The organism is Ruegeria sp. CDSC079, from assembly GCF_059610505.1.
In genome coordinates this window covers 166,963-207,455 of record NZ_JBXWNT010000007.1, presented here as the reverse complement: position 1 = coordinate 207,455, position 40,493 = coordinate 166,963, and the positions used below count along the sequence as shown (strand labels likewise).

Genomic DNA, 40,493 nt, shown 5'->3' with positions numbered 1-40,493 from the left:
GATCCACTGGATCAATTGCTAACCTCTTCAACTCGTCAGGCTCATAACCTGAAGGCCAAAGGTTCAAACCCTACTCCTGCAACCAAAATCACTACACAATATCAATATATTACACACCGTGCCGGAGCGGGCTTTTGCGTTGCGCCATCACAACTGGAAGCACCGTGGAAGCAAGAAGTACGAGAAAAACACTGTGACAGACCCGTAATAGATAATGCCAACCCGTAGGAAACCGTCGCTGTCAAAACCTTCTTCAAAACCGCCAAGGCCGAACGGTTTTGGCGGAGATCGTGGAGCATACGACAATACGCTGAAATGGCGGCCTCCGGGCTTTCGCAACAATAGCGCAAGCAATTCATTGGCCTCTAATCCCGCTGAGCCACGCACTTGTCGCTTCAAGCCCTTTTCGCAAGACAGCAAACATTTGCTCAATTTCACTTTCGCTAATGATTAGGGGCGGTGAAAGAACACACATGTTGATCACAGGTCGAACCAATAACCCACGTTTCTGGCATTCGAAATCGATCTGGCTACCAATCTCGTAGTCGCACCCCAGATCGCTCTGGGGATCACCATCGACTGAGCACTGAACGCATCCCATCAACCCCATGCCGCGCACATCGGTAACGATGTCAATCTGACCCAACTGCTGTAGCTGATCCTGAAAAATCGGAGTGACCCTTCGAACGTGTTCGAGAAGCTTTTCCCGTTCAATAATTTCCATACTTTTCAGACCAGCGGCTGCGCTGACCGGGTGGCCAGAATAGGTGTAGCCATTAGAAAAGGTTGCATCTTTTCCCGCAATATCGGCGATTAGCCTGTCCGAGATAATAGCGGCACCCATCGGCGCATACCCAGATGTCATTCCTTTGGCGCAGGTGACTATGTCTGGCTGAATGCCAAAGACTGTTTCTGACGCAAACCAATGGCCCAATCGCCCGAAAGCGGTCACTACTTCGTCGGAAATGTATAGAACATCATACTTCTTGCAGATGTTTAGGCAACTTTCGTGATACCCTTTCGGCGGCACTATCACGCCACCAGAGGCAAGAACCGGTTCGGCGATAAAAGCGGCAACATTTTCTGGGCCAAGCGCCACAATGGCGTTTTCCAGGTCCGAAACTTTCTCTTTCAGAAAGCTCTCTTCGCTTTGACCAGGCGCACGATAAAGCGGATTCACGTCTGGCAAGAAATGTGCGAGGTCATCCGCCTTGTCGAGCCAAAGCCTGTCACGCTCTTTTCCACTGACGCTGGCCGCCAAAAAAGTGCTTCCATGATAAGCTTTTTGCCTTGAAATGATTTTCTTCTTCTCGGGGCGTCCCAAGAGGTTGTTGCGGAAATGAACAAACCGGATGGCCGTATCAACTGCGGTGGAGCCGCCAGTGGTAAAAAAGACATTGTTCAAATCGCCCGGCGCACGTTTAGCGATTTCGCACGCGAACCGCGCAGTAGTCGAGTTGGAATTGTTAAAGGGTGAGAAATAGGCAAGGTTTCGAGCCTGCTCAGCCATGGCCTCGGCCATCTCTTCTCGGCCATAACCGATCTGGGTGCACCACATGCCTCCCGGTCCGTCGATCAAGCGTTCGCCTTTTTCGTTCATGACATGGATGCCGCTGGCACCTTCGATAAATGTCCGATCGTTTTCGCCCAAAGTTGCCATTCCTTCCCACGGGTGCAGGAAATGGTCGTTGTCCCAGTGCTTGACGTTAGAGTTATCCACGGCGGGCCATGCTTTCTGTGCTCATCACAATTGGGAACTCTTCGCGCACCTGAGCGTCTGAAGCGCCGAAGTAGTTGGGGAAATGGCTGTCGAGAATGGAATTGGCCTTGTCACGGGCGCGGTCCAGCAGATCAGTTTTGCCTTCGTTTTCCCATGTGTCCGTGCGCTCACGATCCATGAGCCGTGGGTAGACGAATTCGCTGTTCATATAGCTCAGTGTGTGCGGGTTGCCGAGAAAATGACCAGGGTCGATGGCACACTGATGGATCACATCCACCGCCATGGTTTCATCCGTGACTTCAATCCCGCGCAACGACCGCAGGATCATACCGCCCGCTTCGTCATCGATGACCATGCTTTCAAAACTGCATCCCATCAGGCTACCGATCATACCCCCGAACTCGCACAAACGATTGGCACCGGCATGAGCGGCAAGCGTGAAGGTTAGTGCCTTTTCCAACCCGTATTGCGCGTCGGGTATCTTGGCATCGGTCATGCCTGCGCCGACAGAGGTTGGAAGGCCATAAAAGTTACCCATCTGAATGGCTGCGGCCCCGATCAGAGCCTGTTCGCCACTGCCGCCGGTGAACGACCCGCTGCGCAGGTCAGTGATGAAGGGCCAGGCGGCAAAGCAGACCGGACAGCCCGGTGTGATGAGGTTTACGATGGCAACGCAGGCCAGCGTTTCGGCCACGGTTTGCACCAATGTTCCCGCAAGCGTCGCAGGGGCTGTCGCCCCGGCCTGAGGAGGCACCGCCAGATCAACCGTCAGGCCTAGCTTGGCGGTATCAATCAGGATTTCCATGTTTTCCTTGCCGACCCGCAAGGGGGAAACCATAGGGCAGCCGCCAAATATGACGCTTGGCTTTTTCATGAAAGCCCCTTCGCCACCTTGAGCAAAATCAAACATGCGGATGGCATGCGGAATATGGCTGCGGTCGCGAAAGGTCAGACAGGCAGGTTTTTGGCTGCCTGCGAGCATGGCATAAATGGTGTTCATGTCATGAGCGAAATCATCAGTCACATCGGTGGCCAAAACCGTGTCGCCCAGCATATGGATGTTGTCCAAACGGTCCACCAGACGGGTGAAATCATAGACATCGCGCAGGATCGAAGGGCGATAAGATTTAGTTTCGGAATCGAAGGTGGTCACGGCGGTGCCGGAGTTGGCGAAATAGACGCTCTCCGCCGAGCAATGCATGTCGTCTTTGCCTTCACGCTCTCCGCGGGCATAGAGGTAAAACTCCTTGGCAGCACTAGCCAGGATGTCTTCCATCAGTGCGCGGGGGAAGCACAGCCGATTTAGATCATTCATCACCGCGCCCTTGGGCAGCACCAGATCAAGTAATTCCGGGAAATGGTCGGTAATGCCGGTTTTTTCCAGAACGGTCAGTGCCGCTTGATGGATGTTCTCCATATCTGTTGGGGTAAGCGGCTTATAGCGGCCGCCACTTAATCCCCCACGCACGGCCTCATTGCCCGTGGTCGCCTGTTGAACCTTTATGCGCGCGGCGCGCCCACCACCACCGCGACGGCGTGATTTTACCTCAGCCATTACCGGCCATCCTTTGTTCTGGTTCCGAGCGGATCATGGCAAAATAGAAATCGTAAAAATCCTGGATCGAGGTTTCCATTTCGCCCAAGGGCCCCGGTTGGAAGTATTGAGAATTAACGCCGGACTGGTTGTGCCGAATGATGCGTTCGTCATCCAAAGATGTGACATGCCAAAGCCAGGTCAGGTCTTCCTTGTTGTAATCTTGGCCTTCTTCGGCATCAGCGTTAACCAGCCAGACCACCTGAATGTCGGTTTCTTGTAGACCACGTGGAATAAAGCGATAGCCTACCATGTGATCCGAATAGATCAGGAACCAATTCAATGGGCCAATATCAAAGTCAGTTGCGCCACCGTCGAAGCCTTTCAGCGTTCCAAGCAATGGCGCAAGTGCCTCACCCGATTTGCTGCCGGTTTTGTAACCTTGGTAAAGCGGGTAGCGCCGATAATACCCGCTGGTGAATGGGGTGGGCGCAGCCTCGCCAACAAGCGCCAATTCATCAGGTGTCAGCCCGACTTCTAAAGCCCTTGCATTTAGCGGCTCGACCAAGCCAGCCATGTCTTGTGGCGATTTCAGGCTATGAGAGCGAGAGTATTCTTTGTGTGCTGGTCCGCAGTGGTAGCATTCAAGATAGTTCTCAACCGCCAGTTTCCAATTCGCTGGAACCGGAAAAGACGCCGTATGCGCCACTTTCAGATCGTCAAAGCCATAGGGTTCGACGAGTGGCGAAAGCTGGCTGAGGACAGGATCTAGCGATGGCGTGTTTGCATCGGCACACACAAAGATCAAGCCTTTAAAGACACTCACCTGAACGGGAAAGAGCCCGAATTTGGATGGGTCAAAGTGTTCCCCCATGTTATGGCCAGCACGAAGTTTCCCCGAAAGTTCATATGTCCAGGCGTGATACGGGCAAACAAGAACACGGGAGTTGCCAGACTGTTCAGTGCAGACGCGAGATCCACGATGGCGACAGACGTTCAAATGAGCGCGAACTTCGCCTTCGCGGTCGCGAACAATAATGATGCTCTCCGGGCCATAGTCGAACAGGAAATAGTCACCGGGGTTTGGGATTTGGCTGACATGCCCTGCCCAAAGCCAGTTACGGTTCCAGACCTGGGCGATGTCATAGTCATAGATGTCTTGCGAGGTATAGAATCCGCGCGGCAGAGCGTGGCCGTGCTGGTGCGAGGCCATCAAAGCATCTAACCCAATCGGTCGGCTGTTCATCACGTTTCCTCCAAATCGACTATCTCGCGGCGAAACCAATCCTTGTCTGCTTCTGCCTTTGGGCGTTCAAAATCGCGGGCCGCACGGTGGCCTGCGAAGACAGCGTCGACGATCAGTCCTGGAGACGCGGCATCGCCTAAAAGTTCGAGGGTCTTCAACCCAACCCCGCGCAAGCTGTCGTAAAGCGCTGTCTCTCGCTGGCGCTCGGTAACCAGAACTGTCGAGGCACAGGGAATACTCGCTTCGCGACCGGTAAAGGCACATCCGATGCGGGCCATGTCACTTTCGACCGCGGTCAGCACCTGATTACAGCGAATGTCGATGCCAAGTTCGATCAGACGAGCCTGAATACGGGGCTGCTCCAAAGTATGTACGGCGTAAGCAGAGACCAAACTCTCCGGCGTGACAAAGACCACCGGATATCCGGCAGCTGCCAGTTTTTCTGCAATCACACCTGCCAAATAGATATGGTCATCATCATAGATCATCACCGGGCCATTCGGAGGCAATATGCCGTTCATGATATCATCAGGTGTCAGCACTCTGGCGCTTTGCTCGATCTGAGGCATATGGCGCTGCGTACTACGGCCGATGCCGTCGGTGCGCCAATGGCTGCCGGTGGCGACAAAGACGTGTTCGACGCCAAGCTCTGCCACCTGATCGCCGTCAAGTCTGCTGTCGGTGAACAACTGAACGTTGCCGCGCTGTTTCAGATCATTCAGGCGATAGTCGACGACGCGCGACCAGGCCGCTAGGCCGGGAAGCTTGCTTTCCTTTGCAACACGTCCACCAAATTCAGCTGAGGCTTCGGCCAAGGTCACCTGATATCCTCGCCGTGCGATTTGCATGGCACACTCAAGACCTGCGGGTCCGCCACCGATTACCAGTGCTTCCGCCTCGCTTTTTTTCGGTGCAATGATCTCGGGGTGCCAGCCGCGACGCCATTCCTCGCCCATGGTCGGGTTTTGGGTGCAGCGGATCGGAATACCCAGATTGTCCGAAGACACGCAGATGTTGCAGCCGATGCATTCGCGAATTTCGTCGACCCTGCCTTCTTCAATCTTATTCGGTATGAATGGGTCCGCAATAGAAGGTCGCGCCGCTCCGATAAGGTCGACAATACCTTTCTTGACCATCGACAGCATCATATCGGGGGAGGTCAGGCGACCGACACCTACCACGGGTTTCCGCGTGATTTGTTTGACGTGGGACAGAAACGCGTTCTGATAACCATCTTCCGGCTGGAATCTGGTTGTGGCACTGTCATTGGACCAGTCGGCCACATTCACATCCCATAGGTCAGGAAGATCGGCCAAAAGCTCGACCACGGCACGGCCTTCTTCTGCGGCCTGCATACCGTCGGCGCCCACCATCTCATCAATGGCAAAGCGGAACGCCACGGCACAGCTGTCGCCTACAGCTTCGTGGGTATCTACCAGCAATTCGCGCGTCAGGCGCACGCGATTTTCAAGCGAACCGCCATATTCATCACTACGCTGGTTCATATGCGGCAGCATGAAATGTTGCGCCAAAGTCATGTTGTGTCCGGCATAGACGTAAATGATGTCAAATCCGGCATCTTTCGCGCGCAGGGCGGCCTCGCGATGCCAGCGGCGGAATTCCCGGATATCGGCCTTATCCATGGCCTGCGCCTGCTTGGGATGCGTCATATCAACGGACATCTCGGACGGAGCAAGAACCGGAGCGCGGGTCAGCAGGTTTTGCGCATGATTGCCATTATGTACCAGCTGGATGGCCGCCAGCGCACCATGTGCATGTACTGCATCTGTCATCAGCCGCAACGCAGGTACATCGCGTCCATCCCACAATCGCCCCTCGGCATAGGGGGACAAGTCCGAGGTCGGGTGTATCTCGGTCTCCTGATTGGAAACCACTGCCCAACCACCTTCAGCCTTCATTCCGCGGACGGCAGCATCCGCCCGTGGCCTGAGGTGTCCCAGTCCGGTGCAATGCGGCACCTGATAAAAGCGGTTTCTGGCTGTGACAGGCCCGATCTGAACCGGTTCGAAGAGCAGAGCGTATGGGTTCGCGTCCGACATAATCACGCGTTTTTCCTATATTTGGGTTCCGGAGCCCGAAGGCCCCGGAAATATGGTTGTGTTAGAATCCGGCTTTGATCCGTTCAAATTCTGCCAGCATTTTTGCCTCCAACTCGGGGTTCACCGCGTCAAAGAACAAACTGCTTTCGAAGAAGCTTTTCGGATCGGCAAAACCATAGGCTTCGATATTGGCTTGATCGGCAACTTCGAAGGCTTTTGCGTTGGAATGTGGGTAACCCCAGTTGTCGATGATGTATTGGCCGCTTGCAGGATCAGTGAGCGCGTTCAACAGATCATAGACCTGATCGACCGGTGTCGTGGAAGACTTCAGATGCACGTAGCCACACGCCCAAGTCGCGATACCTTTGTCGACGTCACGCATCATGGCGGCAGGCACTTCGTTCCAGATCAGGTTCAGTTCGGACTGGTTCCAGGCCCAACCCATTTCGATCTCACCGCTGGTCATGGCCTGATCAAACTGACCCGCATCGGACCAGTAAAAGCGCATGTTTGGGTGGATTGAGCGCAGGAAATCCGATGCTTCTTTGAACTGCTCATCGCTCAGATTTGTGTAATCATCAGCGTTTCCAGTGGCCAGCGCAGCCAGGGCATATGCAGACGACGCCGCATCCGGGATCGCGATCTTACCTGCATAGGCCGGGTCAGCCAGCAATTGCAGCGAGATATCATCCCCCGAGATTTTGTCGGTGCGATAGATAAGACCCGTGTTCCCCCACTCGAACGGCAACATGTAAAGCTGGCCGTCCAGGACGATGGCGTCGACTTCCTTAATCTCAGGTAAAACATCGGCCCAATTGGTCAGCTTGCTTTCATCGAGCGGCTGGATCAGATCGGCTGCGACCCATTTCCGGACCGCGTCAGAACAAGGATGCGCCAGATCAGCCGTGAAACCCGAACTCAGTTTCGTAAAGGCTTCCTCCTGACTTCCGAAATAGGAATAGCTTGGCGCCTCATCCCCGTATTTTTCCATGTAGCTGGCAAAGAACCCGGGGTCTTCATATCCCGACCAGTCAAAAACCGTTAGATCAGCGCCACCTGCTATGGCACTTCCCGTACTTATCGCCGTCGCACATGCGAAGGCCGCAATTCCCTGAACTCTCATTTTATCCTCCCACTATTTTACTTTGTGTCTGTACCTAGATCGATCACGCTTGCCCCCTGAAGCCCCAGCCAAACTGCGTCGCCGCGTTTGAAATCGACCGTGTGAAAGTAGTTGGGAACCGAGACCGAGATTGGCTTTTCGGCTCCCGCAACCTGAATGTGATAGTGAATGTTCTCGCCATAGAAGGCGACGTTGCTGACAGTGCCTTGAACCGTTGATGGATAGTCTTCTGGCTTTTCAGCAGCGATTTCCAATTGTTCCGGGCGAATACCGATGTTCATGTCTTTAGAACTGGTCGCAACGTTGGGATTTCTCTCAATCTCAATCCGCCCGAAGGCGGCTGCATCGATCGACAACATATTGCCTGTTTCGCCTGATAATTGGGCAGGCAGTATGTTCATCTCACCGATGAAACTGGCCACTTGCTGATCACAAGGACGGGCGTAAAGCGTGGTTGGTGTATCCACCTGCTTGAGTCGTCCATTGAACATCACGCCAATACGATCGGACATGGTCATCGCCTCATATTGGTCGTGTGTGACCATCACAAAGGTAATGCCAAGGGATTGCTGCAGGTTGCGCATTTCAAACTGCATCTGTTCGCGCAACTTCTTGTCGAGTGCTGACAAGGGCTCGTCCAGCAACAATACTTTGGGTCGCATGATCAGCGCGCGGGCAAGCGCCACCCTTTGCCGCTGCCCACCCGACAATTCACTTGCGCCGCGATCCTGAAGACCGCCCAGCTCGACCATTTCCAGGGCCTCGGCTACGCGCTGTTCGATCTCGGCCTTGGGCGCCTTGCCCCGCAAGCCATAGGCCACGTTGTTCCCGACGTTCAGGTGCGGGAAGATGGCGTAGCTCTGAAATACCATATTCGTTGGACGGTTGTTGGCAGGCACACCTTCCATATCCTGACCGTCGATCAGCACGGTACCCTCGGTCGGTTCCTGGAAGCCCGCGATCATCCGCAATACCGTGGTTTTGCCACATCCCGAGGGGCCGAGGAGTGAAAAAAACTCGCCCTCTTTGAGATCGAGATCGATCCCGCTGGCCGCCAGGAATGTGCCATAGCGCTTTTCGACGCCCCTGAGTTCTATGATGTTTCTGTCTGTCATCGGACCTCTGATGCGGATGAGCGGCGGCGGAAGTACTCGGCCAGCACCAAAAGCAGAACCGAGGTTAGCAGCAGGATAGAACCCAAAGCCAAAACGTTTGGAAGCTTGGCGGGGAAACGGATCTGGCTCCAGATATAGACCGGCAGGGTTGGCTGGTTGCCTGACAGGAAAAAGGCCAGGACGAACTCATCGAAGCTGACTGTAAAAGTGACCAGCATGCTGGCTACGATACCGGGGGAAACGACCGGCAGCGTCACGCGACGAAAGGTTTCGAACACGCCGACGCCCAGATCGTAAGATGCCTCTTCCAGCGACGCGTCGAAGTCATCGAACGCGGACTTCAAGATCGAGACGGAAAATGGCAGCGCAAGAAACGTATGGCCCAGAACAACGGTCAGCAAAGACGGCTTGAGACCGAGAAACAGAAACAGGACCAGCATTGACGAGGCCACGATAATGCCAGGTATGACCAAAGGCAGCATCACCAAACCTTCAGCAGCACGCTGACCCCGAAAACGGTATCGAACAAAGGCGCGGGCAGCGAACAGCCCCATAGCAGTGGATAGAAGTGCGACGACCGTGCCGACGCCAAGTGAATTCCAAAGGGCCTGGATCAAAGTATCCTGCTCGCCCAGCTTCTGATACCAGTCCAGCGTCCAGCCCTTGATCGGAAAGGCAACGATTGTACCGCTGTTGAACGAGAACAAAGGTAGGAAAAGAACCGGCAGGTACAGAAAAACCAAATACAGAAAAGCATAGGCTGTCAGGGTCGAGGGGCGTCTCATCTGATCCTCCTCCCAAGCTGGGTGGCGGTAATGACAAACACGATAGCGACAAAACCGACCGACAGCATCGCGATCAGCGACAGTGTGGCGCCGAGAGGCCAGTTGTTGGCGGCCCCGAACTGCACCTGAATAAGATTGGCAATCATCTTCCCGTCCGATCCGCCGACCAGCGCTGGGGTCACGTAGTCACCGACAGTCGGAATGAAGATGATCAGGCAAGCAGCAATGATCCCTGGGATGGTCAACGGCAGCGTCACCCGCATGAAGCGTTGCAAAGGACTGTTGCCGAGGTCGGTGGCAGCCTCCAACAAGCTTGGATCGATCTTCTGCAACGAGACATAGATTGGCAGGATCGCAAAAGGTGCCCAGGCATGAGCAAGCGTCAGCACGACGGCGAATTCATTATAGAGCAAGAAGTCGAGCGGTTCGTCGATCAGACCAAGCATCAATAGTGCAGAATTCATCACCCCGTTGAACCCAAGGATGAGTTTCCAGGCAAATACGCGCAGGAGGTAGCTGGACCAGAACGGAATGGTGATGAGCAGAAGCCAGATGGTCTTTTTCCGGGCCTTCATCGCGATGAAGTACGCGATGGGATAGGCCAGTGCGACAGTGACTACCGTAACTGCTCCGGCAATCCAGATCGACCTTAGCATTAAATGTCGAACCAGCGGATCGGCAAACGCGTCGCTATAGTTTTTCAGCGTCGGTGTCTTGTCGAGCGTTACGTAGGTTTGGGTCCAGAACGAATAGGCGATCAGGATCACCAAAGGCGCCGCCACCAGAAACCCCACGTATGCCGTGGCTGGTGCGCTGAGGGTATAACCCCGGGACGCTTCGCTACGAAAAATCACCCTATCTCCCATCTCGGTACTTACGAGTCTCTAATGGACGATCGTCCATTTAATGTTGCGCCAGAAAGGCCTTTCGTGTCAATCTTCCTGTGAGCCACCCATATGAGAAGACCCTAAGCTGATGGAATCATTGAATAGAGTGACAGAGCCTAAAGGAAGAAAACGTAGCTCGAAGCGCGATCCAGAAGCCAACAGGCAGCTTCTGATCAAGGCGACACTGGATACTATTGCTGATATTGGAGTCACCGATACCTCGGTCAGTCGCATCTGCGAGCGCTCAGGTCTGTCGCGCGGAATGATCCATTTGCATTTCGGGGGGAAGGACAATTTGCTGACCGCAGCGGCCCAGCATTTCAGTACCGAGTATTATGCCGAGATGGACAGAATGACCGATCTGGGCTCGGATGCATCGCCCGAAGAGCGAGTGATGGCTGTGATCGAGGCGGATCTGTCCGAAGCTTTGCTCAATCCACGAAGTACGAAAATCTGGCATGCATTCCGAGGCATCGCGAGCTCACACCCAGGTATTGCCCGATACAGCAGCACTCAGGATCCCAAACTTGTCGAGACTTTGCGGCGTGCGTTCACGGAGATAGCCCAACAAAACGGACATGACCCGAACTTGGTGAATGATGCCACTAGCGGAACGTTGGCCTTACTGGAAGGTATGTGGGTAAATTACCTTACCGATATGCAGGTTTTTTCGCGACGACGCTCTGCTGAACTTATTCGAAGATTTTTAGGCGGGCTTTTTCCAGGAAAATTCAAGTTGTGAGCCTTCACGACGCTCAGGTTTGAGATGGAAACAATGCCTCTTCCTGGAAAGCAACTACTGGTATTGGTGAGGCCTCTAGCGTCCAAGTAGCATCCACCTAGCTATTGAAAAATCTCGACGTCCGCTGTGCGCTATTAGCGGACTTTCACAATTAAACTTTGTAGTCCGAGATGCGCAACAAAGTGAGGTTTTGCAGCATTATTGACGTCGTGGTGTGGCTACGCACCCGTTGGTCCAATCTTCAAGCTGGTCGGGAAAAGCATCGACTGACTTCGCTCGGCGCCTGCGATAAATCTCGACATACATGCCTCCAGCCTTTGCCGAAAAGCATACATCATCCAGAGTTTTCACACAGACTCAGTCCAATACACCATCAGCTGAAAGCAAGCATGGATGTTTGCAGCCAGAAGCTACAAGGTAGCACACGATATCCAGGACGCCGAACAATGCCTAATAAACACCAGGGACAAACGGGTGCGATAGATGTAGATCTCGCTGGAGATATTCTTCGAGTGGCAGTTTCTGGTCTTCCTAAACTAGTTTCTAGCAACGCGGCTGGCGCCTTGCTGGAGCTTCGTTCGGATCATGAACAGTTTCGGGGTTTTTTGAACCTCCCACCAAATGGAAACCACCTCATCAACTCTTGCCTACTCTATCCACCCTTTGAGCAAGGTACCGATGGGGCACTTTTTCTAGCCTCTCAGTTTGCATACGCACCATATGCCGGAACCGCACTCATGGCTGCAGCCACCATAATTGCGAGCGCGAAGCGTCAAGCATTAGCCAAAGATCAACAAGTTGTTGCTTTGGAAACAGCAAATGGTGTCATGGAAGTACAAGTAACCCGAACAGGTAGCGTTATGACACATGCCAAGTGGTTTACTGTCAAGCCCAAGCTATTGATTAATAATCAAATATTGAATCTTCCTCTAAATGGAAACATTCCAGTTTCTCTAGTCGATGCCGGGTTGCCGTATTTGGTTGTCGATGCAGACTATCTAGGTATTTCGCTTAGTGAACGCCAAAAATTGACCAACGCTGCAATTGAGTTAAGCGGGGCGGCTAGTAAACAATACCCGATGTCTAATTTTGGCATTGGCGGCAGCTACGGTAAATACTTGGTCATGTTCAGTTCGAAATCAGGGAAGAACCATATTAAAACTGTCTGGGCCTCTGAAAAGGGAGAACTGGCAAATTCGGCTGGGGGGACAGGCGCATTGTCTGTTGTGGTGGCGTGCGAGGGCAACGGGTCACTATCTCCAGGCAGGTCCGTGACAATCGAAGCACCGGGCGGGATTTTTGAATGCCAAGTTGTCGTTCAATTCGCCACTGTATCAGCAGAAGTTAGGATCGTTGCAAGGCATAGCTTTCCTTCTTTTTACTACGCTAATCCGTAAGGCAGCTTTTTAAATTGGGTGTTTGGGTGCAGAACCCTAACAAACCTAGCAACTGAATTCCATTCTGCCAGAACCCGTTGTGGCGCCCTAATTGCAACCCAGTGCCTGGTAGGGCCACTGAAAGCTTCGGACATTGCCGACGAGAGTATTGGGCCGACCCCCGGGCGAATATTCGGAAAGGCCTTCTGCGGGCAAGTTTTTCGCCCATCTTCACTAAAATCAGGGTTTTGGCCTGCATCCGCCCAAATCGGACATTGGTCGTGGCAGTAAAGAACGACAGGAGTACACTAAAGGCACCAAAATCAGCGTGCTTTCTTGATCTTTATTTTGTCAAGCTTCGCTCTGCTCTTGGTCGATTCCTCAGAGCGCGTGAGAGCTTTGGCAATGGCCTTCAAACCCATCCCCTTTGACACCAGTAGGTGCAATTTTTGAATTTCCTCTTGTGTCCAAGCTTGACGGTGACGCTCAAATCGTTCTGCCATGGTTTTCGTCTACCTTATCAATGTGTCTGATCTGTCATAAAGCATGGTGGTCGTGTTGACGCCAGCTCAAGCAAAATCACGAGTATCTTAGTGAAGCAGCGGTGATACCAAACGCGACAAATGACAGACCCAGCCCAAAGCGGACAATCAAGACCAAATTTTGCAATTCCGGATAGCGGATGAACCGGACATCAACGTTTAGCGTGTCAATGTCCGGTCATTGCTCGCTAGCCTTCAAGCGGGGCTCTGTTGATGCGACTGACCTCTTCCATAATGTCGAAAACATGGTCGGCGGTCACTGTGATCCCTATCGCTTCCAGGCGCTTCAGATGCATACTTTTATAGCTTTCCAGATATTCGCGGTTCCGAAACAGGTATGTGGACCCATAGTGATTGGTTCCATCTTCGACAGTCCAAATCTTCCAGATTATTCCTGGCTCCTCCGCGATACTCTTTGCAAGTTGCTCGGTGCCGGCGAGAAATTCTTCTGTGATCGGACCTTCATAGGTCATATGCAGATCCCAGACTTTCAGTGTACTCATGTTTAGTTTCCTTTGTGAGTTTGGGAAAGTTCAGCGGTTTTTCCCGAGTTGGAAGAAGCATAGGACCGCAAGCAAGGCGAAGAAGATGGGGTCAGACCAGCCAAACCCGGTGAAAACTCCTGTCAGGCAGGCGTAAAGCGTGATGATGACGCCAAGTAGATTGGTCCACATCAATCCTGTGAGAATGGCGATTGCAGCTTCACTGCCATGTTCAACGTCCCGAAACAGAAAGCTGATGATCCCGATGCCGCCCAGAAATATCGAGTTATGCTGTGACAGGAACACAGCGTATTGGTCGTTTAATTGCAGGCCGTAGTTTGGCCAGAGGATGGCCGGGGCAAAGAACAGCGCGAGCGCGAACAACATGTAAATCACGCCATGCGCGGTCAGGAGTGTTTTGTTAGGCATGTTACGACTTTCTAAGGTTGAGGCAGTTTTTTTCGGAATTGGTTGAGTGTCTTGATCGCCTGGCGTTTGTCCTGCACGCTGAGATCACCAAAAATCTGTTCCAGAGCTTGATTGTGGAGTGGTAGGAATTCGGCCACTTTTTGGCGCCCGGCTGCGGTCAATAACAGAACACGCGCCCGTCTGTCGGTTTCATCGACACTCTTTTCCACCCATCCGGCTTGAACCAGGTTTTTGACAACCACATCCAGGTTGCCGGATGTAGACAGTGTCAGCCGCATCAGATCGTTGATTGACAGCGGACCCTTGTTGCTAAGTGTTTCCAGCGCGTCCCATTGTGGCGCTGTAAGGCCCGCCGAACGAAACGCAGACACCATAGCGCGCATGAATAATTGCTGACTGCGTAGCAGGGCCAGCACCAGGGTTTGGTTTTCTCGGGCTTGATTTTTATGTCTCATGTTGCGCATATATCCCTAGTTAGGGATAAATTCAAGTACTCCCCATAGAATGACCTAATCCACTCATTCGCTCGATGTGCAGCATTTGTTGGAATGACGCATAAAGCGAGCTTTCGCTGCATCTGCGCTAATGTCCGCAATCATTTCATCTCAGTTCATCAAGCAACGTTACTCTGTCACTGGAAATACATTTGTCTTCTTGACAACTCCGTAGACAAAGCTGCTGTCCATGGAGGCAATACCTCCAAGAGGATGCAGCTTTCTGCGAACGAATTTTTCGTAATCTGAAAGATCAGCCACGACCACACGAAGCAGGTAATCCGATGAGCCGGTCATAACGAAACACTCCAGTACCTGGTCAATCCGCGCAATGGCTGCTTCGAATTTCTTTACAGTCGCTTCAGTATGGCTTTCCAGTTTGACGTGAACGAATACCGTTACCGGCAACCCGTAGGCCTCGGCGTCTATGTTGGCGCTATAGCCGGTGATGATTCCATTTTGCTCGAGCAGCTTCAGCCGCCTCAGACAGGGCGAAGGTGACAAGTTCACCCCTGCTGCCAGGTCTTGATTCGTCATTCGACCATTGCGCTGCAACGCTCGAATGATCTGTTGGTCTTTACGGTCTATTTTTTTCATAGATTAGCATATACTGCTACAAACGAGGGAGGATAAGACATTTTTGGAATATTTTGCCACTCGTGTCGTCATACTCTGCTTCTTGAAAACCAAGGAGTCACCCAATGCGCAACCGCCCCGACAGCTTTTCCACTCTTGCCATTCACCATGGCTATAACCCGATGGAAAACGAAGGTGCGTTGACGCCTCCGCTGCATCTGACCTCGACATTCGCTTTCGAAACCGCGGAAGCAGGCGGAGCGATGTTCGCGGGCGAGCAGGCAGGGCATGTTTATTCGCGCATCTCGAACCCGACTTGCGATTTGCTGGAGCAACGCATCGCGGTGCTTGAGGGGGCAGAGGCAGGATTGGCCCTGGCCTCGGGGATGGGGGCGATCACCGCAACGATGTGGACTCTTCTTGCCCCGGGGGATGAGGTCATTCTCGACAAGACGCTCTATGGCTGCACATTTTCCTTCATGCGGCACGGGCTGGCAAAATTCGGTGTGACAGTGACCCATGTGGATCTGACGGAGCCGGAAAACCTGACAGCGGCGATCAGCGGAAAAACCAAGGTGGTCTATTTTGAAACACCCGCCAATCCGAATATGCGCCTTGTAGATATCCAGTCTGTATCAGCCATTGCCCATGCCAACGGCGCCTACGTGGTGGTGGATAATACCTATGCCACGCCCTATCTGACCCAGCCAATCAAACATGGCGCAGATATCGTTCTGCACTCGGCGACGAAATATCTAGGCGGTCACGGAGATGTTGTTGCAGGGTTGCTGGCCGGATCGGCCGAGCTGGTGACTGAAATCCGCCTCTATGGGATGAAGGATATGACCGGCGCGGTCATGGCCCCGTTTAACGCGATGCTCATACTGCGCGGCCTCAAGACACTAGAATTGCGCATGGATCGGCATTGCAGCAGCGCTGCGACTATCGCCGAATATCTGGAGCAATCCGCCGGTGTGCGAAAGGTCTGGTATCCGGGACTGAGCAGTTTCGAACAGCATGATGTCGCGCAGCGGCAGATGTCCAAATTCGGCGGCATGATTGCATTTGAACTGGATGGCGGTCTGGAAGCAGGGCGCGCGATGATGAACAGTATGCAAATGATCACCCGCGCCGTATCATTGGGAGATGCTGAAACATTGGTGCAGCACCCGGCCAGCATGACCCACTCTACCTATACGCCTGAAGAACGCGCCGCACATGGCATCAGCGATGGGCTGGTCCGCCTCTCCATTGGTCTGGAGGGGATCGACGACGTGATCCACGATCTCGAACAAGCCTTACCAAGACCCCCTGTCCGCAGCGCAGCTTAAGGAAATTGACCATGTCCATTGATCTCAAGACAATTGAACAACGTCTGCTGTGGCTGTCCCACTGGATGATCCACCATGCGAACCACATTCGGCCCAAGGCTGACGGGATCAAGGTTGGCGGGCATCAGGCGTCTTCGGCGTCGATGGTGTCGATCATGACTGCGCTTTACTTTCAGACCCTGCGCCCGGAAGACCGGGTTGCTGTCAAACCACATGCTTCGCCGATCTTTCACGCGATTCAGTATCTGATGGGAAACCAGACCCGTGAGAAGTTGGAGAACTTTCGCGGATTTGGTGGCGCGCAAAGCTATCCTTCCCGCACGAAAGATATCGATGACGTGGATTTTTCGACCGGTTCGGTGGGCCTTGGCGTTGCTATCACCTCGTTTGCGTCACTTGTGCAGGATTATGTACAGGCCAAATCCTGGGGCGATACGCAAAAGCTTGGACGCATGATCGCATTGGTTGGCGATGCTGAGCTGGACGAAGGCAATATCTATGAGGCCCTGCAAGAGGGATGGAAGAACGATCTGCGTAATTGCTGGTGGATCATTGATTATAACCGCCAGTCATTGGACGGTGTCGTGCGTGAAGGACTGTTCCAACGGATTGAGAAAATCTTTGACGCCTTCGGATGGGATGTTGTGCGGGTTAAATACGGCGCTTTGCAACGCGCTGCGTTTAAAGAGCCGGGCGGAGAGAAGCTGCGTCAATGGATTGATCAGTGCCCCAACCAGCTCTACTCGGCACTGACCTTCATGGGGGGCGCGGTGTGGCGCGAGCGACTGATGGAAACCCTCGGCGATCAAGGCGACGTAAGCGCGTTGCTTGATGCGCGCAGCGATGACGAACTGGCCGCTCTGATGGAAAATCTGGGTGGGAACTGCGTCACCACCATGGCAGATACCTTCGCCGCAATAGATCACGACCGCCCGGTCTGTTTCCTTGCCTATACGATCAAGGGCTGGGGGACGCCGATTGCTGGCCACAAGGACAACCATGGTGGGTTGATGAACAAGACTCAGATGGCCGAATGGAAGAAATTCATGGGTGTTACTGAAGGTGATGAATGGGAGCGCTTTGCCACCATCGCAGACCCGGCAGCGTTTGAGAAAATGCTGGCAAAGACGCCCTTCTTCGCCAGCGGGCCGCGCCGATACTCAGATGACGTTATCGACGTCCCCTCAGTTGAGTTGGATCCGGGTCGTGAAATCTCGACTCAAATGGCATTCGGCAAGATTCTGGATGACCTGTCCAAAGGCAACAGCGCGCTGGCCGAGCGGATCGTGACGACCTCTCCGGATGTGACCGGCACAACCAATCTTGGCCCTTGGGTCAATCGCAGGAAACTGTTTGCGCGCACCCATCAATCCGACACTTTCAAGGCTGAAAATATCCCCTCCACCGCGAAGTGGGAGTTTACACCAGATGGTCAGCATATCGAACTTGGCATTGCTGAAATGAACCTGTTTTTGCTTCTGGCGGCGGCAGGGCTTTCGCACTCGGTTTTTGGCAAAAGGCTTATTCCCATTGGAACGGTCTATGATCCTTTTGTGTCCCGTGGCTTGGATGCGTTGAATTACGCCTGTTATCAGGATGCCCGTTTCATGATCGTGGGCACGCCCTCTGGCGTCACTTTGGCGCCGGAAGGCGGGGCGCATCAATCAATCGCTTCGCCGCTGATTGGCATGTCGCAAGACGGGTTGGCCGCATTTGAGCCCGCCTTTGCGGATGAATTGGCAGTCATCATGGAATGGGCCTTTGCCTATATGCAAAAAGATGGCGAGGGAGATCCCGATGAACGCACGTGGTTGCGCGACGAGACCGGCGGTTCGGTCTATTTACGTCTGACGACCAACCCGATTGAGCAGCCCGGTAAACGCGTGGATGACGATTTCCGTCAGGGGGCCATCGACGGTGCCTATTGGCTACGCAAACCGGGACCGAACTGCGAAGTTGTCATTGCTTATCAGGGCGCGGTTGCCCAGGAGGCCATCAGGGCAGCGGGCCATATCGCCCAGGGGCGGCGGGATGTTGGCGTTCTGGCAGTGACCTCTGCCGACCGGTTGAACGCCGGCTGGACTGCAGCGCAACGGGCGCGCACAAATGGCATTCGGGGCGCTGAGGCACATATCGAAACGCTGCTGGCAGATGTGCCGCGCGACTGCGCATTGATCACAGTGATCGACGGACACCCGGCAACGTTGTCCTGGTTGGGTGCCGTTCATGGCCACAAAACGATTCCGCACGGTGTGGAGCATTTCGGCCAAACCGGGTCTATTGCGGATTTGTACCGTCATTTCCGCATTGACGCCAACACGTTGATCCAATCAGCTGGCGAATTGTCCCATGGTCGTAAAATCCCTCCGATTGTGGCTATAGCATAGCAGCAGCAGACATTGGTTCACGTTGCTGCGTCTCTAACTATGGGCTCTCCTGTCGCCACTCTCTGCGGAGCACTTCTACTGGTGGTTAGAGCCCATTTTATCGACTTTCTGCAACGCGGCGTAAATCAGCTTCCGCAAAATCGGATGCAGTCTAACCGCTTGACGACAGAAAAATTTCAGATTAGCCAACGTACAGGCTGTAGACGCCTGCCTCCCGCTGACTTTTGTCTTGGTTAAGTTCTGCGACGTAATTCTCTATCTACCTCTTTCCGCATATCGCGCGGATGGTAATGCGGGTCCCATCTCAAATTGCGCGATCAGGCAAGAGAGATATGACCGATAGCCCCACTAATACATTCACCGATGGGCCGCTTGGCACCATCTATTCTAGGACCGCACTCCCGATAATTTTCGTGATGGGAATGAATGGGCTTCTGTCTGTTGCAGATGCGCTGTTTCTGGGCATTTATGTAGGCCCTGATGCGCTGGCTGCGGTCACGTTGATGTTCCCGATCTACATGTTGATTGTGGCGCTTTCCACGCTTGTGGCGAACGGCATGTCGAGCCTTCTGGCGCGATCCCTTGGCGCGGGTGACATGAACGGCGCGCGTGCCACGTTTGCTGGCGCACATGGGCTGGCAATTGGATTGGGCGCAGTTCTGATAGTGTTGTTCCTTCTATTGGGCCAGCCAGTTGCATTGCTGGCCGCTGGTGGGTCAGAGACTTTGGCGCAGATGGGGTTGGTCTACCTGCGGATTACGGTGTTCTTCTCACCGCTTTTGTTCGTGTTGTCGGTAAATTCTGATGCGCTGCGCAACGAAGGGCGCGTGGGCTTTATGGCCGCGATGAGCCTGCTGGTTTCGATTGCAAACATGGGGTTCAACTACGTACTCATCGCCGTTCTGGACATGGGCGTAGCTGGGTCAGCCTATGGAACTGCGGCGGCACAGGCGCTCGCGTTTGCTATCATTTTTGCGTACCGATTGTTTGGGGAAACATCGCTGCGTCCTGCGACCTTGCTGTCCCATTCCGTATGCGGAAAATGGGGGCGGATCCTCGCACTGGGTGCACCACAAAGCCTCAATTTCATTGGACTAGCTCTCGGGTCGGCCGCGATTATCTCAGCCCTCCAATGGATTGGTCGCCCGGGTTACGCCGACACAATTACTGCTTACGGGATCATCACGCGGGTCATCACCTTTGCTTTCCTGCCACTTCTGGGCTTGTCGTTTGCAATGCAGACGATCACGGGCAACAACTATGGTGCTGAACTTTGGCAAAGGTCAGATGCAAGCCTGCGCATGGCACTTTGGGTCGCGTTTGTTTATTGCGCAATCGTGCAGGCCGTTGTGATTAGCATGCCTAGCCGGATCGCCAGCGCGTTTGTAGACGACACGTCGGTCATTGCAGAGGTTGCGCGCATCTTGCCGGTAATGACATGTGTCTTTTTCCTGTTGGGCCCGTTGATGATGATTGCGACCTATTTTCAGGCGATTGGATCTGCAGGAAAGGCAGCCCTTCTAGGGCTGACAAAACCTTATGCATTTGCGATCCCGTTGACGTTTCTGTTGCCCTTCTGGTTTGGCGAAGTTGGCATCTGGTATGCGGGTCCGCTGGCCGAAGTGATGATGTTGGGTCTTACTGTTGTAGTGCTTTGGCTCTCCGCCCAAGACCCAGAGCTAAAATGGGGCATTTTCCACACCAAAAAAGGAGTGGCGTCATGAACACGCAATTTCCGTCAGCTACGCAAGCTAAGGATCAAGCTAAGCGTTTGCGCACAAAATTGACCGAGGAAGGTGCATCGATTGGCCATGCCAAGTCCCTCGAGTTGGTCGCCCACCAACACGGGTTCCGCGATTGGAACACGATGTTTGCAGCCATCGGAAACGGACCACCCAAGGGATGGGCCATCGGTGACAAGGTCAGCGGAACGTATCTATCGCAACCGTTCACGGGGCATGTGGTCTCTATTTCGATCATGAAACCAGGATGGTTCCGGTTAGAGGTGCACTTGGATGAAGCCGTAGACGTTGTCACATCCGAAGGCTTCTCAAATTTCCGCTCGCGCATTCGTGGTGTAATTGGTCCCAAAGGACATTCTGTTGAACGGACAAGCGACGGGCAGGCGCACCTTCAAATCAATTTATGCTGACAGGGAAATCCGGTTCTTAAATTTGTCAGCGGCTGTTGGCGCGATTAAAGCCGATGGCCGTCTAGTCTAGCAACCTGCGAATATGTCGTATTAAAAATTCTGCGCAATCGACGAATGGCAGATTTTGCCGCTGCCCTGCGACGGCGGAACCTGACCTCTTACGGCGATTTTCGTGCTGCGAGCGCGCGCAGCAAAAATACTGAAGGTACAGGTTGGGCTCAGTACCGACCTCAGATGCGGCGCGGCATCTGCCAGATCCGCAGAGCTAGCATCGTAGCAGATGGCCCAAAGGAGACATCCATCTTCCTCGACGGCGCCGCAATGCAGCTTCATCAGACCGGCCATTCGCTGCGCAGCAACATCAACTGGCGGATTAAGGATCAAGTCGCGGGACAAAGCGGTAATACGTCTCATGGTACATGCGTGACTGAGTTGGGGACAAAGCCTGATATGCAGGTCGTGCCTGCGGTATTATCCTAACGTCCCGCGTAAGTTTCCGGCGGTAAGGAAATTGACCATGGTTCTGAGTTGCCCAACGCGGAATCGACAGTATATTCTATCTGGCTCTTGTAGAGGCAGCCAAAAGGGAAATTCCTTGTCTGGCCGTTTTGTTTTGTTGCTCGCATCCGTTGGGTTGTTCCCGATCGCACTGTCTTATGGCGCGATGCCGTCGGCGAGTGTGCCGATGTTGCTGGGATTTCCAGTCGACACGACAGAGCTCACCCACATCTTCCGGGCAATTATGGGGCTGTATCTGGCGATGTTGATGTTTTGGATTGCCGGGGCATTCAAGCCCGCCCTTACAAACGCCGCCCTTTGGAGCCTGTTCCTCTTCATGGCCGGGCTCGCCGCTGGCCGACTGCTGAGCTTTTTGGTCGATGGCTTACCAAATTTCTTGCTGGTGTTCTACTTTCTGGCAGAAATCCTTTTCGCAGCTCTGGCTCTGCTTCGTTTGCGTCAACAAGGCGCGGTTTGATCAGGAGGGTCAACTTGGGTATCCGAAACACTCTGTTGGCCGCTGCGCTGGCATTAACTCCGATCTCCGCCGATGCAGATGATACACTGCAAGCCGACACCGATATTTTGTTCGAAGCAGTGGCAGAGGCGGTGACAGATGCCAAAATGGCAAGGGTGATCGAGATAGATCATGCCCGTTTGGCGGCTGGCGAAGGCGTGGAGATGCCACCGTCGAGAGTTTTGCTTTTCTCTGATCCCGGCGTGAACGCTGCCATCCTGAGCGAGAACATTCGTGCGGGGTTGGATCTGCCCTTCAGGGTGTTGTCATACGGCGACGAGGCTAAGCCGTCCTTGTCTTACACGTCCTCTGCATTCATCGCCAAACGTCACGGACTTGAGGGGTCAGCGGCCCTTGCTGCCTTTGATGAGCGCCTGCAAGCGGTACTGCGCGCGGTAGATGGCGCAGATCCGAGCCCGATTCCCACCGATGCTGTCGAGCGTGATTTTGGCATTATTGAAATTGCGTCGGCGTATGGCGTTGCCGAAACGGTTGCGCGCCTCGAAAAAGCAGTGACCGCGCAAACAGATACAATTTGGTTCGGCGAGATCGATTTTATGAAAGAAGCTGCCGCGTTTGACGTTGCCCTTCCCGCCGCAAAGCTGCTGCTGTTCGGGGGGCCAGCGCCCGGTGGAGTCGCAATGGCGGATTACCCGGCGATCGGTCTTGATGCCTTTTGCCAGAAACTGCTTGTCTATGAAGGCACAGATGGCAACGCTGTGGTTCTGTTCAACGACATCGCCGCCTTTGCACAGCTCTACTATGGTAGCTCAATCGAGCCACACGCGATGCTCAACAAACGTTTAAGCGCGACATTTTCCGCTGCTGTACAGTAATTACGCGCTTATAAATTTGGGGCTATGAGGACGACCAGACGACCCCGATATGATGCAAGAAAGGATGATTCATGCAGAAACGCTTATCAATCGCGCGCACTTTCGTCGGAGCGGTCGTCGCTTCGGTTGCTGTCGCCGCAAGCGCAGTTGCTCAAGAGGACAAGCCAAATATTTTGGTGATCATGGCTGACGATGTCGGTTGGGCCAGCTTGGGAAGCTACCACCAAGGCGTCAAAAGCATCAAAACACCGAACCTGGACCAGCTTGCCGAAGCGGGAACGCGGCTGACGGACTACTACGCGGAACCGACCTGTACCGCAGGTCGCGCTGCGTTTTTGACGGGTCAGTTTCCTGTACGTGTCGGGATGCACACTGTTGGTCTTCCCGGTGATCCCGTGGGTCTGAGCAATGAAGACCCCACGCTTGCAAACATGCTAAAGGCCTTGGGGTATACCACCGGTCAATTCGGGAAAAACCACTTGGGCGACCAGAACCAGTTTTTGCCAACAACAAAAGGTTTCGACGAGTACTGGGGCTGGCTCTACCATTTGAATGCGATGGAATATACGTCGGACCCTGACTGGCCAGACGATCCCGAATTTAATGCCCAATTCGGTCCGCGCAACATCATACATGCCTTTGCAACCGAAGAACTGGATGAAACGGTGGATCCGCGTTGGGGCGTGGTCGGCAATCAGCGCATCCTGGACGATGGACCCGCGCCGCCCGAGCGTCAAAAGACGCTCGATGATGAGGTGACCGAAAAGACGATCGACTTTATTGATCGCGCTGTCGAAGCGGACACACCGTTTTTTGTATGGATGGCCCCGGCCAGAGCGCATGTTTGGACGCACCTGAGCCCCAAATACGAAGACATGCTGGGCGATGGGCGTGGGCTGCAGGACGTTGTGATGCAAGAGCTTGACGACAATGTGGGCAAAGTGATGGCGCGGCTTGACGAGCTGGGTGTCACTGACAACACAATTGTGGTTTTCACTGCTGACAATGGCCCTGAAACGATGACCTGGCCGGATGGTGGCACGACACCATTTCACGGGGAAAAAGGAACAACCTGGGAAGGTGGTTTCCGCGTTCCGGCGATTATCAAATGGCCCGGCAATGTTCCTGCTGGACGCGTTGCAAACGGCATTATGTCCGGTATGGACTGGATGCCGACGCTGGTGGCAGCGGCAGGTGGCCCTGACAACCTGCCCGAGGCGCTCTTGTCTGGATATGAAGGCTACACAGCACATTTGGACGGATACAACCAACTGTCGTATTTGACGGGAGGTGCCGAAAGCAACCGCGACGAAATCATCTACTACGAAGGCACGAGCCTTCAGGCCGTCCGCTACAGGGACTGGAAAGCCCATTTCGTAATCCAAGAGCATGGCTGGGCCGGACCAAAAGAAGAATTAAATGCGCCGATGTTGTTTAATCTGCGCCGCGACCCTTATGAAAAGGCCGCCGAAGAATCCGGGATGTATACCAAATGGATGGGGCAGAAGATGTGGGCGTTTGGACCTGCTGCGCGACTGGTGCAGCAACACCTTCAGACATTCCAAGAGTTCCCGCCGCGTGGCTCTGACCTGGCCAATCAAAGCCAAGTTGAGAAACAGGTTTCCAGCGAAGGCGGGATGTCTCAATAACGACTAGACACACACAATTCAGCACTTCGCCGTGGTGACGGCGGAGTGCTCCTTCCACTATCTCTCAAAATTCTGCTTTGGGCTTGGTATCGCCGTTCGCTGCTATTCACATCAGGGACTGATTGCAGTCCGAAGAGCGCGTTATCACACGCTTCGAATCAAGCCCTTCGAATAGGGCCTCAAACTGCGATTTGGTCATCGTCATCACCCCGTCACTGACGCGTGGCCATTCAAAACCTTCACCCCCGATCCGCTTATAGATCAGCACAAGACCCGCCCCGTCCCAAACTATGAGCTTCAGCCGGCCCGTGCGTGTCGAACGGAAAACAAATATGGCAACACAGCATGGATCGAGATCGAATTCATTCAGTACGATCGCCTCCAAACCACCCATACCTTTACGAAAATCGACTGGCTTGGTGGCGGCGTAGAATTTAAAGTTGCCAGCTGGTGAAATCATGAATGGCTATCCATCGCGAGTGCAATTTTGACCAAACAGTTCACCGGATAATTGGCAGGAAAGGCATGGTGCTTTCCCGGTGCGCCAGAAGATTGCGATTGTCAGTTTCTGGATCACGGCCTGGCTGCGTCTTTTCGTTAACTAGAACCTTCGAAAAAATTTGTTCTTCGTTCCGCGCGACGCTTCTGACCCGTGAAGATTTCACGCCTGACCTCCATTTGTAGACGAGGGATTGCGAAACGTTGCAATCCTCCATGATGTCACCAACAGTCAGTTCACCGAGATCAAGTTTGGTTTTGACAAACCGCTTGAAGCCGGGTGGCCAGACACGGCGTCCTCCCGCATGCACCTAAATGGTGAAACCATAGACTTAGAATGATTGCGGAACTTGCCTCGTTGCTGCCGCCTCTCGTTTTAGACAATATGCCATGGAAACAAGAGGCAGATCAGGGGCTAATTCAGGGGTCAGTTGCAACGCTTACGCTCAACGAATACATCAACGGATTCTACAATCCGGGCCGCCGACATTCAGCACTGAGCGGGAACATCCGGTCGCATATTAAGGGTTTGGGCATCCGTATTGAGAAAAAAACCGGCGCAAGCAGCGCCGGTTTTCATGGTCTCATCCTAAGAGACTGCTATCGGTGTCAGCCGAATACACGCCCCAGTGCGCCATCGACAGCATCGGTGATTTGGTCGATGTCATCCGCGGTGGCAATCAGCGCTGGTGAGAAGCACAGAGTGTTGTTCCGACCGGGGACCGAGCGGTTAGTTACGCCGATGATCACGCCTTGCGCCATGCAGTCGGCCACAACGGCCTGGGCAAGCTTCTCATCAACTGGCTCACGGGACGCGCGGTCTGCGACCAGCTCAGCACCCAGGAACAAGCCTTTGCCGCGTACATCGCCGATGACCTTGTGCTTTTCCATCAGCGCCTGAAGGTTGCCCGTCATCCGGTCGCCCATGGCCGTGCAGTTGCCCAACAGGTTTTCATCCTCGATAATCCGCATGTTCTCGATCGCGGCGGCCGGACCGGCGGTGCAGCCCCCAAAGGTCGAGATGTCGCGGAAATAGCCCATCGGGTCCGAGGCGTCTTCTTTGAACATGTCAAAGACTTCCTCAGTAGTTACCATGCAGGCGATGGCGGCATAGCCCGAGGCGACACCCTTGGCCATGGTCACGAAATCCGGCTTCACACCATATTGCTGATACCCGAACCAGGTACCGGTGCGGCCAACGCCACAGACGACCTCGTCAATATGCAGCAGGATGTCGTACTTCTTGCAGATCTCCTGCACACGCTGCCAATAACCCTCGGGCGCTTCGATCACGCCGCCGCCTGCGGTCACGGGCTCAAGGCACAGGGCGCCAACCGTATCCGGGCCTTCGCGCAGGATCACCTCTTCGATCTGATCCGCGGCCCATTCGCCGAAATTCTCTTCGGGCGCACCGTCCAGCTCGTGCTTGCGGTATTCCATGCAATGCGGCACGCGGATGAAACCGGGGGCGAAAGGCCCGTACTGCGCGTTGCGCTCGTCCTGACCACCTGCCGACATCGCTGCCAGGGTCGAGCCGTGATAGTCGCGGTCACGGTACAAAATCTTGGTCTTCTTGCCACCGTATTTCTTGTGGGCGATTTGGCGAACCATCTTGAACGCCTTCTCATTCGCCTCGCTGCCCGAGTTGGTGTAATACACGCGGCTCATGCCAGGCATTTTCTCGATCAGCTTTTCGGCGAACAAAGCACCTGGGATCGAGCCCGCCGAGTTGGCGAAATAGCACAGCTTCATCAGCTGGTCGTAAACCGCCTTACAGATCGATTCGCGGCCATAGCCGACATTCACAGTCCATACGCCGCCCGATACAGCGTCCAGATGCTCTTTGCCTTTTTGATCCCAGACACGCATGCCCTTACCTTCGACAATGATGCGCGGGTCGTTGGTTTCAAAGGGTTTATGCTGGATCAAGTGGTGCCAAATATGGGCGCGGTCGGCTTCGACGACGCGGGAAAGATCGTTTTCGTTGAACGTGCCGTCCATGACATGTCCTTTCAAAATTAGCGTGTGCACATCTTACAGAGGCGGTGTCGCCTCGGCTTGTATATTCGATGGCTCAGATCAGCGTGAATGGCCAGTACAAGATAGGGCCAGATCGGGTAGGTTCGTATCGCCAGTCGGGCACAGCACAGTTATTTGGCCGCCTCAGCCCGTATTTCTACGGGTTTGTCATGGGACTATGTTTGTGTTCAATTCGCGCAACTTGCGATTTGGGAGGATCCGCAGATGACAGGGGCCAACATATATGAACGCCACTTGGATCAATGTCAGGCGAATTATACGCCGCTGTCACCGCTAAGCTTTATCGAACGGACGGCGCAGGTCTACCCTGATTACCCGTCAGTTGTTTATGGCGTCCGCCGGTATTCCTGGGCCGAAACCTATACCCGTTGTCGTCGACTGGCGAGCGCTCTGGATAGGCGTGGAATAGGGCGAGGAGATACAGTTTCGATCATCGCAGCAAACATCCCCGAACTGTACGAGGCCCATTTTGGCGTTCCCATGGCCGGCGCCGTGCTGAACGCGATTAACACCCGGCTGGACGCGCCGATCATTGCCTTCATCCTGAACCATGCGGAAACCAAGGTGCTGCTGGTCGATCCGGAATTTTCTACGGTTGTGCAAGACGCACTGGAACAGGTTGATCACGATATTCTCGTCATCGATATCGAGGATCCCAGCTTTGATGGTGGCGAGAAACAGGGCAGTCTGACTTACGATGCGCTCTTGGCCGAAGGCGATCCCGAGTTCGCATGGTCCCTGCCAGCGGATGAATGGGATGCGATCACGCTGAATTATACCTCGGGCACCACAGGCAATCCAAAAGGGGTTGTGTATCATCACCGCGGTGCGGCCCTGAATGCCCAATCTGATCTGCTGGACTGGGGCATGCCCCGGCATTCAGTCTATCTGTGGACCTTGCCGATGTTCCACTGCAACGGCTGGTGTTTCCCTTGGGCCATGGCGGCAAATGCAGGGGTCTCGGTTTGCCTGCGGGCGGTTCGGGATGAGCCGATTTATGCCGCCTTCCGGGACGAGAAGGTCACGCATTTCTGCGGTGCGCCGATTGTTCTGAACATGTTGGCCAACGCGCCCGATCACCTTAAGGATTTCGATCACGAGATCAAAGTGATGACCGCAGGCGCTCCACCTCCGGCGGCTGTGGTTAAGAAGATGGAGGATATGGGGATCGAGGTTACCCATGTCTATGGCCTGACCGAGACTTATGGTCCGTCCGTGGTCTGCGCCTGGAAGGATGAATGGAACAGCAAAGAAGGCGAAGAACGCGCCGCTTTGAAGGTTCGTCAGGGTGTGCGGTATTCGGCCCTGTCCGGCCTTATGGTGGCCGACCCGGATACGTTGGAACCCGTGCCTGCGGATGGCGAGACGCTGGGTGAGATTTTCATGCAGGGCAATGTTGTCATGAAAGGTTATCTCAAAAACTCCGATGCCACGGACAAGGCGTTCCGGGGCGGTTGGTTCGCCTCGGGCGATCTTGGGGTGATGCATGCGGATGGATATGTCGCACTCAAGGACCGGTCCAAAGATATCATCATCTCAGGAGGTGAGAATATCTCATCGGTTGAGGTTGAGGATATCTTGTACAAGCACCCCGCCGTGATGGAGGCCGCCGTGGTCGCCCGCCCCGATGACAAATGGGCCGAAACACCATGCGCCTTTGTTGAACTCAAACCAGATGGGCAAGCGACAGAGGCAGAGATCATCGCGTTCTGCCGGGACAACATGGCCCATTTCAAGGTGCCTAAGACGGTGGTCTTCGGTCCTTTGCCAAAGACCTCGACCGGCAAGATTCAGAAGTTCAAGCTGAGAGATCAGGCGAAGGCATTGGGTTAAGGCTGGTCGAAGATCGACAGATCTAGATCCAGCATCTCACCCATCCAAATGGCGCGGTCGCGGTGGTCTGCTAGATGCTCGCCGGTTTCGGGATGGGTGAATATCGTCAACCCTTGCCGATTCAGCGTCAGCCAGGGAATGACCTGATCAAATGCGTCGGCTGCAAAGCCCAACTGGCAGCTCCACCTTGGATGTGGGCCTACATTGCGGGCGTGCATCCGCCCCATTGCAACTGGGAACAGGCGCACTGCTTCTTCACAGAGCTGCCGGGCGGTATCCTGCGTTTCTGCATCGAAATAGACATGGGCGTGATAGCCGATGATTTCGGGCATTGGGGCCTCCTGCATTTTGTTTTGAAGAACGTAAGGCAGGGGTCAGGCAATTCCCATTCGCATCGTCACACAGACCCTGTGCAGAGGATCAGGTGGGGGCGTGTTGATCGGGATGCGCTGCGGCAAAGGCTGGGTGTTTGGCGCAGGCGGCCTCGACGCCCAGGATACGGGGCAGGTCGGTCAGATCGACCTGATAGCGGCGGGCATTGTACATCTGTGGGATCAGGCACAGATCAGCCAGCCCTAGCTGCGGTCCAGTGCAATATGGGGTCTGTTGGAAACCGCCCAACTGGGCTTCGAACGCAAGCAGACCTGGTCGTATGAAATGGTTCATCCAGTTGCCAGGCATGCCTTCTGCATTCCCACTGAGCGCGGTTGCATGGCGTGCGACTGACAAATTGCAGACTGGGTGAAGATCAATGGCGATGGTTTGTGCCAGCGCCAGTGCTTGTGCGCGGATACCGGGTTCCGCAGGAAGCAACCCCAGACCCCGTGTCATGTCCAGATAGTCGATGATTGCCAAAGATTGCGTCAGCCGCAGCCCGTCAATCTCAAGCACAGGAACCAGCCCCTGCGGGTTGCGCCTCAGATGAGCGTCAGATTTGTGATCTCCGGCGACAAGATCGACAGACACCGCACGATAGGTGATGCCAGCCAAGTTTAACGCGATCCGCACCCGGTAGCTGGCCGACGAGCGCCAATAATCATACAGAACTACGCCACTCATCGCTGGCCTCCTGTTTACGTCAATTCTCGTTCAGCTTGGCGGCTTTTAGGGCTTCAGACAACACCTCGGCATTTCCGATATGGTTGGCTAGCACCAGTACCAGCCGCGCATTCAGCGCGTCGCTGTCGGTTTTATCCAGCCCGTCATGGGCGGCGATCAGTTCAAAATAGAAATCATCTGCATTGTCCAGATTAGGGGTGAGGATCAGTTGGGTCATCTCGCTTACTCCTTACCGGTGGCCCTGCGGATCGCCTGCCGGAATGCGTTTTCTTCGTACGTATCACGGCGGGCGGCCACGTGTTGATCGGGACGGATCAGATAAACCGCGCTGGTGGCATCCCCCAGATAGCGGCGCTTGAGCGCCAGGGTCGGATCGTCCTTAACGGACAACGCCAAGCGGGTTGCCTGAACCCCGTCTTCCTCAAGAGTGTCTGGTGCGTCGGCGTCAATCGTCAAAAGGGTAAACTTGCCCGCGAGTTTCGGCAGCAGGAACGCGGCGCCGAGGGGGGCATCCGGGCACGCAGCGCCGGGACGGGTAATATCTGGCCCGTTCAGCGCATCTGCGGAATTCAACGACGAGCCCGCATAGGTACAAGGTGTGCTCAGACGGCCGGAATTCACCAGAGGGCGCGCGAATTCGTAGTGCTCGCCCAGGTCAAGAACGGCGTCGCGCAACAGGCGGGACATCTGGGATTTCGGCGTGATGAAGTCGGTCGAGCGACTGGAATAGGCAATATTCTCATCAGCGGCCTGCACCCGTTCATGGCTGTAGCTATCCAGCAAATAATCGGGCGCTTTTCCGTCGATAACCAGCTTCAGCTTCCAACACAGGTTGTCCGAATCCTGCACACCCGAATTGGCCCCACGCGCACCAAACGGGCTAACCTGATGGGCGCTGTCGCCGGCAAACAGGACCCGGCCATACCGGAATCGCTCCATCCGGCGACACTGGAAGGTATAGATCGAGACCCATTCTAAATCGAATTCGACATCTTCGCCCAGCATCTCCTTGAGGCGCGGGATCACATTCTCGGGCCGTTTTTCCCGTTCCTTGTCGATATCCCAACCCAGTTGCAGGTCAATGCGCCAAACATTGTCAGGCTGTTTGTGAAGCAGGGCGGATTGCCCCCTGTTGAACGGTGGATCAAACCAGAACCAGCGTTCGGAAGGAAAGTCAGCCTCCATCACGACATCAGCTATCAGGAAGTTATCTTCGAACACGCGCCCGTCGAAATCCAACCCGAGCATCCTGCGGGCCGGAGAGTGCGCGCCGTCACAGGCGATCAACCAGTCGGCTTCTATGTTGTAGGGGCCTTCGGGGGTCTCTACCTCAAGCGTGACATGGTCCTCATGGGTGCCGATCGCCTCGACCCTATTGCGGCCGCGAATATCGATTGGCGCGCCTTCAGCTTGGAGTGCGCGCAAGCGGTCCACAAGGATCTGTTCTAGGTGATATTGCTGCAGATTGATAAATGCCGGATTGGCATAGCCTTGTTCTGGCTGCAAATTGAATTCATAGATCTGTCTTGTGTCGAAAAAGACCTTGCCGGTATCCCAAAGAACACCTTTCCGGACCAAGGGCTCTGCGCATCCAAGCCTGTCGGCTATGTCCAGCGTGCGCTGTGAAAAACAGATGGCCCGGCTGCCAAAGCTGACCTTGTCATTTTCGTCCAGAACGACAACCTCAACGCCCTGTTGTGCCAGATCAATAGCTGTGGCCAAGCCGATTGGCCCGGCGCCGATGACGATCACCTTGTGGCGTATTGGGGCTACGGCGTCCTGATCGGGATTTCGCGCGTAGGCGTAAAGCGGTATTTCGAAGATCTTGTTCATGGGGCTCTCCCATTGCGCTGCGCTGAGGGTCCTTTCCACCAGCCGTTCAGGCTCAGTGGTCCCGATCCCAGGGTCTCACTAATCCGTCCTGCGAAAAACGATCTGGATCAAATGCGACCGTATGTCCTTAACTCTGCAAGGCTTCCCACATCTCCAGATCTCGTTGGGCGGTCCAGATGCGCGGGGTGTCGATCCCGCGCGCCTCGTCATAGGCACGGGCGACGTTGAAGGGCAGGCAGTGTTCATAGATCGCGTAATCGGCGAATTTCGGGTCGCATTCGGCGCGCACCGCGTCCCATGCTTCTTTCAGGCTTCCTCCGCGCGCCGCGACCTTGGCTGCTGGACGATAGGTGCTGTCGACAAAATCGCGGGTGTTTTCGATGGCTGCATTGACCATGTCCTTGCCGACCAGGGCATCGCCACGGCCTGGCGCAATGGCGTCGACATCAAACCACTTGATCTCATCCAGTGTATCGCCCCAGTCGCCGAAATGCCCATCGCCGCAGTAACAGGCCGAGTGATACTCGACGATGTCACCGGTAAACATCACATTCTGATCGGGTACATGGATCACGATATCGCCTGCTGTATGTGCGCGGCCCAGATGCATCAGGTCAATCCGACGTTTGCCCAGATATACCGTCATGGTGTCGCTGAACGTGGTCGTGGGCCAGGTCAGACCGGGAATGCTTTCGTGCCCTTCGAACAGGCGCGGGAAACGCTGGAACTCACTGTCCCAATCTTCCTGTCCCCGTTCCACCACCATCGCGCGGGCCATGTCTGACATCATGATCTGCTGCGCCCCAAAGGCGCTGGCACCCAGAACACGGACGGCGTGATAATGGGTCAGCGCCACATGCGTGATCGGCTTGTCGGTGACCGAGCGCACGCATTCGATTACCTTGTTGGCCAAACGGGGCGTCGCCTGTGCCTCGACAATCATGACACTGTCATCACCGATGATGACGCCCGAATTCGGATCCCCTTCGGCGGTAAAGGCATAAAGCCCGTCTCCTACCTCGGTGAACGAGATTTTCTTTTCCGACATGTCCCCTTGGGACGCAAATGCCTTGGCCATTTCTGGTTCCTTATCGCGAATATGGGTTTTCGAGAGCGGGCAGCACGGTTCCGGCACATTCGCCAAATCCGATCGTGTACCCTTTCCCCTTGGCCGCCCCTGTCAGGGTCAGCGTGTCGCCATCCTCGATAAAGCTGCGGCTTTCGCCGGTCTCCAGCGTTAGCGGCTCTTTCCCGCCCCAGCTGAGCTCCAGCATCGAACCGCGCTCGGGCTTTGTCGGGCCAGAGATGGTGCCGGACCCCAGCAGATCGCCGGTGTTCATCGGGCAGCCCGAGGTCGTATGATGGGCCAGTTGCTGCGCGGCGGAGTAATACATCTGACTATAGTTTGTCCGCGCAATGGTCGTCGGGGCCTTGCCGTCCGGGGCCATGGTGATCGACAGATCAATGTCATACAGCATCGGGCCGGGTTCTTTGAGGTGGGCCAGCAACTCAAAATCCCGCTCGGGCGTGTCACAGCGGAAAGGTTCCAGCGCCGCCTTGGTCACGATCCATGGGCTGATCGACGTTGCGGTTGCCTTGGCCTGAAACGGCCCAAGCGGCTGATACTCCCACGCCTGAATATCGCGGGCGGACCAGTCATTCAGAAGGACATAGCCAAAGATATTGTCGTCGGCCTCTTGCACGGAAATTGGTCCGTCAGAGGGTGTGCCCACGATGGCGCCCATCTCAAGCTCGATGTCGAAACGACGGCTGGGAAGGAAGGCCGGAAGGTCCTGATCGGGGGATTTCAACTGACCCCAGGGGCGGCGGATATCTGTTCCCGACACCACGACCGAAGACGCCCGGCCATTATACCCGATGGGAATATGCAGCCAGTTAGGGGGCAATGCATTCTCTGGTCCACGGAACATGGTGCCGACATTTTGGGCGTGGTGCCGACCGGCGTAGAAATCGGTATATTCGCTGACGGCAAAAGGCATGTGCAGCTCGGCATCTGCCTGCGCCACAAGCAAAGGCGCGACGTCCTCTTGTGCCGCGCTGCCTTCGGCCAGCAGATCCATCAGACGGTTGCGCAGGGCGGCCCAAACGGCGGGGCCTTGCTCCATCAGTGGGTTCCAGAAAGGCAGGTCGAACAGCGGTTCGTCGTCCAGAACGACCAGGCCCTCGGCCTCGGCAGCTGTGACATCAAGGATCATGTCGCCGATTGCAACACCACAATGCGGGTCTTCGCCGCCTGTCGAAAACACGCCATAAGGCAGGTTGTTCAAAGGAAAAGGGTGATCGGCAGAATTGGCCGAGCTCACCCAGGATTTCTTCAATGGCATTTTGTCTCCAAACCTCTGTCAGGGGCCAAGATTTTTCGTCGAAAAATCTGCGACCTCAATCGGTATTATTTCTTGCCCGGTGTACCGTCGAACTTTTTCTCAAGCGACGTCCAGCAGTCAATGTAATCATCCTGCAGCGGGGCCTCGGTCGCTGCAAATGATGTCAGATGCTGCGGGAACCGGGTTTCGATCATGAAGGACATCGTATTATCCAACTTATCCGGTCCAAGGTTCGAATTCGACGCGTTGTCAAAGGCATCCTGGTCAGGTCCGTGCGGCAACATCATGTTGTGCAGACTCATGCCGCCGGGAACAAAGCCCTGTGGTTTGGCGTCATACTGGCCGTAGATGTTCCCCATCAGCTCGGACATGATGTTCTTGTGGTACCACGGAGGACGGAACGTATCTTCGGCCACCATCCAGCGTTCGCGGAACAGGACAAAGTCGATATTGGCTGTGCCCGGCTGTCCAGACGGCGCGGTGAGTACGGTGAAGATCGACGGGTCAGGGTGGTCAAACAGGATCGCCCCCACCGGGCAATATGTGCGCAGGTCGTATTTGTACGGGGCATAATTGCCGTGCCAGGCGACTACATCCAGCGGGCTTTGCCCAATCTTTGTGGTGTGGAACTGCCCGCACCATTTGACGGTGACGGTCGATGGTACCTCACGGTCTTCATAGGCCGCGATAGGTGCCTTGAAATCTCGTGGGTTAGCCATGCAGTTGGCGCCGATCGGGCCGCGTCCGGGCAGTTCGAATTTTTGCCCGTAATTCTCGCAGACAAAGCCGCGGGCAGGGCCCTCAAGAACCTCAACCCGATAGACCAACCCGCGCGGCAGAATGGCGATTTCCTTGGGCTCAAGGTCGATGATCCCCAACTCGGTCGCAAAGCGCAGGCGGCCTTCTTGCGGCACCACCAGCAATTCGGAATCGGCCGAGAAGAAATAGTCATTCACCATCGATTCGGTGACCAGATAGATGTGGCTGGCCATCCCGACCTGCGTATTCACATCCCCTGCTGTGGTCATCGTGCGCATGCCTGTCAGCCATGTCAGCCCATCTTGGGTATGAGCAACGGGGTCCCAGCGATACTGGCCCAGGCTGGTAACATCTGGGTCAACACAAGGCGCCGATTTCCAATAGGGCAGGTCGATCTTATCGTAGCGATGCGAATGCTTCACCGAAGGGCGGATACGATAGCACCAGGTGCGCTCGGGTGGGTTGGCGGTAAAGGCAGTGCCGCTCAGTTGTTCGCCGTATAGCCCATAGTTGCAGCGTTGCGGGCTGTTCATGCCCTGCGGCAGCGCACCGGGTAGGGCCTCGGTTTCGAAATCATTGCCAAAGCCGGGCATATAGCCCGGATGGGTGCCAGCGGGCGTACTGGCCTGGATCATTTTATGCGGGTCTGTCGGATGGTTCATCCTTGGCTCCTGCTGTTTTCTGCTTGTGAGATAATAGTTGATTTTGTAACTAACAAGCATGACAAAGACAGAAAGTACCGAAAGAGACGGGTTTGATCTGCTGGACTTCCTGCCCTATCTGCTGAACCGGGCAGCCGAGGAAAGCGCACTGGAATTTCAGCGTGTATACAAAGACCGCTATGGGATGCTGCGCACGGAATGGAGAGTGTTGTTTCATCTGGGCAATTACGGAGAATTGAGCGCGAAAGAAATCGGTCAACGCGCCCGGATTCACAAAACCAAGATAAGCCGCGCGGTCAGCAGGCTTGAGCAGCGCCGATTTCTTGTCAGAACCGTCAGCCAGACAGATCGCCGCGTTGAACATCTTGCATTGACCACGGCCGGACGGTCGGTTTATCGCGAATTGCGCGGTATTGCGCAGCAATATGATGCTCAGCTTGCCGCAATGTTCACAGAAAACGAGGCTACCTTGTTGCGCAAAATGTTGCGAAAGCTGGCTGATATGAATTGACCTCTGGTAATTCGAACCTTTCGCTCCCAGATGGAAGCCAGAGCGGACACAGGAATGTGAAATGACAGCCCCGAACCAAAACGCGGCAAAATCAAATGATCTGATCAACTGGCTGGTGACGCGGGGCCTTGAAGGTGCCGAAAAAGAAGAATTGCTGGATGGCTATTGCACCCGTCTGATTGAACTTGGTGTGCCCCTGATGCGATTTCACGCGGCGCAATCGGCGCTGCACCCGGTATATGGCGGCACCGGATACAGCTGGTATCAAGACACCGGCGGTGACTATCAAAAATTCGAGTATTCAGAAGAGACCAGAGAAGACTGGATGAGCAGTCCTCTATATGCGATTTTACATCACGATCTTGACGGCGTCCATGAACGCATGGTCGATCAGAACGAGCCCAGCCGCTATCCATTGATCAATGAATTACGCGAAGCTGGTGCGACCGAGTATTACGCTAAAGGTGTGAATTTCGATCCGCGGTCGCAGACCTCAAAAAAAGCCGTAGATGGAGTCCTGTTGTCGTGGGCCTCGAACGCGCCGGATGGGTTTCGGGAACAGGATCTTGACCTTATCAATACGGCCCTGCCCCATTTGGGCCTGGCACTAAAGTCAGCCTCGAACGCGCGGATATCCAAAGATCTGATGCGCGTCTACTTAGGTCGGGATGCTGGGCGGCGTGTTTTGTCGGGTGAAATTCGTCGCGGATCCCTACAGCAGATCGACGCCGTGATATGGAATTTCGACCTTGAAGGCTTTACCAGCCTGTCCGAGAATCTGCCCGGGATCGAGATCATCGATATGTTGAACGACTATCTGGCGGTTGCCGTTGGTGTCGTGCACGATAATGGCGGCAATATCCTGAAGTTCATGGGCGATGGACTGATGGCTATGTTCAATGTCGGCGAGATTGAAGAGGACGTGCAGGCGGCCTTGCAGGCGGTTCCCATGTTGCAGGACCGGATCGCTGAACTGAATGCGCAGCGCGAATCCGCTGGACTGCCGGTGGCCAACTTCACACTGGCCTTGCATGCGGGCGAAATTCTGTATGGCAATATCGGTTCTGAGACACGTTTGGATTTCACCGTGATCGGCCCAGCGGTGAATCAGGCCGCGCGTATCGCTGGCATGCATCGGTCCTTGGGGCAACGGATACTGATCTCGGATGACGTAGCCCGCGCGGCGCAGCCCTGCGATCAGGATCTGATCTCGGTCGGGCGCTATATGCTGCGCGGTGTGGCCGAACCGAAAGAGCTGTTTACGGTTTATAATGTTGCCGGAACGCAATCAGGCGTTTGAGCGTCCGGTTTGAGCCCATTCTGTGAATTCGGTTTTCTCGCTGCGTGCGCTCGCAGCACGAAAATCTCCACGGCCGCATCATTCTCAGCGCCGCTGCGCGGTGTGAAAACCGGCCATTCAAGCATGCCGCTGCGAGATTTACTTCCCAGATTTACAGGTTGCGGGACGAAGGGTAAATTCGCTGCGGTTGCGCCGATGTCCGTTTTACAGCAACGGCCAGAAAAATCTCGGTGAACAGCTAACTCGCATCGCATTTTGTATCCGACTAAATCAGCAGCTGAGTTCGACCTGCCAACCCGTAAATGGATGGCGTACATTGGGTCGGAGATTGCTCAATTCAAAGTTCTTCAAATCACCGAGGAAAAACCACTCCCCCGGTACAATTGTTGCGTCGCACCCCGTAATCTGCTCCGCGGCGGATTCGACATCACTTCCAGTATATGATCCGCGTTGCCTTGGGATGCCAACCAATGCCGCTGATCTGTCATCCGAAGTAGCGACCATAAATGAAAGACCATCTATTTCAGCCACTTGAGGTGCCGGATTGCTTTGAGATGCAGGAGTTTCTGACAGTGTAAAACCCTCTACTTCCGACGTGGGCGCGACATCACAAGATGCCAAAACCACCAGCGAAGCTGATAACAAAAGAGCGTTCTTCATACATTGTCCCATCGAGTCATCAAGAGTGAACTCCACCTGTTGGCGCTGGTATAGGCAAAGGGCTATTTCTATTCAAGACTACACGGCGCTACAGAATTTGATTTTGACCCAGTTCGTATGAGTCGCGGCTCCATCACTGCGTCCCTAAGTGAAAACCCTTTCACTCAAACACACACCTCGACTTTTAGTAGCAGTCATTCGCTGCACTGCAACAGCTAGGAAGGATTGGGCTCCTAGCTGCCGAATGCACCGGCAGAAATGGTGTTCTCGGCTGACTTCCGAGAGCAGGCATTCACTCCGTTTGTACGATAACTTCGTCAGCGCGGTGCTGATGTTCGGGGATGGAGGGAGGATCGGAGGGCAAATCATGCCAAGAGTCCAACTTCCCGCTGTCACTCCGAAACGAAAAGCCTGGAACAAGGGCCGGATTGTCGGCCAGAAACGGCCGCTGCTTCCGAAACAGGTTTGGGCTATCCGTGCGCGTGTCTGTTATCCAAAGCAAAACCAAGCGGCCCGTTCAGTTCGAACTCTCTGAAAACACGCGCGATACGATTGCCTCTTGGATCACGTCACCGGAAATGATCGGCTGCCGTTTCATGTTTCCCAGCCGGTTTCACGACCGCTCGCATATCTCAACACGCCAATATGGTCGACTTGTGCGAGATTGGGTGGCGGCGATCGGGCTGGAGCCCAGTGGATACGGTACCCATTCGCTGCGCCGGACCAAAGCAGCGGAGATATACCGCAAAACCGGAAATCTCAGAGCAGTTCAACTCCTGCTTGGACACACAAAGGTAGACAGCACTGTCAGATACCTTGGTGTCGAACTTAAAGATGCGCTGAGCATCGCCGAGCAGATCGACATTTGAACCACGTTAGCGGGCCGCACTTGCCGTTCGCCAATCCGGATCGGACTCACATTCGTGCCGCAGCGGTTGTTCGATTCAAGCCCGTATTGACCGATGCTGCGGCTTGTATATTTTGGTAATAAGGGCGGAATGCGGAAGTTCGCCGCAGACGCCAAAGGCAATTAGTACGGGAGTGGAAGCAGACGTTAACGGGAAGATGGCTCGACCAATTGAAAGCGAAGCGCCGACTGATTGAAAGTCCTAGCTGCCAGGGCGGTAACCGGACATTCGCTGCTGGTGCTAGGTGAGATTGCGTCAACGTGAAGAGCCGACATTCAAACAGCTGCGGATCAGGTGTTCGTTCTGAGATGCGAAAGGCCGCAGCATTTCTGGCCGGTGATGACGAAAGTGCCAGCAAAACAATCGCCAATGCCTCAGTTCTTAGCTGTCAGGTCTAATAGTGAAGGAGAACTTACGCCAACTTTCATCATCTAAATTTGTGGAGTTCGTAGCTCTTAGAGAACTCGAACTCCTGATTTTCCCGGTTCAGCCGTCAAGCTCGTGAAACCTACTGAACCTCGGGTGGAGTACGCACCGCGCCGATCAGTGGGTTCAATACTGGCTTCGCAATGCCGTAAATGACGACGATACCATCGCCTCCGCCCATAGTTGCCGTTCGACGATCAGGGTTTTTCTCTACTAGGGCGTCGACAACGTTCCAATTGTTCGCCATCCAAACGTTCCCGGCATCATCAACCATGATGTCAGTAGACTTTTGAAGGACACCACTACTGTAAGCGTGGATCAACTGACCAGTCTTGGTGCCTTCCGGGCAAGCATCTGTGCTCTGACCGCAGACCTGCATGAACCCCGTGCCGAAGAAGTTGCCAATGAATACTGTATCCTGTCCGTCTATTGACACACCCCAACCGGTGTTAATTTGCCCGTCAAGAAGGTTGGCCATGGCGACTGAGCCATCGGGCGACACCATCGTTAGATTTCCTGTCACCGGGTAGTCTTTTGCATTGTCCTTCATGTTCTGTAGGGAAACCTGAAACTCTTCGATAATGCTGGCACCAGCAGGAATCTTCGGAATGGGATAGCCGGGCGACATGTTTGCCCCGACCCAGACGTTTCCTTTCGAGTCGATACCCAGTCCACGCGGACCAATGCCGACTTCGATCTGCGTGGCATTTTCCGGTGTATCGGCCGAAAAACGAGTCATGGTCTTCCCACCGTTGTTTGTGACCCAAACGACGTTGTCATTGTCCACAGCCACTGCAAAGGGTCGTTTCAACCCGTCAACATTGACGATCTCGCCCTTGGTATGGTCTCCACCCGGAAACCGTATCAATTGGCTCAGCGTGTTGTCAGCGGCCCAAACATCCCCATTTGGCGCTGTCGCGAGGCCCTGAATTCCGCCAATGTCTCCGTTTACTTGTGCAGGCCCAAGAACGTTACCGTCGAGATCGAATACCCCGATTTTGTTGTTAAATGTTCCAACCCAAACCTTGTCGGACGAGACTGTTGTACCCCATCCGATCCCGTCCAGTCCTTGCCCGTTGTAGCCAGTGAGTGCCGGTGACAGTGCGTTGCCTCCTGCGTCCATCCGCACCACTCCGCCACCAATGGCGTTCTCAAGGCCGGACTGAGAGCCGGGCATC

Annotated in this window: 37 protein-coding genes and 1 pseudogene (1 of these 38 running past the window's edge); 15 read left to right on the top strand and 23 right to left on the bottom strand. The window is 54.6% G+C overall.

The annotated features are described in order from the left end of the window. Positions 1-228: hypothetical protein (locus tag AC2FIC_RS15220; RefSeq protein WP_496692073.1), on the top strand; the 228-nt coding region annotated here is incomplete at its 5' end. A gap of 127 nt (positions 229-355) precedes the next feature. Here AC2FIC_RS15220 and AC2FIC_RS15215 read toward each other — a convergent pair. The 8 genes from AC2FIC_RS15215 to AC2FIC_RS15180 form a co-directional block, all read right to left on the bottom strand. Next, positions 356-1,720, bottom strand: a complete 1,365-nt coding sequence (locus AC2FIC_RS15215) for an aminotransferase (RefSeq protein WP_496692074.1) — start codon at positions 1,718-1,720, stop codon at positions 356-358. Then, a complete protein-coding gene (locus AC2FIC_RS15210) occupies positions 1,713-3,275 on the bottom strand; it encodes a trimethylamine methyltransferase family protein (RefSeq protein ID WP_496692075.1) in 1,563 nt (520 codons plus the stop codon). Before AC2FIC_RS15210 ends, AC2FIC_RS15215 begins: the two co-directional genes overlap by 8 nt. Further along, entirely contained in the window at positions 3,268-4,500 is a 1,233-nt protein-coding gene (locus tag AC2FIC_RS15205) for an aromatic ring-hydroxylating oxygenase subunit alpha (RefSeq protein WP_496692076.1), read from the bottom strand. The genes AC2FIC_RS15210 and AC2FIC_RS15205 overlap by 8 nt, the downstream gene beginning before the upstream one ends. After that, positions 4,500-6,560, bottom strand: coding sequence for an oxidoreductase (locus AC2FIC_RS15200; protein WP_496692213.1), 2,061 nt, complete (start codon positions 6,558-6,560; stop codon positions 4,500-4,502). Before AC2FIC_RS15200 ends, AC2FIC_RS15205 begins: the two co-directional genes overlap by 1 nt. Positions 6,561-6,621: 61 nt before the next feature. Next, a complete protein-coding gene (locus tag AC2FIC_RS15195; protein ID WP_281973932.1) occupies positions 6,622-7,683 on the bottom strand; it encodes an extracellular solute-binding protein in 1,062 nt (353 codons plus the stop codon). Positions 7,684-7,700: 17 nt separating this feature from the next. Continuing rightward, positions 7,701-8,798: an ABC transporter ATP-binding protein gene (locus tag AC2FIC_RS15190; RefSeq protein ID WP_496692077.1), complete on the bottom strand. Its 1,098-nt coding sequence runs from the start codon at positions 8,796-8,798 to the stop codon at positions 7,701-7,703. After that, positions 8,795-9,583 (bottom strand): ABC transporter permease, encoded by a 789-nt coding sequence (locus AC2FIC_RS15185; RefSeq protein WP_496692078.1) that lies wholly within the window; start codon positions 9,581-9,583, stop codon positions 8,795-8,797. Before AC2FIC_RS15185 ends, AC2FIC_RS15190 begins: the two co-directional genes overlap by 4 nt. Beyond that, the gene (locus AC2FIC_RS15180) at positions 9,580-10,449 is read right to left on the bottom strand and encodes an ABC transporter permease (protein ID WP_496692079.1); all 870 of its coding nucleotides are present in this window, start codon (positions 10,447-10,449) and stop codon (positions 9,580-9,582) included. The genes AC2FIC_RS15185 and AC2FIC_RS15180 overlap by 4 nt, the downstream gene beginning before the upstream one ends. A gap of 109 nt (positions 10,450-10,558) precedes the next feature. On the opposite strand from AC2FIC_RS15180, the gene AC2FIC_RS15175 reads away from it, so the two are divergent. Together AC2FIC_RS15175 and AC2FIC_RS15170 are read left to right on the top strand one after the other, a co-directional pair. After that, the gene (locus tag AC2FIC_RS15175) at positions 10,559-11,212 is read left to right on the top strand and encodes a TetR family transcriptional regulator C-terminal domain-containing protein (protein ID WP_496692080.1); all 654 of its coding nucleotides are present in this window, start codon (positions 10,559-10,561) and stop codon (positions 11,210-11,212) included. A 446-nt stretch (positions 11,213-11,658) separates the two neighbouring features. Beyond that, positions 11,659-12,609: a proline racemase family protein gene (locus AC2FIC_RS15170; protein WP_496692081.1), complete on the top strand. Its 951-nt coding sequence runs from the start codon at positions 11,659-11,661 to the stop codon at positions 12,607-12,609. 709 nt (positions 12,610-13,318) lie between these two features. On the opposite strand, the gene AC2FIC_RS15165 is transcribed toward AC2FIC_RS15170, so the two are convergent. From AC2FIC_RS15165 to AC2FIC_RS15150, 4 genes are all read right to left on the bottom strand, one after another. Next, positions 13,319-13,633: a monooxygenase gene (locus AC2FIC_RS15165; protein ID WP_142640352.1), complete on the bottom strand. Its 315-nt coding sequence runs from the start codon at positions 13,631-13,633 to the stop codon at positions 13,319-13,321. A 30-nt stretch (positions 13,634-13,663) separates the two neighbouring features. Then, positions 13,664-14,041: a hypothetical protein gene (locus tag AC2FIC_RS15160; RefSeq protein ID WP_496692082.1), complete on the bottom strand. Its 378-nt coding sequence runs from the start codon at positions 14,039-14,041 to the stop codon at positions 13,664-13,666. An 11-nt stretch (positions 14,042-14,052) separates the two neighbouring features. After that, the gene (locus AC2FIC_RS15155; RefSeq protein WP_496692083.1) at positions 14,053-14,496 is read right to left on the bottom strand and encodes a MarR family winged helix-turn-helix transcriptional regulator; all 444 of its coding nucleotides are present in this window, start codon (positions 14,494-14,496) and stop codon (positions 14,053-14,055) included. 168 nt (positions 14,497-14,664) lie between these two features. After that, positions 14,665-15,123 carry an Lrp/AsnC family transcriptional regulator gene (locus AC2FIC_RS15150; protein ID WP_271952681.1) on the bottom strand — a complete coding sequence of 153 codons (459 nt, stop codon included), beginning with the start codon at positions 15,121-15,123 and terminating at the stop codon, positions 14,665-14,667. A gap of 113 nt (positions 15,124-15,236) precedes the next feature. Here AC2FIC_RS15150 and AC2FIC_RS15145 point away from each other — a divergent pair, with 113 nt between their 5' ends. From AC2FIC_RS15145 to AC2FIC_RS15110, 8 genes are all read left to right on the top strand, one after another. Then, a complete protein-coding gene (locus AC2FIC_RS15145) occupies positions 15,237-16,442 on the top strand; it encodes a methionine gamma-lyase (RefSeq protein ID WP_496692084.1) in 1,206 nt (401 codons plus the stop codon). Positions 16,443-16,453: 11 nt separating this feature from the next. Continuing rightward, positions 16,454-18,829, top strand: coding sequence for a thiamine pyrophosphate-binding protein (locus tag AC2FIC_RS15140; protein WP_496692085.1), 2,376 nt, complete (start codon positions 16,454-16,456; stop codon positions 18,827-18,829). A gap of 332 nt (positions 18,830-19,161) precedes the next feature. Then, a complete protein-coding gene (locus AC2FIC_RS15135) occupies positions 19,162-20,553 on the top strand; it encodes an MATE family efflux transporter (RefSeq protein ID WP_496692086.1) in 1,392 nt (463 codons plus the stop codon). Further along, positions 20,550-20,981 carry a glyoxalase superfamily protein gene (locus AC2FIC_RS15130; RefSeq protein WP_281973536.1) on the top strand — a complete coding sequence of 144 codons (432 nt, stop codon included), beginning with the start codon at positions 20,550-20,552 and terminating at the stop codon, positions 20,979-20,981. The genes AC2FIC_RS15135 and AC2FIC_RS15130 overlap by 4 nt, the downstream gene beginning before the upstream one ends. Positions 20,982-21,095: 114 nt before the next feature. After that, positions 21,096-21,461: a hypothetical protein gene (locus tag AC2FIC_RS15125; protein ID WP_496702827.1), complete on the top strand. Its 366-nt coding sequence runs from the start codon at positions 21,096-21,098 to the stop codon at positions 21,459-21,461. A gap of 115 nt (positions 21,462-21,576) precedes the next feature. Next, a complete protein-coding gene (locus AC2FIC_RS15120; protein ID WP_496692088.1) occupies positions 21,577-21,957 on the top strand; it encodes a DUF4345 domain-containing protein in 381 nt (126 codons plus the stop codon). A gap of 35 nt (positions 21,958-21,992) precedes the next feature. Beyond that, positions 21,993-22,832, top strand: coding sequence for a DUF302 domain-containing protein (locus AC2FIC_RS15115; RefSeq protein WP_496692089.1), 840 nt, complete (start codon positions 21,993-21,995; stop codon positions 22,830-22,832). Positions 22,833-22,903: 71 nt separating this feature from the next. Further along, positions 22,904-24,481 carry an arylsulfatase gene (locus AC2FIC_RS15110; protein WP_496692090.1) on the top strand — a complete coding sequence of 526 codons (1,578 nt, stop codon included), beginning with the start codon at positions 22,904-22,906 and terminating at the stop codon, positions 24,479-24,481. A 106-nt stretch (positions 24,482-24,587) separates the two neighbouring features. Here the strand turns inward: AC2FIC_RS15110 and tnpB are convergent, their stop codons facing one another. Next, on the bottom strand, positions 24,588-24,941 hold the full coding sequence (gene tnpB / locus AC2FIC_RS15105) for an IS66 family insertion sequence element accessory protein TnpB (protein WP_496692091.1): 354 nt from the start codon (positions 24,939-24,941) through the stop codon (positions 24,588-24,590). Positions 24,942-25,588: 647 nt separating this feature from the next. Next, the gene (locus tag AC2FIC_RS15100) at positions 25,589-26,980 is read right to left on the bottom strand and encodes an aminotransferase family protein (protein ID WP_281995847.1); all 1,392 of its coding nucleotides are present in this window, start codon (positions 26,978-26,980) and stop codon (positions 25,589-25,591) included. Positions 26,981-27,223: 243 nt separating this feature from the next. Between AC2FIC_RS15100 and AC2FIC_RS15095 the strand changes: the two genes are divergently transcribed. Continuing rightward, positions 27,224-28,852 carry an acyl-CoA synthetase gene (locus AC2FIC_RS15095; protein WP_496692092.1) on the top strand — a complete coding sequence of 543 codons (1,629 nt, stop codon included), beginning with the start codon at positions 27,224-27,226 and terminating at the stop codon, positions 28,850-28,852. On the opposite strand, the gene AC2FIC_RS15090 is transcribed toward AC2FIC_RS15095, so the two are convergent. From AC2FIC_RS15090 to hmgA, 7 genes are all read right to left on the bottom strand, one after another. After that, the gene (locus AC2FIC_RS15090; RefSeq protein ID WP_281973544.1) at positions 28,849-29,184 is read right to left on the bottom strand and encodes a DOPA 4,5-dioxygenase family protein; all 336 of its coding nucleotides are present in this window, start codon (positions 29,182-29,184) and stop codon (positions 28,849-28,851) included. The genes AC2FIC_RS15095 and AC2FIC_RS15090 overlap by 4 nt on opposite strands. An 88-nt stretch (positions 29,185-29,272) precedes the next feature. Further along, entirely contained in the window at positions 29,273-29,911 is a 639-nt protein-coding gene (maiA, locus tag AC2FIC_RS15085; RefSeq protein ID WP_282022213.1) for a maleylacetoacetate isomerase, read from the bottom strand. A gap of 19 nt (positions 29,912-29,930) precedes the next feature. Continuing rightward, the gene (locus AC2FIC_RS15080) at positions 29,931-30,128 is read right to left on the bottom strand and encodes a DUF2783 domain-containing protein (RefSeq protein ID WP_142639098.1); all 198 of its coding nucleotides are present in this window, start codon (positions 30,126-30,128) and stop codon (positions 29,931-29,933) included. A 5-nt stretch (positions 30,129-30,133) separates the two neighbouring features. Then, positions 30,134-31,744: an FAD-dependent oxidoreductase gene (locus AC2FIC_RS15075; protein ID WP_496692093.1), complete on the bottom strand. Its 1,611-nt coding sequence runs from the start codon at positions 31,742-31,744 to the stop codon at positions 30,134-30,136. Positions 31,745-31,871: 127 nt separating this feature from the next. Continuing rightward, positions 31,872-32,822 carry an MBL fold metallo-hydrolase gene (locus tag AC2FIC_RS15070; RefSeq protein ID WP_496692094.1) on the bottom strand — a complete coding sequence of 317 codons (951 nt, stop codon included), beginning with the start codon at positions 32,820-32,822 and terminating at the stop codon, positions 31,872-31,874. A gap of 10 nt (positions 32,823-32,832) precedes the next feature. Continuing rightward, positions 32,833-34,089: a fumarylacetoacetase gene (gene fahA, locus AC2FIC_RS15065; protein ID WP_282022216.1), complete on the bottom strand. Its 1,257-nt coding sequence runs from the start codon at positions 34,087-34,089 to the stop codon at positions 32,833-32,835. Positions 34,090-34,154: 65 nt separating this feature from the next. Further along, positions 34,155-35,510 carry a homogentisate 1,2-dioxygenase gene (gene hmgA / locus AC2FIC_RS15060; RefSeq protein WP_496692095.1) on the bottom strand — a complete coding sequence of 452 codons (1,356 nt, stop codon included), beginning with the start codon at positions 35,508-35,510 and terminating at the stop codon, positions 34,155-34,157. 58 nt (positions 35,511-35,568) lie between these two features. On the opposite strand from hmgA, the gene AC2FIC_RS15055 reads away from it, so the two are divergent. Together AC2FIC_RS15055 and AC2FIC_RS15050 are read left to right on the top strand one after the other, a co-directional pair. After that, complete coding sequence (locus AC2FIC_RS15055) at positions 35,569-36,021, top strand: MarR family winged helix-turn-helix transcriptional regulator (protein WP_142639108.1); 453 nt, start codon at positions 35,569-35,571, stop codon at positions 36,019-36,021. A gap of 61 nt (positions 36,022-36,082) precedes the next feature. Continuing rightward, a complete protein-coding gene (locus tag AC2FIC_RS15050) occupies positions 36,083-37,321 on the top strand; it encodes an adenylate/guanylate cyclase domain-containing protein (protein WP_282022217.1) in 1,239 nt (412 codons plus the stop codon). Between the two features lie 270 nt (positions 37,322-37,591). On the opposite strand, the gene AC2FIC_RS15045 is transcribed toward AC2FIC_RS15050, so the two are convergent. Further along, positions 37,592-37,981, bottom strand: coding sequence for a hypothetical protein (locus AC2FIC_RS15045; protein WP_496692096.1), 390 nt, complete (start codon positions 37,979-37,981; stop codon positions 37,592-37,594). A gap of 367 nt (positions 37,982-38,348) precedes the next feature. On the opposite strand from AC2FIC_RS15045, the pseudogene AC2FIC_RS15040 reads away from it, so the two are divergent. Continuing rightward, positions 38,349-38,850 (top strand): annotated as a pseudogene (locus AC2FIC_RS15040) (tyrosine-type recombinase/integrase). A gap of 547 nt (positions 38,851-39,397) precedes the next feature. Here AC2FIC_RS15040 and AC2FIC_RS15035 read toward each other — a convergent pair. Next, on the bottom strand, positions 39,398-40,493 hold the 3' portion of the coding sequence (locus AC2FIC_RS15035) for an NHL repeat-containing protein (protein ID WP_496692097.1). The gene runs 884 nt beyond the window's last position; only the last 1,096 of its 1,980 coding nucleotides appear in the window; the start codon falls outside the window, past its right edge; its stop codon occupies positions 39,398-39,400.

Bases quoted from the DNA above. Each gene is read 5' to 3' on its own strand.
- AC2FIC_RS15075 (WP_496692093.1), bottom strand. From the start codon at position 31,744: ATGAACAAGATCTTCGAAATACCGCTTTACGCCTACGCGCGAAATCCC.
- hmgA (WP_496692095.1), bottom strand. From the start codon at position 35,510: ATGAACCATCCGACAGACCCGCATAAAATGATCCAGGCCAGTACGCCC.
- AC2FIC_RS15175 (WP_496692080.1), top strand. From the start codon at position 10,559: ATGGAATCATTGAATAGAGTGACAGAGCCTAAAGGAAGAAAACGTAGC.
- AC2FIC_RS15135 (WP_496692086.1), top strand. From the start codon at position 19,162: ATGACCGATAGCCCCACTAATACATTCACCGATGGGCCGCTTGGCACC.
- AC2FIC_RS15125 (WP_496702827.1), top strand. From the start codon at position 21,096: ATGGCAGATTTTGCCGCTGCCCTGCGACGGCGGAACCTGACCTCTTAC.
- AC2FIC_RS15095 (WP_496692092.1), top strand. From the start codon at position 27,224: ATGACAGGGGCCAACATATATGAACGCCACTTGGATCAATGTCAGGCG.
- fahA (WP_282022216.1), bottom strand. From the start codon at position 34,089: ATGCCATTGAAGAAATCCTGGGTGAGCTCGGCCAATTCTGCCGATCAC.
- AC2FIC_RS15200 (WP_496692213.1), bottom strand. From the start codon at position 6,560: ATGTCGGACGCGAACCCATACGCTCTGCTCTTCGAACCGGTTCAGATC.
- AC2FIC_RS15100 (WP_281995847.1), bottom strand. From the start codon at position 26,980: ATGGACGGCACGTTCAACGAAAACGATCTTTCCCGCGTCGTCGAAGCC.
- AC2FIC_RS15170 (WP_496692081.1), top strand. From the start codon at position 11,659: ATGCCTAATAAACACCAGGGACAAACGGGTGCGATAGATGTAGATCTC.
- AC2FIC_RS15140 (WP_496692085.1), top strand. From the start codon at position 16,454: ATGTCCATTGATCTCAAGACAATTGAACAACGTCTGCTGTGGCTGTCC.
- AC2FIC_RS15130 (WP_281973536.1), top strand. From the start codon at position 20,550: ATGAACACGCAATTTCCGTCAGCTACGCAAGCTAAGGATCAAGCTAAG.
- AC2FIC_RS15110 (WP_496692090.1), top strand. From the start codon at position 22,904: ATGCAGAAACGCTTATCAATCGCGCGCACTTTCGTCGGAGCGGTCGTC.
- AC2FIC_RS15185 (WP_496692078.1), bottom strand. From the start codon at position 9,583: ATGAGACGCCCCTCGACCCTGACAGCCTATGCTTTTCTGTATTTGGTT.
- AC2FIC_RS15205 (WP_496692076.1), bottom strand. From the start codon at position 4,500: ATGAACAGCCGACCGATTGGGTTAGATGCTTTGATGGCCTCGCACCAG.
- maiA (WP_282022213.1), bottom strand. From the start codon at position 29,911: ATGAGTGGCGTAGTTCTGTATGATTATTGGCGCTCGTCGGCCAGCTAC.
- AC2FIC_RS15155 (WP_496692083.1), bottom strand. From the start codon at position 14,496: ATGAGACATAAAAATCAAGCCCGAGAAAACCAAACCCTGGTGCTGGCC.
- AC2FIC_RS15190 (WP_496692077.1), bottom strand. From the start codon at position 8,798: ATGACAGACAGAAACATCATAGAACTCAGGGGCGTCGAAAAGCGCTAT.
- AC2FIC_RS15045 (WP_496692096.1), bottom strand. From the start codon at position 37,981: ATGAAGAACGCTCTTTTGTTATCAGCTTCGCTGGTGGTTTTGGCATCT.
- AC2FIC_RS15050 (WP_282022217.1), top strand. From the start codon at position 36,083: ATGACAGCCCCGAACCAAAACGCGGCAAAATCAAATGATCTGATCAAC.
- AC2FIC_RS15070 (WP_496692094.1), bottom strand. From the start codon at position 32,822: ATGGCCAAGGCATTTGCGTCCCAAGGGGACATGTCGGAAAAGAAAATC.
- AC2FIC_RS15210 (WP_496692075.1), bottom strand. From the start codon at position 3,275: ATGGCTGAGGTAAAATCACGCCGTCGCGGTGGTGGTGGGCGCGCCGCG.
- AC2FIC_RS15145 (WP_496692084.1), top strand. From the start codon at position 15,237: ATGCGCAACCGCCCCGACAGCTTTTCCACTCTTGCCATTCACCATGGC.
- AC2FIC_RS15165 (WP_142640352.1), bottom strand. From the start codon at position 13,633: ATGAGTACACTGAAAGTCTGGGATCTGCATATGACCTATGAAGGTCCG.
- AC2FIC_RS15180 (WP_496692079.1), bottom strand. From the start codon at position 10,449: ATGGGAGATAGGGTGATTTTTCGTAGCGAAGCGTCCCGGGGTTATACC.
- AC2FIC_RS15090 (WP_281973544.1), bottom strand. From the start codon at position 29,184: ATGCCCGAAATCATCGGCTATCACGCCCATGTCTATTTCGATGCAGAA.
- AC2FIC_RS15080 (WP_142639098.1), bottom strand. From the start codon at position 30,128: ATGACCCAACTGATCCTCACCCCTAATCTGGACAATGCAGATGATTTC.
- AC2FIC_RS15195 (WP_281973932.1), bottom strand. From the start codon at position 7,683: ATGAGAGTTCAGGGAATTGCGGCCTTCGCATGTGCGACGGCGATAAGT.
- tnpB (WP_496692091.1), bottom strand. From the start codon at position 24,941: ATGATTTCACCAGCTGGCAACTTTAAATTCTACGCCGCCACCAAGCCA.
- AC2FIC_RS15160 (WP_496692082.1), bottom strand. From the start codon at position 14,041: ATGCCTAACAAAACACTCCTGACCGCGCATGGCGTGATTTACATGTTG.
- AC2FIC_RS15055 (WP_142639108.1), top strand. From the start codon at position 35,569: ATGACAAAGACAGAAAGTACCGAAAGAGACGGGTTTGATCTGCTGGAC.